Annotated in this window: 54 protein-coding genes and 1 pseudogene; 22 read left to right on the forward strand and 33 right to left on the reverse strand. The window is 71.1% G+C overall.

From position 1 onward, the window contains the following. The 6 genes and pseudogenes from sucA to lpdA all read left to right on the forward strand — a co-directional run. Window positions 1-679 (forward strand): annotated as a pseudogene (gene sucA / locus MKK60_RS27245) (2-oxoglutarate dehydrogenase E1 component); the annotation flags it as partial. Between the two features lie 93 nt (window positions 680-772). Further along, window positions 773-2122 carry a 2-oxoglutarate dehydrogenase complex dihydrolipoyllysine-residue succinyltransferase gene (odhB, locus tag MKK60_RS27250; protein ID WP_243989187.1) on the forward strand — a complete coding sequence of 450 codons (1350 nt, stop codon included), beginning with the start codon at window positions 773-775 and terminating at the stop codon, window positions 2120-2122. Between the two features lie 53 nt (window positions 2123-2175). Beyond that, complete coding sequence (locus tag MKK60_RS27255) at window positions 2176-2343, forward strand: DUF4160 domain-containing protein (RefSeq protein ID WP_243989188.1); 168 nt, start codon at window positions 2176-2178, stop codon at window positions 2341-2343. 83 nt (window positions 2344-2426) lie between these two features. Further along, a complete protein-coding gene (locus MKK60_RS27260; protein WP_243989189.1) occupies window positions 2427-2741 on the forward strand; it encodes a DUF2442 domain-containing protein in 315 nt (104 codons plus the stop codon). Then, window positions 2738-3523 carry an SDR family oxidoreductase gene (locus MKK60_RS27265; protein ID WP_243989190.1) on the forward strand — a complete coding sequence of 262 codons (786 nt, stop codon included), beginning with the start codon at window positions 2738-2740 and terminating at the stop codon, window positions 3521-3523. The genes MKK60_RS27260 and MKK60_RS27265 overlap by 4 nt, the downstream gene beginning before the upstream one ends. A 75-nt stretch (window positions 3524-3598) precedes the next feature. Then, window positions 3599-5002, forward strand: a complete 1404-nt coding sequence (gene lpdA, locus MKK60_RS27270; protein WP_147728742.1) for a dihydrolipoyl dehydrogenase — start codon at window positions 3599-3601, stop codon at window positions 5000-5002. 21 nt (window positions 5003-5023) lie between these two features. Here lpdA and MKK60_RS27275 read toward each other — a convergent pair whose 3' ends face one another. The 3 genes from MKK60_RS27275 to MKK60_RS27285 form a co-directional block, all read right to left on the reverse strand. Continuing rightward, entirely contained in the window at window positions 5024-5902 is an 879-nt protein-coding gene (locus tag MKK60_RS27275; protein WP_147728741.1) for a response regulator, read from the reverse strand. Between the two features lie 130 nt (window positions 5903-6032). Further along, on the reverse strand, window positions 6033-6983 hold the full coding sequence (locus tag MKK60_RS27280; RefSeq protein WP_243989217.1) for a tyrosine recombinase XerC: 951 nt from the start codon (window positions 6981-6983) through the stop codon (window positions 6033-6035). A gap of 117 nt (window positions 6984-7100) precedes the next feature. Next, a complete protein-coding gene (locus MKK60_RS27285) occupies window positions 7101-8993 on the reverse strand; it encodes a sigma 54-interacting transcriptional regulator (protein WP_243989191.1) in 1893 nt (630 codons plus the stop codon). A gap of 231 nt (window positions 8994-9224) precedes the next feature. On the opposite strand from MKK60_RS27285, the gene cynS reads away from it, so the two are divergent. Beyond that, window positions 9225-9713: a cyanase gene (cynS, locus tag MKK60_RS27290; RefSeq protein ID WP_147844587.1), complete on the forward strand. Its 489-nt coding sequence runs from the start codon at window positions 9225-9227 to the stop codon at window positions 9711-9713. Window positions 9714-9843: 130 nt separating this feature from the next. Continuing rightward, window positions 9844-10071 carry a hypothetical protein gene (locus MKK60_RS27295; protein ID WP_147860094.1) on the forward strand — a complete coding sequence of 76 codons (228 nt, stop codon included), beginning with the start codon at window positions 9844-9846 and terminating at the stop codon, window positions 10069-10071. 33 nt (window positions 10072-10104) lie between these two features. Here the strand turns inward: MKK60_RS27295 and MKK60_RS27300 are convergent, their stop codons facing one another. The 3 genes from MKK60_RS27300 to madL are packed head-to-tail and all read right to left on the reverse strand — an operon-like array spanning window position 10105 to window position 12034. After that, entirely contained in the window at window positions 10105-10779 is a 675-nt protein-coding gene (locus tag MKK60_RS27300) for a GntR family transcriptional regulator (protein WP_243989192.1), read from the reverse strand. A gap of 26 nt (window positions 10780-10805) precedes the next feature. Beyond that, entirely contained in the window at window positions 10806-11570 is a 765-nt protein-coding gene (gene madM, locus MKK60_RS27305) for a malonate transporter subunit MadM (RefSeq protein WP_147726535.1), read from the reverse strand. A gap of 5 nt (window positions 11571-11575) precedes the next feature. After that, entirely contained in the window at window positions 11576-12034 is a 459-nt protein-coding gene (gene madL, locus MKK60_RS27310) for a malonate transporter subunit MadL (protein WP_243989193.1), read from the reverse strand. Between the two features lie 257 nt (window positions 12035-12291). Here madL and mdcA point away from each other — a divergent pair, with 257 nt between their 5' ends. The 5 genes from mdcA (at window position 12292) to mdcG (ending at window position 16589) form a co-directional block, all read left to right on the forward strand. Further along, window positions 12292-13938, forward strand: coding sequence for a malonate decarboxylase subunit alpha (gene mdcA / locus MKK60_RS27315; protein WP_243933594.1), 1647 nt, complete (start codon window positions 12292-12294; stop codon window positions 13936-13938). Between the two features lie 114 nt (window positions 13939-14052). Next, window positions 14053-14367: a malonate decarboxylase acyl carrier protein gene (gene mdcC, locus MKK60_RS27320; RefSeq protein WP_243989194.1), complete on the forward strand. Its 315-nt coding sequence runs from the start codon at window positions 14053-14055 to the stop codon at window positions 14365-14367. Further along, entirely contained in the window at window positions 14364-15260 is an 897-nt protein-coding gene (locus MKK60_RS27325; RefSeq protein ID WP_243989195.1) for a biotin-independent malonate decarboxylase subunit beta, read from the forward strand. Before mdcC ends, MKK60_RS27325 begins: the two co-directional genes overlap by 4 nt. Then, a complete protein-coding gene (mdcE, locus tag MKK60_RS27330; protein ID WP_243989196.1) occupies window positions 15247-15960 on the forward strand; it encodes a biotin-independent malonate decarboxylase subunit gamma in 714 nt (237 codons plus the stop codon). Before MKK60_RS27325 ends, mdcE begins: the two co-directional genes overlap by 14 nt. Next, window positions 15957-16589 carry a malonate decarboxylase holo-[acyl-carrier-protein] synthase gene (gene mdcG, locus MKK60_RS27335; RefSeq protein ID WP_243989197.1) on the forward strand — a complete coding sequence of 211 codons (633 nt, stop codon included), beginning with the start codon at window positions 15957-15959 and terminating at the stop codon, window positions 16587-16589. The genes mdcE and mdcG overlap by 4 nt, the downstream gene beginning before the upstream one ends. Window positions 16590-16783: 194 nt before the next feature. Here mdcG and proC read toward each other — a convergent pair whose 3' ends face one another. The 6 genes from proC to MKK60_RS27365 form a co-directional block, all read right to left on the reverse strand. Continuing rightward, entirely contained in the window at window positions 16784-17614 is an 831-nt protein-coding gene (proC, locus tag MKK60_RS27340; RefSeq protein ID WP_147843469.1) for a pyrroline-5-carboxylate reductase, read from the reverse strand. A gap of 8 nt (window positions 17615-17622) precedes the next feature. Then, window positions 17623-18132: a YbjN domain-containing protein gene (locus MKK60_RS27345; protein ID WP_147726522.1), complete on the reverse strand. Its 510-nt coding sequence runs from the start codon at window positions 18130-18132 to the stop codon at window positions 17623-17625. Window positions 18133-18449: 317 nt separating this feature from the next. Beyond that, window positions 18450-18740, reverse strand: a complete 291-nt coding sequence (locus MKK60_RS27350) for an accessory factor UbiK family protein (protein ID WP_243989198.1) — start codon at window positions 18738-18740, stop codon at window positions 18450-18452. A gap of 157 nt (window positions 18741-18897) precedes the next feature. Then, entirely contained in the window at window positions 18898-19134 is a 237-nt protein-coding gene (locus MKK60_RS27355) for a hypothetical protein (protein WP_147726526.1), read from the reverse strand. Window positions 19135-19267: 133 nt separating this feature from the next. Further along, window positions 19268-19984, reverse strand: a complete 717-nt coding sequence (locus tag MKK60_RS27360) for a PhoH family protein (RefSeq protein ID WP_147726528.1) — start codon at window positions 19982-19984, stop codon at window positions 19268-19270. Between the two features lie 377 nt (window positions 19985-20361). After that, window positions 20362-22749, reverse strand: coding sequence for an ATP-dependent helicase (locus tag MKK60_RS27365; RefSeq protein ID WP_243950874.1), 2388 nt, complete (start codon window positions 22747-22749; stop codon window positions 20362-20364). 184 nt (window positions 22750-22933) lie between these two features. On the opposite strand from MKK60_RS27365, the gene MKK60_RS27370 reads away from it, so the two are divergent. After that, complete coding sequence (locus MKK60_RS27370) at window positions 22934-23170, forward strand: hypothetical protein (RefSeq protein ID WP_147843467.1); 237 nt, start codon at window positions 22934-22936, stop codon at window positions 23168-23170. 117 nt (window positions 23171-23287) lie between these two features. Continuing rightward, on the forward strand, window positions 23288-26854 hold the full coding sequence (locus tag MKK60_RS27375; RefSeq protein ID WP_243989199.1) for an AsmA family protein: 3567 nt from the start codon (window positions 23288-23290) through the stop codon (window positions 26852-26854). 70 nt (window positions 26855-26924) lie between these two features. On the opposite strand, the gene MKK60_RS27380 is transcribed toward MKK60_RS27375, so the two are convergent. After that, window positions 26925-29042, reverse strand: coding sequence for a S9 family peptidase (locus tag MKK60_RS27380; RefSeq protein WP_243989200.1), 2118 nt, complete (start codon window positions 29040-29042; stop codon window positions 26925-26927). Between the two features lie 572 nt (window positions 29043-29614). On the opposite strand from MKK60_RS27380, the gene MKK60_RS27385 reads away from it, so the two are divergent. The 3 genes from MKK60_RS27385 (at window position 29615) to MKK60_RS27395 (ending at window position 31302) form a co-directional block, all read left to right on the forward strand. Beyond that, entirely contained in the window at window positions 29615-30049 is a 435-nt protein-coding gene (locus MKK60_RS27385) for a MucR family transcriptional regulator (protein ID WP_147729091.1), read from the forward strand. A 101-nt stretch (window positions 30050-30150) separates the two neighbouring features. Next, the gene (locus MKK60_RS27390; RefSeq protein ID WP_147729092.1) at window positions 30151-30345 is read left to right on the forward strand and encodes a hypothetical protein; all 195 of its coding nucleotides are present in this window, start codon (window positions 30151-30153) and stop codon (window positions 30343-30345) included. Between the two features lie 111 nt (window positions 30346-30456). After that, window positions 30457-31302 (forward strand): DUF6456 domain-containing protein, encoded by an 846-nt coding sequence (locus MKK60_RS27395; RefSeq protein ID WP_243989201.1) that lies wholly within the window; start codon window positions 30457-30459, stop codon window positions 31300-31302. A gap of 11 nt (window positions 31303-31313) precedes the next feature. Here MKK60_RS27395 and MKK60_RS27400 read toward each other — a convergent pair whose 3' ends face one another. From MKK60_RS27400 to MKK60_RS27465, 14 genes are all read right to left on the reverse strand, one after another. After that, the gene (locus MKK60_RS27400) at window positions 31314-31736 is read right to left on the reverse strand and encodes a SufE family protein (RefSeq protein ID WP_243989202.1); all 423 of its coding nucleotides are present in this window, start codon (window positions 31734-31736) and stop codon (window positions 31314-31316) included. An 82-nt stretch (window positions 31737-31818) separates the two neighbouring features. Continuing rightward, on the reverse strand, window positions 31819-32817 hold the full coding sequence (locus tag MKK60_RS27405) for a sensor histidine kinase (RefSeq protein ID WP_243989219.1): 999 nt from the start codon (window positions 32815-32817) through the stop codon (window positions 31819-31821). A gap of 217 nt (window positions 32818-33034) precedes the next feature. Further along, window positions 33035-34087 carry an aliphatic amidase gene (locus MKK60_RS27410; RefSeq protein WP_147842655.1) on the reverse strand — a complete coding sequence of 351 codons (1053 nt, stop codon included), beginning with the start codon at window positions 34085-34087 and terminating at the stop codon, window positions 33035-33037. 65 nt (window positions 34088-34152) lie between these two features. Next, window positions 34153-34470 (reverse strand): FmdB family zinc ribbon protein, encoded by a 318-nt coding sequence (locus MKK60_RS27415; RefSeq protein ID WP_243989203.1) that lies wholly within the window; start codon window positions 34468-34470, stop codon window positions 34153-34155. Between the two features lie 62 nt (window positions 34471-34532). Beyond that, window positions 34533-35762 (reverse strand): formamidase, encoded by a 1230-nt coding sequence (gene fmdA / locus MKK60_RS27420; protein WP_147726952.1) that lies wholly within the window; start codon window positions 35760-35762, stop codon window positions 34533-34535. Between the two features lie 79 nt (window positions 35763-35841). Then, a complete protein-coding gene (locus MKK60_RS27425) occupies window positions 35842-36858 on the reverse strand; it encodes an alpha/beta fold hydrolase (RefSeq protein WP_147859709.1) in 1017 nt (338 codons plus the stop codon). A gap of 11 nt (window positions 36859-36869) precedes the next feature. Continuing rightward, complete coding sequence (gene urtE, locus MKK60_RS27430; protein ID WP_147842657.1) at window positions 36870-37559, reverse strand: urea ABC transporter ATP-binding subunit UrtE; 690 nt, start codon at window positions 37557-37559, stop codon at window positions 36870-36872. A gap of 74 nt (window positions 37560-37633) precedes the next feature. Beyond that, window positions 37634-38419 carry an urea ABC transporter ATP-binding protein UrtD gene (gene urtD / locus MKK60_RS27435; protein ID WP_147726955.1) on the reverse strand — a complete coding sequence of 262 codons (786 nt, stop codon included), beginning with the start codon at window positions 38417-38419 and terminating at the stop codon, window positions 37634-37636. 7 nt (window positions 38420-38426) lie between these two features. Continuing rightward, window positions 38427-39596 (reverse strand): urea ABC transporter permease subunit UrtC, encoded by a 1170-nt coding sequence (gene urtC / locus MKK60_RS27440; RefSeq protein WP_147726956.1) that lies wholly within the window; start codon window positions 39594-39596, stop codon window positions 38427-38429. A gap of 11 nt (window positions 39597-39607) precedes the next feature. Beyond that, on the reverse strand, window positions 39608-40534 hold the full coding sequence (gene urtB / locus MKK60_RS27445; RefSeq protein WP_147842653.1) for an urea ABC transporter permease subunit UrtB: 927 nt from the start codon (window positions 40532-40534) through the stop codon (window positions 39608-39610). A 262-nt stretch (window positions 40535-40796) separates the two neighbouring features. Next, window positions 40797-42044, reverse strand: a complete 1248-nt coding sequence (gene urtA / locus MKK60_RS27450; RefSeq protein ID WP_147842652.1) for an urea ABC transporter substrate-binding protein — start codon at window positions 42042-42044, stop codon at window positions 40797-40799. 208 nt (window positions 42045-42252) lie between these two features. Further along, entirely contained in the window at window positions 42253-43368 is a 1116-nt protein-coding gene (locus MKK60_RS27455; protein ID WP_243989204.1) for a DUF2125 domain-containing protein, read from the reverse strand. A gap of 202 nt (window positions 43369-43570) precedes the next feature. Beyond that, entirely contained in the window at window positions 43571-44017 is a 447-nt protein-coding gene (locus MKK60_RS27460) for a hypothetical protein (protein ID WP_243989205.1), read from the reverse strand. Between the two features lie 127 nt (window positions 44018-44144). Further along, on the reverse strand, window positions 44145-44918 hold the full coding sequence (locus MKK60_RS27465; RefSeq protein WP_243989206.1) for a lysophospholipid acyltransferase family protein: 774 nt from the start codon (window positions 44916-44918) through the stop codon (window positions 44145-44147). A 471-nt stretch (window positions 44919-45389) separates the two neighbouring features. Here MKK60_RS27465 and MKK60_RS27470 point away from each other — a divergent pair, with 471 nt between their 5' ends. Next, entirely contained in the window at window positions 45390-45767 is a 378-nt protein-coding gene (locus MKK60_RS27470) for a hypothetical protein (protein ID WP_243989207.1), read from the forward strand. A 298-nt stretch (window positions 45768-46065) separates the two neighbouring features. Here MKK60_RS27470 and ggt read toward each other — a convergent pair whose 3' ends face one another. From ggt to MKK60_RS27485, 3 genes are all read right to left on the reverse strand, one after another. After that, on the reverse strand, window positions 46066-47790 hold the full coding sequence (gene ggt / locus MKK60_RS27475) for a gamma-glutamyltransferase (protein WP_409567462.1): 1725 nt from the start codon (window positions 47788-47790) through the stop codon (window positions 46066-46068). Window positions 47791-47833: 43 nt separating this feature from the next. Beyond that, window positions 47834-48709 carry a transporter gene (locus MKK60_RS27480; protein WP_243989208.1) on the reverse strand — a complete coding sequence of 292 codons (876 nt, stop codon included), beginning with the start codon at window positions 48707-48709 and terminating at the stop codon, window positions 47834-47836. Window positions 48710-48826: 117 nt separating this feature from the next. Beyond that, window positions 48827-49477, reverse strand: coding sequence for a hypothetical protein (locus MKK60_RS27485; protein WP_313901156.1), 651 nt, complete (start codon window positions 49475-49477; stop codon window positions 48827-48829). Here MKK60_RS27485 and MKK60_RS27490 point away from each other — a divergent pair. Next, window positions 49476-50198 (forward strand): SIR2 family NAD-dependent protein deacylase, encoded by a 723-nt coding sequence (locus MKK60_RS27490; RefSeq protein ID WP_243989209.1) that lies wholly within the window; start codon window positions 49476-49478, stop codon window positions 50196-50198. The genes MKK60_RS27485 and MKK60_RS27490 overlap by 2 nt on opposite strands. A gap of 251 nt (window positions 50199-50449) precedes the next feature. Next, the gene (locus MKK60_RS27495; RefSeq protein ID WP_147843828.1) at window positions 50450-50698 is read left to right on the forward strand and encodes a hypothetical protein; all 249 of its coding nucleotides are present in this window, start codon (window positions 50450-50452) and stop codon (window positions 50696-50698) included. Window positions 50699-50961: 263 nt separating this feature from the next. On the opposite strand, the gene MKK60_RS27500 is transcribed toward MKK60_RS27495, so the two are convergent. The 3 genes from MKK60_RS27500 to MKK60_RS27510 all read right to left on the reverse strand — a co-directional run bounded on the left by MKK60_RS27500 (window position 50962) and on the right by MKK60_RS27510 (window position 54416). Continuing rightward, entirely contained in the window at window positions 50962-51363 is a 402-nt protein-coding gene (locus MKK60_RS27500; RefSeq protein ID WP_147859714.1) for a hypothetical protein, read from the reverse strand. A 240-nt stretch (window positions 51364-51603) separates the two neighbouring features. Next, the gene (locus MKK60_RS27505) at window positions 51604-53943 is read right to left on the reverse strand and encodes a xanthine dehydrogenase family protein molybdopterin-binding subunit (protein WP_243989210.1); all 2340 of its coding nucleotides are present in this window, start codon (window positions 53941-53943) and stop codon (window positions 51604-51606) included. Then, window positions 53940-54416 carry a (2Fe-2S)-binding protein gene (locus tag MKK60_RS27510; protein ID WP_147728433.1) on the reverse strand — a complete coding sequence of 159 codons (477 nt, stop codon included), beginning with the start codon at window positions 54414-54416 and terminating at the stop codon, window positions 53940-53942. The genes MKK60_RS27505 and MKK60_RS27510 overlap by 4 nt, the downstream gene beginning before the upstream one ends. Before the next feature lie 293 nt (window positions 54417-54709). Here MKK60_RS27510 and MKK60_RS27515 point away from each other — a divergent pair, with 293 nt between their 5' ends. Then, window positions 54710-54952, forward strand: a complete 243-nt coding sequence (locus tag MKK60_RS27515) for a type II toxin-antitoxin system Phd/YefM family antitoxin (RefSeq protein WP_243989212.1) — start codon at window positions 54710-54712, stop codon at window positions 54950-54952. Window positions 54953-55256: the final 304 nt, after the last annotated feature.

Here is a 55256-nt window from a genome sequence, read left to right on the forward strand (position 1 = left end):
CCACGGCTACGAGGGGCAGGGGCCGGAGCACTCCTCCGCCCGCTTGGAGCGCTACCTCCAGAGCTGCGCCGAGGACAACATGCAGGTCGCCAACTGCTCGACGCCGGCGAACTACTTCCACATCCTGCGCCGGCAGCTGAAGCGCGACTTCCGCAAGCCGCTGATCCTGATGACGCCGAAGTCGCTGCTGCGCCACAAGCGGGCGGTGTCGACGATCGAGATGATCGCCGAGGGTTCGAGCTTCCACCGCATCCTGTGGGACGACGCCGAGCACGACGAAAGCGGGGTCAAGCTCGTCCGCGACGACAAGGTCCGCCGCGTCGTGCTGTGCTCGGGCAAGGTCTACTACGACCTGTTCGAGGAGCGCGAGAAGCGCGGCGTCAACGACGTCTACCTGCTGCGCGTCGAGCAGCTCTACCCGTTCCCGCTCAAGGCGCTGGCCAACGAGATGGGCCGCTTCCGCAATGCCGAGGTGGTGTGGTGCCAGGAGGAGCCCAAGAACATGGGCGCCTGGGCCTTCGTCGAGCCCTACCTCGAATGGGTGCTCGGCCAGGCCGGCTCCGCGGTGAAGCGCGCCCGCTACGTCGGCCGCCCGGCCTCGGCCTCGACCGCCGTGGGGCAGATGTCGAAGCACCAGGCCCAGCTGCAGGCCTTCCTCAACGAGGCCCTCGCGGTCTGAATGTCCTCACCTATGGCGGCGGCTCTCCGGGGCCGCCGCTCACCCTTCCCGGCCGTCCGGTACGGCCCAACCGATCCGGCATGAGCTGACACAATGGCAACCGACATCCTCGTCCCGACGCTCGGCGAATCCGTCAGCGAGGCCACCATCGGCCGCTGGTTCAAGAAGCCGGGCGACACGGTCGCGGCCGACGAGCCCCTGGTCGAGCTCGAGACCGACAAGGTGACCCTCGAGGTCAACGCCCCCGCCGCCGGCGAGCTCGGCGAGATCCTGGTCAAGGACGGCGAGACGGTGGAGCCGGGCGCGCTGCTCGGCTCGATCGTCGAGGCGAGCGGCGGCGGCGCCAAGCCCGCGCCCAAGGAGGCTGCGCCCAAGGAGGCCGCGCCGAAGAAGGAGGCCGAGGCCAAGTCCGAGAGCCGCAGCGAGGCGCCGAAGGCGTCCGCCCCCGATGCCAAGGCGGTCGAGGAGGCCCCGGCCAAGGAATCGGCCGCCGGCTACGGCAACCACGGCGACGCGGCGCCCCCGGCCGCCCGCCCCTCCGACGACAACGGCCCGGCGGTCGGCAAGCTGTCGCGGGAATCGGGCATCGACCCGTCGAGCGTCAACGGCAGCGGCAAGGACGGCCGCGTGACCAAGGGCGACATGCTCGGCGCGATCGCGAAGGGGCCCGCGCAGGCGGCTCCCGCCCCGGCCAAGGAGGCGCGCCCGACGCCGCCGCGCCCGGCCTCGAAGCCGGACGACGCCGCCCGCGAGGAGCGGGTGCGGATGACCAAGCTGCGCCAGACCATCGCTCGCCGCCTCAAGGACGCGCAGGACACCGCCGCGATGCTCACCACGTTCAACGACGTGGACATGGGCGCGGTGATGGCGCTGCGCGCGCAGTACAAGGACATCTTCGAGAAGAAGCACGGCACGAAGCTCGGCTTCATGGGCTTCTTCACCAAGGCGGTGATCGGGGCGCTCAAGGACGTGCCGGCGGTCAACGCCGAGATCGACGGGCAGGATCTCGTCTACAAGAACTACTATCACATCGGCATCGCCGTCGGGACCGACAAGGGTCTCGTCGTGCCGGTGGTGCGCAACGCCGACGACCTCTCGATCGCCGGCATCGAGAAGACGATCTCGGGCTTCGGCCGCAAGGCCCGGGACGGCAAGCTCTCGATCGACGAGATGCAGGGCGGCACCTTCACCATCACCAACGGCGGCATCTACGGCTCGCTGATGTCGACCCCGATCCTCAACGCGCCGCAATCGGGCATTCTCGGGATGCACCGCATCGAGGAGCGCCCGGTGGTCCGCAACGGCAAGATCGAGGCGCGGCCGATGATGTATCTCGCCCTCTCCTACGATCACCGCATCGTCGACGGGAAGGAGGCCGTGACCTTCCTGGTGCGGGTGAAGGAGGCGCTGGAGGATCCGGCGCGGCTCGTCCTGGATCTGTGAGGCGCCGGCTGCGGACGACACGATCGGCATCGAGCGGGACGCGCGCGTGACCGATGCCGACGATCGCGATCATCGAGGGCGTGCGGATCACGATCTATCTCGAGGATCACCTGCCGCCCCACCTCCATGCGATCTTTTCGGCGCAGGAGGCGCAGATCTCGATCGCGACGGGCTTGGTGCTCAACGGGAGCCTGCCATGCGCGAAACTGAAGGCCGTCTAGGCCTGGCCCGCGGCAAACCGCGAGCAGGTTTCCTACATCTGGCGAGAGATCCGGGCGGGCCGCAACGACGGAGGCATGATCGAATGAAGCAGTCTCGCATCGCATCCGTCGAACCGCTCGATTACCCGACCGTTCGCGTGATCTTTGAAGACGGCCTGAGCGGCGTGCTCGATCTGTCTGAAATGATCGCGCGGCGTCCGATCTTCGGTCCGCTCAAGGACGAAGCGTATTTCAAGACCGTCGCCGTGGGCGAGGGCGGGCATACCTTCGGCTGGAACCTGGGCGATCCCGGTCACGAGATCGACTTCTGCCCGGATGCGACGCGCATCGAGGTCGAAACCGCGATCGTCGAGGCGATGGCCGATCGGTTCGAAGCGACGCGGGCGGCGGCCGAATGACGGACGTCTCCCAAACGCCTGGGGCGCCGCATAGTCCGCATGGCGCCGTCGCGGTCGTCACCGGCGGCGGCCGCGGCATCGGCCGTGCGGTATCCCTGCTCGCGGCGCGGCGCGGCTATCGCGTCTGCCTGAGCTACGTCTCCGACGCAGCCGCGGCCGCGACGGTGGTCGCGGCGATCGAAGCCGAGGGCGGCCAGGCCGTCGCGGTGCGCTGCGACGTGGCGGAGGAGGCCGACGTGATCGCCCTGTTCGCGGCGGCCGACCGTCTCGGCACCGTCACGGCGCTGGTCAACGATGCCGGGGTGGTCGATCTCTCCGCGCCCGTGTCCGAGATGTGCGCCGCCCGGCTCCACCGGATGATGGCGACCAACGTCGTCGGCAGCTTCCTCTGCGCCCGCGAGGCGGTGCGGCGGATGTCGACGAAGCAGGGCGGCCGGGGCGGGGCCGTCGTCAACGTCTCGTCGATCGCGGCGCGCCTCGGCGGGGCCGGGCAGTTCGTCGACTACGCCGCCTCGAAGGGAGCGATCGACAGCTTCACGATCGGCCTCGCCCGCGAGGTGGCCGATGCCGGCATCCGGGTGAACGCCGTGGCGCCCGGCATCATCGACACCGAGATCCATGCCAGCGGCGGCACGCCCGACAAGGTGGCGGCGATGGGACCGGGCGTGCCGATGAGGCGCGCCGGCACCGCCGACGAAGTCGCCGCCCCGGTGCTCTGGCTGCTCTCCGACGAGGCGGCCTACACCACCGGCGCCATCCTCGACGTCTCGGGCGGTCGGTGATCCCCGGCGACGAATGAATCCGGCGGCGACCCGCCACGGCGGTCGCCGCACGCGCATGCAGGAACGAACAGAACCATGAGCACCTACGATCTCGTCGTCATCGGCACCGGCCCCGGCGGCTATGTCTGCGCCATCCGCGCCGCGCAGCTGGGCCTGCGCACCGCCGTCGTCGAGAAGCGCGCGACCCATGGCGGCACCTGCCTGAACGTCGGCTGCATCCCGTCGAAGGCGCTGCTGCACGCCTCCGAGGCGTTCGAGGAGGCGACCAAGCACTTCCCCGATCTCGGCATCGAGGTCGGCACGCCGAAGCTCGACCTCGCCAAGATGCAGGGGTTCAAGCAGAGCGGCGTCGACGGCAACACCAAGGGCGTCGAGTTCCTGCTGAAGAAGAACAAGGTCGACACCATCCGCGGCACCGGCAGGATCGCCGGCGCCGGCCGCGTCGAGGTCACGTCGGAGGACGGCGGAAACCAGATGCTGGAGACCAAGAACATCGTCATCGCCACCGGCTCGGACGTGACGCGCCTGCCCGGCGTCGAGATCGACGAGAAGACCGTGGTCTCCTCTACCGGCGCGCTCGAGCTCGCGGCGGTGCCGAAGAAGCTCCTGGTGATCGGCGCGGGCGTGATCGGCCTCGAGCTCGGCTCGGTCTGGCGCCGGCTCGGGGCCGAGGTCACCGTGGTCGAGTATCTCGACCGGGTGCTGCCGGGGATGGACGGCGAGGTCGGCAAGCAGTTCCAGCGGATCATGTCCAAGCAGGGCATCGCCTTCAAGCTCTCGACCAAGGTCACCGGCGTGGCGACCGGCGCGGGCGGCGCGACCGTCACCGTCGAGCCGGCGGCGGGCGGCGAATCCGAGACGCTTCAGGCCGACGTGGTGCTCGTGGCGATCGGGCGGGTGCCCTACACCGAGGGGCTCGGCCTCGAGGGCGTCGGCGTCGGGCTCGACAACAAGGGCCGGATCCAGACCGACAGCCACTACGCCACCAACGTCACTGGCATCTACGCGATCGGCGACGTGATCGCCGGGCCTATGCTCGCGCACAAGGCCGAGGACGAGGGCGTCGCGGTGGCCGAGATCCTGGCCGGCCAGTCCGGCCACGTGAACTACGCTGTGATCCCGAACGTGGTCTACACCTATCCGGAGGTCGCCTCGGTGGGGAAGACCGAAGAGGAGCTGAAGAAGGACGGCATCGCCTACAACGCGGGCAAGTTCCCCTTCACCGCCAACGGGCGGGCCAAGGCCAACGGCACCACCGAGGGCTTCGTGAAGGTGCTGGCCGACGCCGCGAGCGACCGGGTGCTCGGCGTCCACATCGTCGGCGCCGATGCCGGCAACCTCATCGCCGAGGTGGCGGTGGCGATGGAGTTCGGGGCGTCGGCCGAGGACATCGCCCGCACCTGCCACGCCCACCCGACCCTGACGGAAGCGGTGAAGGAGGCCGCGCTCGCGGTCGGGAAGCGCGCGATCCACGTCTGAGGACGCGGCCGCGCCCGTCGCTCAGGCCGAGCGGCGGGCCGGGGCGAGGGCGGCGATGCGCAGGAGGGCGGTCGGGGCCGGCGGCGCGGTGATCGCGTTCAGCAGGTACGGCCGCCGCAGACCGAGCGCGTGGTGGAGCGTGAGGTCGATGTCGCGGGCGTGGAACGGCATCTTCAGGACGAAGGTGGCGCCGAAGTAGCGGGCGGCCTGGGCGATCGGCTCGGGATCGCCGCTGGTCAGCATCGTGAGGCGCGTCGTCAGGTTCAGGGTCTGAACCTGGCAGGCGAGCTCGAGGCCGTCGGTCCCGTTGAGCTTCACGTCGACGAAGGCGAGCGGGTAGGCGTCGGTCTTTAGGAGCTTCAGGGCGTGCCGGCCGCAATCCGTCTCGTCGATCTCGAGGGCGAAGCCGCTGCGCGCCAGCACCCGCCCGATCGCCGCGCGCGCCGCGTCCGACGAGGAGGCGAGCAGGATGCGCGTCGGCTGCCGGCGCCGGGTGTCGGCGTGCAGCAGGCTCTCGATGTGGGCGGTGTCGAGGGGCACCTTCAGCACCTCGTAGGCGCCGAGCGAGACCGCGAGTTCCTGCCACTGGGCGAAGACGCGGGCGGCGATCAGCACGAGGCAGGGCAGAGTGGCGCCGCGCTTGCGCGCCACCGCCACCGCCTCCGGGCCGCTCACCCCTTCGAGCTGGAGGCCGACGAAGGCCAAGGCCGGCTTGTGCGCGAGGGCGAGATCGATCAGCGCCTCGCCCGAGGCCGTTTGCACGATCACGGCCCTGGGATCGAAGTGCGACACCACCGCGGCGAGTTCGGCCCGGCGTCCCGCGTCGCGATCGGCGATGAGGACGGTGCCGGCTTGCGGGGGCCGGACCGCGCTTCCGATATCGGCGTGTTCGCCCGCCATGGTTCCTGTCCAGTCCGATCCTATGACAAGAGAAATAGCGCTCAAATCTCTCGGCAAGCTTAATGGCTGGCCGAACCGGCTATTTGCTCTGTCTAGTGTGTCAACGTGTCATCTCAATGCACGTCGCGTGTCACGCCCCCGTCGGCACGGCACGGCCGGCGCGCGGATGGGTGGCGTCGAAGGCGCTCATCAGGCGGGCCGCGTCGACCTTGGTGTAGAGCTGCGTCGTCGAGAGCGAGGCGTGGCCGAGCAGCTCCTGGATCGCGCGCAGCTCGCCCTGCCGCGCCAGGAGATGCGTCGCGAAGGAGTGCCGCAGGGCGTGCGGCGTGGCGCTGTCGGGCAGCCCGAGGGCGCCGCGGGCGCGGGCGACGACGTACTGGATGATCCGCGGCGAGAGCGGGCCGCCGCGGGCGCCGACGAAGAGCGGGCCCTCCGGCGGCAGCGGGTGCGGGCAGGCGGCGAGGTAGGCGGCGACCGCCTCGGCCACCACCGGCAGCACCGGGACCATCCGCTGCTTCGCGCCCTTGCCCAGCACCGTCACCGCGTCGATGCCGGGCACCGGGGCATCGCGCCGCGCCAGCCCCAGCGCCTCCGAGATGCGCAGGCCCGCGCCGTACAGCAGCGCGAGCACCGCCGCGTCGCGCAGCAGGATCCAGGGGTCGCGGTCCTCGTCGGCGCGCAGCGACACGTCGGTGAGGGCGCGGGCGGCCGCCACCGGCAGCGGACGCGGCAGGCGCCGCTCCACCTTGGGCGAGCGCACGGCGCCGAGCGCCGCCACGGTGCCGTGGCCCTCGCGCTCGAGGTGCTTGGCGAAGGAGCGCAGGCCGGCCAGGGCCCGCATCAGCGAGCGGCCGCCGACCTCGTCGGCCCGCCGCGCGGCCATGAAGGCGCGGACGTCGCGCGGCTTCAGCGCGACGATCGCGGGGATCGTCGGCGTGCCGGTGCGGGCGTCGAGATGGGCGAGGAACTGGCGCAGATCGCGCTCGTAGGCCTCCACCGTGTTGGCGGACATCCGCCGCTCGGCCGCGAGGCTGAGGCCCCAGGCGCGGGCGGCGGCAAGGAGGGCGGCATCGCCCGGCATCGCGGGAAGGACGGAGCCCGACGCGGGAGCGGAAGTCGGCATCGGGTCTTCCTCGCGGAGCGCGCCCGCGTCGAGCGCGCGAGCCGGTCACTGGACGCCCGCGCGGTTGCCCGGCGGTTAACGGGTCTTCTCGATCCCCATCGCCTTGATGCGCGAGGCCAACGTCGTCGGGCGCAGCCCCATGAGCTCGGCGGCGCCGCCAGGGCCGAACACCTTGCCGCCGGTGAGCGAAAGGGCGGCGGCGATCTCGGCGCGGTCGCGGGCGCGGCGGTCGGCCTCCGTCGGCGGCCGGTCGGCGGGAAGCGCCGGCGGCGTCGCGTGGACGGGGCCCGCGGGATCGGGCCGTTCGGATTCGCGCCGTTCGGATTCGGGCAGGTCGAAGCGCAGGCGGCCGCGGACGGCGAGGATGGCAGCGCGCTCGATCACGTTCTCCAGCTCGCGCACGTTGCCGGGCCAGGCGTAGCGGGCGAGCCGGCGCACGTCGCCCTCGGTCAGCCGCGGCTCGGGGATGTTCAGGCGGCGTGCGGCCCCCGTCAGGACGTGCTGGGCGATCGGCGCGATGTCCTCGGGGCGCTCGCGGAGCGGGCTCGCGGCCAGCGGGAAGACGTTGAGGCGGAAGTACAGGTCCTCGCGGAACCGGCCGCGGCGCACCTCCTCCCGCAGGTCGCGGTTGGTGGCGGCGACGAGGCGGATGTCGACGGCGCGCGTGCGCTCCTCGCCGACGCGCTCGAACGAGCGCTCCTGCAGCACCCGCAGCAGCTTGCCCTGGAGATCGAGCGGGATCTCGCCGACCTCGTCGAGGAACAGCGTGCCGCCGTCGGCGAGCTCGAAGCGCCCGACGCGATCGCGCAGCGCACCGGTGAACGCGCCGCGGGCATGGCCGAAGAACTCGCTCTCGAACAGCTCGCGCGGCACCGCGGCGCAGTTCACGCGGATCATCGGCCGGTCGCGCCGTCGGCTGGCCTCGTGGATCGCGCGGGCGATCAGCTCCTTGCCGGTGCCGGACTCGCCGGTGATCAGCACGGTGGCGTCGGTGCCGGCCACGAGGTCGATCTGGCGCAACGTCGCCGCGATGGCGGGGGAACGGCCGATGATGCCCTGGTGGTGGCGCTCCAGCCGGATTTCCTCCTTCAGGTAGGCGTTCTCCAGCTCCAGCCGCTCGCGCAGGGAATCGACCTCGGCGAGCGCGCTGCGCAGCCGTTCCTCGGCCTCGCGCCGCTGGCTGATGTCGCGGAACACGATGACGGCGCCGAGCAGACGCCCGCGATCCCGGATCGGCGTCGAGGTGTACGCCACCGGGAACGCGGTGCCGTCGCGCCGCCAGAACACCTCGTCGTCGACCTGGCGCACCGCGCCGTCGCGGAAGGCCGCGTAGATCGGGCAGTCGCGGTGCGGGTAATGCGCGCCGTCGGAGCGGGTGTGGTGCACGGTGGCGTGCATGTCCTTGCCGACGAGGTCGGCGGCCCGCCAGCCGAGCATGCGCTCGGCGGCCGGGTTGACGAAGGTGGTCGCCCCATCGGCGTTGACGCCGTAGATGCCCTCGCCGGCGGCCCGCAGGATCAGCTGGTTCCCGCGCTCGATGTCGCGGAAGATGCGCTCCATCCGCTGCCACTCGGCGATGCCGGCGCGCATGTGGTCGTCGGCCTGCCCGTCGACCGCCCGCCGACGGCGCGCCTCGAGATCGGAGAGCGTCAGGAGAAGCCGCGGCGGGTCGCCCGCGAGCGGGCTCGCGGCGTATTCGAGGCGCAGCCCGCGGCCGTCCGCGTGGCGCGGCTCCAGCGTCCGCGACCACCATTGCCCCTTGGCGAAGGCGCCCTGCGTGAACACCACCAGCGCGGGCCGCTGGCCCGGATGCAGCGCGCTCGCCGTGATCCTGCGGAGCGCCGCGCGGTCGTAGCCGAGCAGGCGCGCCGCGGCCGGGTTGGCGTCGACGATCCGGTCGGCCTCGGGCTCCAGCACCAGCATCGCCTCCCGGTGCTGCTCGAAGACCGGCCCGAAATCCTCGATCATGTCGGCCCCGACGCACCCGTCTCGCTACGAGACTTCGTGGTCATACCACGAGATCTCATCGGGCACGAGATCTCGTAGCTGATGATCCTCAGGCCAAGTCGCTGTTCCCGCGGCGGTTCTTCGCAACGACCCAGCTGGCACATCGCTTGCGCAGGCCTCGCTCGAGCGCGCCCCGCCGGTAGACCACGCGGCGGGGCGCGACCGATCTCACAACCTGCCGGAGTGCCGACCATGAAGCGCGAAGACCTCACCGAGAAGCTCCTCGACATCAAGCGCGACAAGGGCTGGACCTGGAAGTACATCCAGGACGAGATCGGCGGGCTCTCGCCGATCCTGATCACCGCCGCCTGCATGGGCCAGATGAAGCTGCCGAAGGCGCAGGCCGCCAAGGCCGCCGCGCTGTTCGGGCTCACCGAATCCGAGGAGCGGATGCTCAACGAGGCGCCCTATCGCGGCTCGATCCCGTCGATGCCGCCGACCGATCCGCTGATCTACCGCTTCTACGAGCTGGTGATGGTCTACGGCACCACCTTCAAGGAACTGATCCAGGAGGAGTTCGGCGACGGCATCATGTCGGCGATCGACTTCAACATGACCATGGAGCGCGAGGCCAACAACAAGGGCGACCGCGTGAAGCTCGGCATGTCCGGCAAGTTCCTGCCGTACAAGTATTACGGCAGCGAGGACGGCGTGCCGGAATACGGCTTCAAGGAGGGCTGAGCCGGACCGGGCGAGGCGGCCGCCGCCGCCCCTTGCCGCTTCGGCCGGTTTCCACCGAAGCTGCGGCGGCTCGGGCGACGGCGGACGGCTCGCTCATGGGGGGCGGAACGAGGCAGCGAGGGGGGACGACGTGGCGACGGACGAGGGGACGGCGCGCCCGCGCAACCCGGTGCTCGACGAGCTGGCGGCGGCGCTCGGCATTCCGACGACGGCGTTCTTCGCCACGCTCGACGAAGGGGATCGGATCGCCGAGAGCCTCACCCTGCTGCGCCTGTGGGCCACCCTCGATCAGCCCGGGCAGCGTCGGGAGCTTCTGGACCACCTCCGCCGGATGATCGACGGGCCGCCGCCCGGCTGAGCCGGGCGGGCGCGCCTTTGCGCTCAGGGAGGATCAGTCGGCGTGATGCTCGGCGATGTAGCGCCCGAGCGCCCCGGCCGCGTTGAGCATGTGCGCCCGCATGCGCCGTGCCGCCGCCTCGCCGTCGCCCTCGGCGATCGCGGCCAGGATCGCGCCGTGCTCGGCGTGGGAGCGGCGGATGCGGTCGCCCTGGCGCAGCTGCGTACGGCGGAAGGCCGAGAGCCGGGTGCGGATCGCCAGCGCCTGCTCGGCCAGGAACCCGTTGTGGGTGGCCGCGTAGAGCCCTTCGTGGAACTGGCGGTTCAGGCCGTCGTAGGCGTCGAGGTCGCCGCCCTCGACCGCCGCGCCCGAGCGCCGGTGCAGCTCCATCAGGGCGCTGAGCTCGAGCGGGCGCATGCGGTGGGTGGCGAGCCGCACGCACAAAGCCTCGATCTCGGCGGTGGCCTCGAACATGTCCATGATCCGCTCGGGCGTCATCCGGGCGACGACCATGCCGCGGCGCGGGCGCTGCTCCACGAGGCCGCCGAAGGCGAGCTGGCGCAGGGCCTCCCGCACGGGGGTGCGCGAGGCGCCGAAGCGGTCGGCCAGCGTCTGCTCGTCCAGGGTCGTGCCGGCGACGAGCTCGCCCGCCGCGATCGCATCCGTGAGCGCGTCGCGGATGCGATCGGAGATCAGCGCCCGCTCCTCGGTCTCGTGGCCCGCGTCCATGGCTCTCCCGCCCCGCGAAGCCGGTCTCAGCCGACGATCGCCCGCACCGTCAGGAACAGCACCGACGGGCCGACGAGGCAGCCGATGCCGGTGTGGAAGGTCGCGGTCAGCGCGCCGTAGGGCACGAGCTTGGGATCCGTGGCGGCCAGGCCGCCGGCCACCCCGCTGACCGTGCCCATCAGCCCGCCATAGGCCATGGCCGAGCGCGGGTTGTCGAGGCCGATCAGCTTGGCGACGAGGGGCGTGCCGACCATCACGCCCACCGCCTTGGTCACGCCGGTGGCGATCGAGAGCGCCATCACCGTCGAGTCGGCGCCGAGCGCCGCGCCGGTGACCGGGCCGACGATGTAGGTGATCGCGCCCGCGCCGATCGTCGTGATCGAGACCGCGTCGTGGTAGCCGAAGGCGACCGCGGTCAGCGTGCCGACGAGGAAGGGCAGCAGCGTGCCGAGCGCCAGCGCCAGCACGCCGACGAGGCCGGCCCGGCGCGCCTCGATCACGTCGACCTCGAAGGCGGTGGCGACGATGGCGAAATCGCGCAGCATGGCCCCGCCCATCAGCCCGATCCCGGCCAGCGCCGGGATGTCGGCCAGGCCCTTCTTGCCGCCGGTGAGCACGCCGCCGAAATAGGCGAGCACCAGGCCGAGCACGATGGCGATGGCCGAGCCGTGCACCCGCCCGTTGGTGAGCCGCCGCGCGGCGACGTTCGAGACCAGGATCAGCGCCCCGACGACGGCGAAGGCCGCAACCAGGCTCTGCTCGACGAAGACGTGCTCGAGGCCGTGCCACAGGCCGTTCATCGCGTCCGCCCCGCCGGGATCGCCGCGGCGTCGGCCCGCGCTGCCTCGGGTTCGCCGCCGATGACCGCGCCGCCGTGCTCGACCTCCGGACCGCCCGGGTCGCGGCCGCCGATGCGGCTGAGCAGCGCCACCGCGGCGAAGCAGATCGCCAGGGAGCCGAAGGCGGCGATGATCACGATCGGGCCGCCGCTCACCGCGGCGACGACGTTCTGCTGGGCGGCCATCGCGACGACGATGGGAATGTACATGCCGCCCCAGAACTCGACGCCGAACTTGACGTTCTTGCTCAGGCGGCCGTGGTGCATCAGCCAGACGCGGGCGGCGATCAGCAGGATCATGGCGATGCCGACCCCGCCGACATTGGCCTTCACGCCGAGCGCGATCCCGAGGAGATCGCCGAGATACACGCCGATCAGCGTGCAGGCGGCGAGCAGCGCAACGCCGGCGATGATCATGGCCGCAGCCTCCCGTGCGGGGCACTCCCGATCGGGCCGGGCGATGGTCGAGGAGGCGCGATGGCACGGGGCATCCGGCGTATCCGTCCCGATTTCGTGATTCGTCTTCGTTGCCACTGAGTATGCAAAATATTGACAGATCGGCAAGCTGGTATACGATCATGTGATCGAACGGATCATTCGCATACGAATTGCTGTGTCTGACCCGCGATCGCATGCCGACAGCGTGCGGGCGGATCGACGGTTTGGGGATCGGGATGACGGACTGGCGCAGGCAGAGGACGGCGCGGGATGCGCGGATCGCGGCCGGCCGCGCCCACGCCGACGGCAAGGTCGTCGCGGCCGCCGACGTGGTCGACCTGCTCGAAGCCGTCCTGCGCCCGGGCGACCGGGTCTGCCTCGAAGGCGACAACCAGAAGCAGGCCGACTGCCTGGCGCGCGGGCTGAGCGCCTGCGACCCGGACAAGGTGCACGGCCTGCACATGGTCCAGTCCGGCATCGTGCTGCCGGAGCATCTCGACGTGTTCGAGACCGGCATCGCCAAGCGCCTCGACTACTCGTATTCCGGCCCGCAGGGCGCCCGCATCGCCAAGATGCTCTACGGCGGGCAGATCGAGCTCGGGGCGGTGCACACCTACCTCGAGCTGTTCGCGCGCTACTTCATCGACCTCACGCCGAACGTCGCGCTGATCGCCGGCGTCTCGGCCGACCGGGCCGGCAACCTCTATACCGGCCCCAACACCGAGGACACGCCGACGGTGGTCGAGGCCACCGCGTTCAAGAACGGCGTGGTGATCGCGCAGGTGAACCAGATCGTCGAGACGGTCCCGCGGGTCGACATCCCCGGCGACCGGATCGACTTCGTGGTCGAGGCCGACACGCCGTTCTACGTCGAGCCGCTGTTCACCCGCGACCCGGCCGCCGTCACCGAGACGCAGATCCTGATGGCGATGATGGCCATCAAGGGAATCTACGCCGAGTACGGCATCCGCCGGCTCAACCACGGCATCGGCTTCGGCACCGCGGCGATCGAGCTGCTGCTGCCGACCTATGGCGAGCGGCTCGGGCTGAAGGGCCGGATCGCCACCAACTGGGCGCTGAACCCGCACCCGACGCTGATCCCGGCGATCGAGGCGGGCTGGGTCGAGCAGGTGCACTGCTTCGGCTCGGAAGTCGGTATGGACCGCTACATCGCCGCGCGGCCGGACATCTTCTTCACCGGCGCCGACGGCTCGCTGCGCTCGAACCGCGCCTTCTGCCAGACGGCGGGGCTCTACGCCTGCGACCTGTTCATCGGCTCGACCCTGCAGATCGACCTCATGGGCCACTCCTCGACCGTGACGACGAACCGCGTCGCGGGCTTCGGCGGCGCGCCGAACATGGGCTCGGACCCGCACGGCCGCCGCCACCCGTCCGACACCTGGATGAAGGCCGGGCGCGAGGCGCAGCAGACCGGCGACCCGGCGCTGATGCGCGGGCGCAAGCTCGTGGTGCAGCTCGTCGAGACCTTCGGCGACGGGCTCGTGCCGGCCTTCGTCGAGCACCTCGACGCCCTCGAGCTCGCCCGGACGATCGGCCTCGAGCTCGCGCCGGTGATGGTCTACGCCGACGACGTCACCCACATCGTCACCGAGGAGGGCATCGCCAACCTCCTGCTCTGCCGCAACGCGGACGAGCGCGAGCAGGCGATCCGCGGCGTGGCCGGCTACACGGAGGTCGGGCGCGGCCGCGACAAGGCCAAGGTCGAGCACCTGCGCGCCCGGGGCATCGTCCGCCGCCCGGAGGATCTCGGGATCGAGCCGCTCGACGCCGACCGCAGCCTGCTCGCGGCGAAGTCGATCAAGGACCTCGTGCACTGGTCGGGCGGCCTGTACGAGCCGCCGGCCCGGTTCCGGAACTGGTGAGATGATCGGGCTGACAGAGCAGGCGCGGGACGCGGCACGCGACCCCCTCTCGCGTTCGGGAGAGGGGACCCGCGATCCCGCCGGATGGCATTGGGCGCAGGAGGACGATGTCACATGGAAACGATGACCTTCCGCCACACCACGAAAGGACCGCTCGCCGGCATCAAGCCGCAGGCGATCACCGGCGTCGTCGCGTCCGGCAACCTCGAGGTGCTGCTGGAGCGCGTGCTGCCGCCGGACCAATGCACCATCGAGATCGCGACGCCGGTGGTCGGCTACGGCGACGTCTGGGAGGCGGTGGCGGCCGACTTCGTGGCGCGGGCCCAGCCCGGCGGCCTGCGCATCGCGATCAACGACGGGGGCGCCCGGCCCGACACCGTGTCGCTGCGCCTGCTCCAGGGCGCGCGCCTGATGGAGACCGGCCGATGAGCTTGAGCTGGTACGAGGCCAGCGCCCGGCAGCGCGTCGCCGCGCTCGTCGACGCGGAGAGCTTCGAAGAGTTCGTCGGCCCGGAGCAGCGGGCGATGAGCCCCCACCTGCCGCTGTTCGACCTGCCCCGCGCCTTCGACGACGGCATCGTCGTCGGCCGGGGCAGGCTCGACGGCCGCACGGTCTACCTCGCCGCCCAGGAGGGCCGCTTCATGGGCGGCGCCTTCGGCGAGGTGCACGGCGCCAAGCTCGTCGGGCTTTTACGCGCCGCGGTCACCGAGACGCCGGAGGCCGTGCTGATCCTGTTCGACACCGGCGGCGTCCGCCTGCAGGAGGCCAATGCGGGCGAGACCGCCATCGCCGAGACCATGCGCGCCATCGCCGATCTGCGCCGCGCCGGCATCCCGGTGGTCGGGCTCGTCGGCGGCCGCGCCGGCTGCTTCGGCGGCGGCGGCCTGATCGCCGGAACCTGCTCGCGCCTCGCGGTCTCGGAGGGCGGGCGCATCTCGGTCTCCGGCCCGGAGGTGATCGAGACCAACAAGGGCGCCGACGAATTCGACTCGAAGGACCGCGCCCTGGTCTGGCGCACCATGGGCGGCAAGCACCGGCGCCTCGCCGGCGGCGCCGACCGATTCTGCGACGACACCGTGGAGGCGTTTCGCGTCGCCGCCCTCGACCTGATCGGCCGGGCGCCGGCCTTCGACCTCGCGACGCTCGAAGCGGAGCAGGCGCGGCTCGAAGACCGCATCGCGCGCTTCGGCGATTGCCGCGACGCCACCGAGATCTGGGCACGCCTCGGCGTCAACGACCCGGCCGGCGTGCCGGCCTTGTCGGCGGCCGACTTCGACGGCCTCGTCGCCGGGCTCGAGGGGACGACACATGACGCTCGCTGAGATCCTGGCCTCGCTCTTCCCCGACGGCCACGCGGTCGCCGTCGCCGACGGTCTGATCACCGGCTGCGGGCCGCTCGAAAACCGTGACCTCGCGGTGGTCGGGGTCGACGGCGACACGCCGCTCGGGATCGAGGGCGCGCTGGCCCTTTCGGCCGCCGTGCTGGCGACGGTGCGGGCCGGCGGCGCCACGCCGATCCTCGTGCTCGTCGATTCCGACAGCCAGCGCATGAGCCGGCGCGACGAGCTTCTGGGGCTGAACGAGTGCCTGGCCCACCTCGCCAAGGCGCTGCTGCTGGCGGATGCGCAGGGCCACCCGACGATCGGCCTGATCTACGGCCACTCGGCCGCCGGCGCCTTCATCGCCACCGCCCTCGCGACGCGGGTGCTGGTCGCGCTGCCCGGGGCCAACCCGAGCGTGATGGACCTGCCCTCCGTCGCCCGCGTCACCAAGCTGCCGCTGGAGAAGCTCGAGGCGATGGCGAAATCCACCCCCGTCTTCGCGCCCGGCCTCGACAACATGGTCCAGGCCGGCGCGGTGCAGGCGGTGCTCGATCCCGCCAAGCCCCTCGGGCCGCAGATCGCGGCCCTGATCGGCGAGCCGCCCTCGCACGACGCTCGCGACGCCCTCGGCAAGGATCGCGGCGGTCGTCCCGTCGCCCACGACATCGCCGCGCGGGTGGTCGACGCGGCGCGCGCGTGACGACGCTTCGCCGCCACGACCTGTTCGTGGTGGCGCCCGAGGCCTGGGACCGGCTGCTCGCCGGGCGCTCCGACCTCGACGGCGTGCCGCATGTCGCGGCCTGGGCCGCCAACGGCTGGCCGGTGATCGTGCGGCGCCGTCATCCGGACGAGGGCGACCATCTGCCCGCCGGGCTGCCCCTGCCGCCGGCCGCCGGCAAGCGCCGCATCGGCCTCGCGGTGCCGTGGGCCGACGCCACGCCGTCCCCTCCGGTGACCCTCGCCGCCGCGCGCCCATCCGCGCCGCCGGCCTGGCACCTCGCCATCGACGCGGTGCTGGCGCTGGCCGCCGAATACGGCGTCGTCCCGCAGGTGTTCGGCGGCCTGCTGTGGGAAAGCCTGACCGGCCTCGCCTACCTCTCCACGACCTCGGACCTCGACCTGCTCTGGCCCGCCACCGTGACGCACCGCCTCCTCGACGGCCTCGCCGCGATCGAGGCGGACGCCCCGATGCGCCTCGACGGCGAAGTCGTCCTGCCGGACGGCGCCGGGGTGAACTGGCGCGAACTCCGCGACGCCCCGCCCGGCGGATCGGTGCTGGCCAAGGGGCTCGATCGGGTGGCGCTGGTTCCTGCGAGCTTGGACCGGTGAGGCCGAAGGATCGAGCCTTCAGCCGATCCCGTCCACCATCCTCATCCTGAGGTGCCGCAGCGAAGCGGAGGCCTCGAAGGAGGCTTCCAGCTTGCGCGCGATTCCCGGAGGGCTCCTTCGAGGCCCGCTGGCGCGGGCGCCTCAGGATGAGGGAGTGGGATGGAGGAGCCCCGCATGCCCTATGGCGTCGAGCCTCAGCCGGCCAGCTCGCCCGCCCGCCGTTTGGCCGCCGCGACGGCCTCCCGCATCAGGGGGCCAAGCGCGTCGTCGCGCATCAGCACGTCGAGGGCGGCGGCGGTGGTGCCGCCCGGCGAGGTGACGTTGCGACGCAATTCCGATGCGGGCAGGTCGCTCGCGTCGAGGAGGGCGCCGGCGCCGGAGATCGTGGCCCGGGCAAGCCGCGCAGCGACCTGCGGATCGAGCCCGGCGGCGATCCCGGCCTCGGTCATCGCCTCGACCATCAGGAAGACGTAGGCCGGACCCGAGCCCGACAGGGCGGTGACCGCATCGATCTCAGCTTCCGAGCCGACCCATTCGACGAGCCCGTTGGCGCCGAGCAGAGCCGCGACGGCGGCACGCTGGCCCGCGGTCACCGCCGCGTTCGCGACGGCGCCGGTGGCCCCGCGGCCGATGCTGGCGGGCAGGTTCGGCATTGCGCGCACGATCGCCCGGGCGCTCGGCAGGCGGCCTTCGATGTCGGCCACGGTCTTGCCGGCCAGAATTGACAGGACGACGGTGCCCGGGCCGATCATCCGGTCGAGGCCGGGCGCGGCGTCGGCGAACCCTTGCGGCTTGATCGCGAGGACGAGGACGGCGGCGGGCGCGACCGTGGCCGGGTTGAGGGCGAGGCCGCGGGCGGTGCAGAGCGCGCGCAGCGCATCGGACGGATCGGCCTCGACGATCGTCGTGCGCTTCGGGTCGAGGCCGGCCGCGAGCCAGCCTTCGAGCATCGCCCCGCCCATCTTGCCCGCCCCGACGAGGGTGAGGGAGGCGGGCAGGGCGCCCGCCGCGGGAGGAGCGGCCATGGCGGGCCTCAGGCCTCGCCCTCGGTCTCGAACAGGACCGCGTCCAGCGCCTCGCGGGCGGACTTGCCGGCCCAGAGCACGAACTGGAAGGCCTGGTAGTAGCGCTCGCACGCCTCCACCGCCGACTTCAGCAGCATCGCGCATTGCGGATGCGTCGGCACCGAGCCGCCGGCGAGCAGGAGCGAATGGCGGAACATCACCACGTCGTCGCTCGACCACAGGTCGAAATGCCCGATCCAGAGCTGCTCGTTGATCAGCGCGATCAGGCGCTGCACCTCGGTGCGGCGGCGATCCGGCACCTTGAGGTCGAAGGCGCAGGCGACGTGCAGGGCCTCGACGTCCTCGATCCAGGTGAACGCGACCTGGTATTCGGTCCAGCGCCCGGCCACCACGACGGACATCTCGTCCGTCTCGGCGCGATCGAAGATCCAGTCGCGGAGCGCGGCAAGACGCTCCACGACATCGAGCGGGTGCTCGATCCGATCGTAGCCTTCGATGTCGACGTGAAGCTGTGGCATGACGATCCGAGATGACGCCGCCGTATTCCGGCGCCGCGGCATGGTGAACGACAAATAACCAAAGTTCGGAACCATGTCACGACGCGAAATCACTTGTCCCGATGGGACGGAATATCGCGCGATGACGACTTGGCGGCTCCCGGTCTTCGGCGGGCTAAGGCGAATCAGTACGTCACCGACTATAAACCGGCGCGGACTCGCGACACAAAGCGCTTCGCCCGGCCGGTGAACAGGAAATGGATCGTTTGCGCGCGCTTCCTGTGTACAAGCCCGCCGCCCCGCCGAGACCGATTCGCGCCGGTCGCCGGCGCGTCGGATCAGATCGCCTCGCTCGCTCCGGCGGTGGACGCAGCGGCCGCGGCCGGCGCCGCGTTGGCCTCGAGCGCCGCGACCCGCGCGGTCAGCGCCTCGTTCTGCACGCGCAGGGTGGCGACCATGTCGCGCAGCACGTCGAGCTCCTCGCGGGAGGCAATGTCCATGTCGCGGATCAGCCGCTCGGCCTGGGCACGGATCACGGTCTCGGCCTCGCGGCGCACCCCCTGCGCGGCGCCCGCGGCATCCGTCATCAGGCGGGCGAAGTCGTCGAACAGGCGGTTGGAGGGGGGCATGTGGTCTCCGAAAGCTCGCAGCCGCAACCCGGCCTGCGCCTCGACATAGGAATCCGCGGAGTCCGGGGCAATCCGCCGGCGCGGCGCGGCGCGGGCGGCCACAAAAGAAAACGGGGCCCCGAAGGACCCCGTCGCCGACCGATCAGGGTCGGTCAGATCACATGCGGCGCATCATGTGGCGGCGCATCATGCGGTGCTCCATGTGCCGGCGCATCATGCGACGCTCCATCCGGCGATGCATCATGCGACGCTCCATGCGGTGCATCTGGACATGCTCGATCGCGTCGGGGGCGGTCACGCCCATCGGGGCGCCCGGGGCGGCGGAGGCGGGGGCGGTGATGGCGGCGGCGCCGAGCGAGGCCAGAACAGCAACGGCGAAGGTCAGTTTCCTCACGGAGATAATCCTGTTTCTTGTCGTCGGGCCGCGGCACCCATGTCATCTCCCGGGTCCGGGAGATGAGAGAAGGACGTCGCGCCGGTGAAGCGCGGCGGGTCTCCGCTTCGACCCGCCGCTGGTAACTCGCAACTTACAGATTCGTTTCCTCGAAAGCCTTCACCCACTCCGCGCAAATTCCGGAGCGGACGATGTCGTCGCGGGTGAACTCGACCACGGGGATCGGCATCATCCGGCTCTTGATCAGGTGGATGACGGTGCGCAGCCCCGAGGTCTCGCGCAGGTCGGTCTGCGAGACGTCGCCGTTGATGATCACCTGGCAGGCGTCGCCGATGCGGGTGAGGAACATCTTGATCTCGGCGGTGGTCGTGTTCTGCGCCTCGTCGAGGATCACGAGGCAGTCCTTGAAGGTGCGCCCGCGCATCACCTCGAACGGCACGATCTCGATGTCGCCGGCCTTCAGGGCGATCTCGAAGGCGGCGGCGCCCATCCGTTCCTTCATCGCCTCGGTGAGGGGAGCGACCCAGGGCGCGATCTTCTCCTCCAGCGTGCCGGGAAAGAAGCCGAGCGAACGGCCGCCGGGAACGTTCGGGCGGGTGATGATCACCTTGGCGATCCGGCGCTGGCGCAGCAGGTCGGCGGCGCGTGTGCCGGCGATGTAGGTCTTGCCGGTGCCGGCCGGGCCGAGCACGATGACCTGCGGGTTCAGGGCGAGCGCGTCGAGGTATTCCGCCTGCCGGTCGGTCAGCGGCTGGATCGGGCCTAGGTTTCGTTCCTCGTCGAAGCGGGTCCTGTGCAGCCGGACCGTGCGGTCTTCCACCAGCTCGAGTCGTGCGCGCCGTCTTTTCATCGATCAACACTCCGCGTGGGATTTGCCAACCAAAAGGACTTGCTAACCAGAAACCGCTCTTCGCTCTAACCTTCGTATCGTGGGCTTATCTCTCCTCTCGGAAGCAATGACGCTGCCTCGAGCCGGTTCCGGCCCTCGACACGAAGCTTGTGGACAAGACGAGCCGCTGCGCGGCCCGCCTGGTCGTTGCCGGAGCATGCAACGCGCGCACCATAGAGTCGGGCGATGCGACGGCCGCATGACGGGGCCCGGCAGGTGTTGCTGAAATGGCTCGGACGACGGCGGATGGTGCGCCGGGACGGTCGGGGGATGGGGCCGTGTCCGGTCCGCCCAAGGTCGTGTCCTACGCCCGACGTCACGCTCGTCCGCGAGCGGCCTCAGGCCGGCTGCAGGAAGCTGTCGAGCACCATCTTGCGACCGGCCTTGTCGAAGTCAACGGTGAGCTTGTTGCCGTCGACGGCGGCTACGTCGCCGGGGCCGAACTTGGTGTGCAGAACCCGCATCCCGGCCTCGAAGGCCGAGGGCGTGCCGGTGGATTTGGCGATCAGCTCGCCCTCGATCTGTCGCGGGCCGCCGCGCCCGCCGCCGGGCGAGGCGCCGAAGCCGCGGGCGGTGGTGTGCGCCGCGCCCTTGCCGAAGTTGCTCTGCTGCCCGGTATTGGCCTGCGCCCGCTGCCAGCCCGGCGTGCCGTAGCTCGAGCCGAAGGGCTGCGGGTTGCGGTCGAAGCGCGAGGCGCCGGCGGAGAAGTGGGCCGGCGCCTCGATCACGTCGACCGCCGATTCCGGCAGCTCGTCGATGAAGCGCGACGGGATGGTCGAGGACCACAGGCCGTGGATGCGGCGGTTGACGGCAAAGGACAGCTTCGCGCGCTTGCGGGCCCGCGTCAGCCCGACATGGGCGAGGCGACGCTCCTCCTCGAGGCCCGCGCGGCCGCTCTCGTCGAGGGCGCGCTGGTTCGGGAAGAGGCCGTCCTCCCAGCCGGGCAGGAACACCGTGTCGAATTCCAGCCCCTTGGCCGCGTGCAGGGTCATCAGCGAGACGCGCTCGGCGCCCTCGGCCTCCGAGGCCTCCATCACCAGCGAGACGTGCTCGAGGAAGGCGCCCATGTCGGGGAACTCCTCCATCGAGCGGACGAACTCCTTGAGGTTCTCCAGCCGCCCGGCCGCGTCGGCCGACTTCTCCTTCTGCCACATCTCGGTGTAGCCGGATTCCTCGAGGATGGTCTGCGCCACCTCGGAATGCGGGTTGCTCTCGACGAGCCGCGCCCACCGCGAGAAGCTCTCGGTGAGCGCGCGCAGCGTCGAGCGCACGCGGGGCTTGAGCTCGTCGGTCTCGCAGAGCTTTCGCGCGGCATGGAGCAGCGGGACCTGCTCGGCGCGGGCGTAGAGGTGGAGCTGCTGCAGCGTCGCGTCGCCCAGGCCGCGCTTGGGGGTGTTCACGATCCGCTCGAAGGCGAGGTCGTCGGACGGGTTGTTGGTCGCGCGCAGGTAGGCCAGCGCGTCGCGGATCTCGGCGCGCTCGTAGAAGCGCGGGCCGCCGATCACCCGGTAGGGCAGGCCGAGCTGGACGAAGCGGTCCTCGATCTCGCGCATCTGCGCCGAGATCCGCACCAGCACCGCGATCTCGGAGAGCGGGTGCTGCTTGGCCTGGAGCGCCTCGATCGATTCCGCCAGGAGCCGCGCCTCTTCTTCCGAATCCCACGCGCCCGACACGGTGACGGGCTCGCCGAGCTCGTCCTCCGTGCGCAGGGTCTTGCCGAGCCGGCCCTGGTTCTTGGCGATCAGGCCCGAGGCGGCGGCCAGGATGTGGCCCGTCGAGCGGTAGTTGCGCTCGAGGCGGACCACCACGGCACCGGGAAAATCGTGCTCGAAGCGCAAGATGTTGTCGACCTCGGCCCCGCGCCAGCCGTAGATCGACTGGTCGTCGTCGCCGACGCAGGCGATGTTCTTGCGCACCTGCCCGAGCAGCCTGAGCCAGAGGTACTGGGCGACGTTGGTGTCCTGGTACTCGTCGACGAGGATGTAGCGGAACCGGTCCTGGTAGTTGGCCAGCACGTCCGGATTCTCGCGCCACAGCTTGAGGCAGAGCAGCAGCAGGTCGCCGAAATCGACCGCGTTGAGCGTGACGAGCCGGGCCTGGTAGGCGGTGTAGAGGTCGCCGCCCTTGCCGAAGGCGAAGGCCTGCGCCTCGCCGGCCGGGATCTGGTCCGGGCCGAGGCCGCGGTTCTTCCAGCCGTCGATGACGTGGCCGAGCGCGCGTGCCGGCCAGCGCTTCTCGTCGATGTTCTGGTCCTTCAGCACCTGCTTCATCAGGCGCAGCTGGTCGTCGGTGCCGAGGATCGTGAAGTCGGATTTCAAGCCCACCAGCTCGGCGTGGCGGCGCAGGATCTTGGTGCCGATGGCGTGGAAGGTGCCGAGCCAGGGCATGCCCTCGCCGGCCGGCCCGATCAGCGTGCCGATGCGGTGCTTCATCTCCCGCGCGGCCTTGTTGGTGAAGGTCACCGACAGGATGTCGAATGGCCGCGCCCGGCCGGTCGTGATCAGGTGGGCGATGCGGGTCGTCAGCACCCGCGTCTTGCCGGTGCCGGCGCCGGCCAGCACGAGGACGGGGCCCTCCGTCGCCTCGACGGCGCGGCGCTGCTCGTCGTTCAGGCCGTCGAGATAGGAGGACGCGCTCGGGCGCAAGGCCCCCATGGCGCGGGCGGCGATGGAGCTGGAGCCACGCTCCGCGTCGGAAGGCGGCGTCGCATGCGAAGAGTTCGGCATGGGCAATCCCTGGACCAAAACGCGAACGGCGTCGAGACCCGGACGCCGAGGCCTCGACGCTGAGGCGCGATCGCCGAGGCCCGGACGCAATGTCGCCGCCCCGCGCAGCCGCCGGGCGGGAACTTGAAGCAGGCCGGCCGCTTGCTCACATCATCGACAGACACCCCCCACACAGGAGCGCCCGATGCGCATCGTGCCGATCGCCATTATCGCCGCCCTCGCCGCCACGCCCGCCCTCGCGCAGGTCCGGCAGGGCAACCCCGACGCCGCCAACGAGTCCTTCGCCCGCCAGGGCGAGTCCCGGGCGCTGCAGCAGAACCTCACCTCGCAGAACAACACCACGCGCATGGAGATCCAGCGCAGCCAGCAGATGCAGGCACCCCAACCCACCCCGGGCGTGATCGTCGCCCCCCGGCGCTGAGCCGAGCCCGCGGGCGTTGAACCGAGGCCGCGGGCGCCCTGGCGCCTGCGGTCCCGCGCCGTGCTATGCCCGCCGTGAACCCGCCGGGTGGCGCGGGGTGCATGCGGAACGATCACGGTGCGTGACCTCCTGACCGCGCTCGCGGGCGCCGTCATCCTGATCCTCGTCGCGGCGCTCGCGGTGCCGCCCTTCATCGACTGGCCGGCCCATCGCGCCTTCGTCGACGCGACCGTGAGCCGGTCCCTCGGCCTGCCGGTGCGCAGCGAGGGCCGCATCGACGTGCGGCTGCTGCCCTCGCCGCGCCTGCGCCTCGACCGCCTTCATCTCGGCGACGAGCCGGGACGGCCCGCCCTCGATCTGCGCTTCGTCAAGGCCGAGCTCGGCCTGAGCCCGCTGCTGGCGGGCGCGTTCCGCTTCACCGAGAGCCGGATCGGCCGCGCCGAGGTCAAGCTGCCGGTGACCGAGGGCGACGCCCTCGTGGTGCCGGCCGGCCTCGGCGAGGCCCTGCGCGGCCGCGACCTCGCGATCGAAGACCTCCACGTCCAGCAGCTGCTGCTGACCACGGTGGTGCCCGCGACCGGGCGCACCGACCAGTTCTACGCGGAAGCCGTGCAGATCCAGGCGCCGGCCCTCGTCGGCCCCTGGCGGGTCGCGGGCACCAGCGGCGGCCTGCCGTTCACCCTGGTCAGCGGCGAGCCGGCGGCGGACGGCGCCGTCGCCCTGAAGCTCTCGGGCGGCGGCGACGCCCATCCGCGCTTCGAGGCCGACGCCCGCGTCGCCTTCGTGCCGACGGATCCGCGCGGCGGCGCCCGCAGCACCGAGCCGCGCCCGCTCGTCGCCGAGGCCGAGGGCAGCGCCCGCCTCGTCGTCGGCCCGCCGGCCCAGGCCGCCGGCGCCTACCTGCCGTTCGCGCTGGGCGGCAAGTTCAAGGCCCGCGGCGCCCTCGTCCGGTTCGAGGGCGTCAACGCCGAGATCGATCCGGGCGGGCAAGCCTTGCGGCTTTCCGGCAGCGGCCAGATCGACCTGCGCCGCTGGCGCGCGGGGCTGACCCTGGAGGCGCGCCGCCTCGACCTCGACGCCTTCCTGCTCTCGCCGGGCGGGCAGGCCTTCGTGGCGCGCGGCCTGCCCAAGGTCGGCGCGAAATCGGGTGGCGGCCTGCCGGTGATGCTCGACCTCGACCTCTCGGTCGAGGCGGCCGTGCTCGGCTTCGAGGAATGGTCCAACCTCAAGGCCACGGGCACCCTCGACCGCACCGGCGGCCTGCTGCTGCGACGCTTCTCGGCCGTGGCGCCGGGTGCGGCGACCGTCACGGCCAGCGGCGAGATCGACACCGATCCGAGCCCGCGCTTCACCGGCCCGGTCGCGCTCGCGGCCGCGGCCTCCGACGGGCTCGGGCGCTACCTGCGCCGGCTCGGCCTCGACGGGCCGCCGAGGGCGCTGCTCGACGGGCGGCCGGTCGAGGTCTCGGCCGAGGTCTCGGCGGCCGGCACCGCGTTCTCCCTGCGCAACCTCCGGCTCGCGCTGGGCGAGGCGCAGGTCACCGGAAATGCCCGCTACACCCCGGCCGAGGGCCGGACCCGCGGCCGGTTCGACGCGCAGATCCGCGCCCGCGGCCTCGACGTCGCCGGCCTGCCGCCCCTCGGCAACGCGCTCGCGGGGCTGCACGGCCACGACCTCGGCCTGACCATCGAGGCGCGCGACCTGCGCTACGGCGCGACCGGCACCCGGAACGGCACGCTCTCGGCCAGCATCCAGTCGGACGGCGCCGCCCTCGTCGTCGACAGCCTCGACGTGACGGACCTGGCCGGCGCCAACGCCAAGCTGTCCGGGCGGATCGGCGCCGACGGCACGGGGCGCGTCGCCGGCCGGCTCTCGGCCCCGGTGGCGGCGCCGCTGCTCGCCCTGGTCGACCGGGTCTGGATCGCAGAGACGCGCCTGATCCCGGCCTTCCTGCGCGCCGGCGCGCTCGACCTCGCCGTCACGCTGGAGCGCGACGCGGGCGACGCCGACGCGCTGCGGCTCGCCGCCACGGGCCAGGCCGCGGGCGGCAGCCTCGACCTGTCGCTGGTCAGCCGCGCCGGCGCGGTCGAGGGGGCGAGGATCCGCCTCGCCACGCCGCGGGCCGGCACCTGGCTCGGCCGCACCGACATCGCCGGCCTGCAGCAGCCGGCCGACCTGAGCCTGGTGGCGGCCCGCGCGGCCGACGGCGGCCTGACGCTCCAGGCGACCGGCACGATCGCCGGCGCCACGCTGTCGACCGCGACGCCGCTGCGGCTTCCCACCGAGGGCGGCCCGCCCCGATCCGGCGCGCTGCGGATCGAGACCGCCGACCTCGCGCCGTTCCTGACGCTGGCGGGCGCCGCCGCCCTCGCGCCGGGGCCGTGGCCGGCCGACCTTTCCGTCGCGCTGACCCGGCAGGGAGACGACGCGCGTGCCGCGCTCGCCGGCCGGATCGCGGGGGCGGCCCTCGATGCGACCCTCGTCCGCGCGCCGGACGGGGCGCTGTCGGGCACGGCGCGCCTCGCCCGCCTGTCCCTGCCGCACCTCGCGGCCGCCCTGGCGATGCCGGCGGGCGCCGCCGGCCGGTTCGGCCCGGTGCCACCGCCGGGACCGCCGGTCTCCCTCGACCTCAGGGTCGACCAGCTCGAGCTCGGGCGCGGGCTCACCGCCTCGGGCGCCGCCATGGCGTTGGGGTTCGAGGAGGGGACCCTGACGCTGCGCGACCTCTCGGCCAGGCTCGCCGAGGGCCGGATCGCCGGCTCGGCGACCCTGTCGCGGCGCGGCGGCCTCGCCTCGATCGCGGGCGAGGGCACCGTCGCCGAGCTGTCGATCCCGGCGCTCGCGGGGGGCGGCCCGCTCGGCGGGCGCCTGTCGGCGGCGCTGCGCTTCGGCACCTCCGGCGAGACGCCCGGCGCGCTGGCGGCCAACCTCTCGGGCACCGGCAGCCTCACGCTCGCCGCCCTCAACCTGCCCGAGACGGATCCCGCCGCCGTCGGGCGCGCCCTCGTCCGCGCCCTGCAGATCGAGGACCCCTTGCGCGACGGCCGGCTCCAGGCCCTCGTCGCCGAGGAGCTGTCGAAGGCCGCCACCGGCACGACGCAGCCGGCCTCGGCGCCGGCCACCATCATCGGAGGGGTCGTGCGCGCCGGGCCGCTCGACCTCGATTTCGGCGCGGCGCGCTGGAACGGGACGCTCGGCTACGATCTTCGAACGAGCCGGCTCGACGCCCGCGGCACGCTCGGCGGCGGTGCGGCGCCGAAGGGCTGGAGCGGCGGGCCGCCCGCGATCCAGCTCGGCTTCGCCGGCCCGCTCGCCGCGCCCGAGCGCAGCCTCGACGTCGGCCCGCTCACCACCGGGCTCGCCGCCCTGGTGCTGCAGCGCGAGCTCGAGACCATCGAGCTGATCGAGGCCGACCAGATCGAGCGCCAGCGCCGCCGCGCCCGGATCGAGATGGACAAGGCCCGCGCCGCCGCCCTCAAGGCCGCCGCCGAGAAGGTCGCTGCGGAAAAGGCGGCTGCGGAGAAGGCGGCCGCCGACAGGGCCGCGGTCGAGGAGGCCGCCCGCCAGGCCCGGCTCAAGGCGCAGGCCGCCGAGGAGGCTGCCCGCCGCGCCCGCGCCGAGACCGCCGAACCGCCGCCGGCCGAGCGCCCGCTCGACATCCGCCCGCCGCCCGCCCAGCCGTGATGCGCGTCCTCCCTCCCCCGCAGTGGGGGGAGGGCGTGTTCCTATCTCGGCGGCGTCACCCCGCGTCCCCTCAAGCCTTCCCCACCGCCGCCAGCGCGAAGCCGTAGATCAGCGCCACCTCTTCGAGCCGGTCGAAGCGGCCGGCGGCGCCGCCGTGGCCGGCTTCCATGTTGGTGCGCAGCAGGACCGGGCCGCCGCCGGTCATGGTCGCGCGCAGGCGCGCCACCCATTTCGCCGGCTCCCAGTAGGTCACGCGCGGATCGGTGAGGCCGCCGAGCGCCAGGATCGCCGGATAGGCCTTGGCCGCGACGTTGTCGTAGGGCGAGTACGACAGGATCGTCCGGAACGCCGCCTCGCTCTCGGCGGGGTTTCCCCATTCCGGCCATTCCGGCGGGGTCAGCGGCAGCTCGGCGTCGAGCATGGTGTTGAGCACGTCGACGAAGGGCACGTCGGCGACGATGCCGGCGAACAGCTCGGGGGCGAGGTTGGCCACCGCCCCCATCAGCATGCCGCCGGCGCTGCCGCCATGCGCGACGATCCGCTTCTCCGACGTGTAGTTCGCGGCGATCAGCGCCCGGGCGCAGGCGACGAAGTCTGAGAAGGTGTTGGGCTTCTTCTCGCGCTTGCCGTCGAGGTACCAGCGCCAGCCCTTCTCGGTGCCGCCGCGGATGTGGGCGATGGCGTAGACGAAGCCGCGGTCGACCAGGCTCAGCAGGTTGGTGCGGAACGCCGCCGGCATCAGCGTGCCGTAGGCGCCGTAGCCGTAGAGCAGCAGCGGCGCCGACCCGTCGAGGACGAGGTCGCGCCGGTGCAGCAGCGAGATCGGGACCTGCTCGCCGTCGGCGGCAGTCGCGAACAGGCGCCGGGTGACGTAATCCTCCGGCGCGTGCCCGCTCGGGATGGTCTGGCGCTTGCGCAGGAGCCGGGCGCGGGTGGCGCAATCGTAGTCCCAGGTCTCCGTCGGCGTCGTCATGGACGAGTAGGCGAACCGGATCGTCGCCGTCTCGAACGCGTAGCCGGGCTGGAGGCCGAGCGAGTAGGCCTCCTCGGCGAACGCCACCGCATGCTCCTCGCGGGTCGCGAGGTCGCGCACGATGATCCGCGGGCGGGCGTTCTCCACCTCGAGGCGGACCAGATGCGCCGCGAGCACGTGCAGGTGGCGGATCATGGTGCCGGCGCGGTGCGGCACGAGGTCGGTCCAGTGCGCCCGGCCCGGGTCGGCCACCGGGGCGGTGACGATCTTGAAGTCCTCGGCGCCGTCGGCGTTGGTGAGGATGTAGAGATCCGTCCCGCGATGCTCGACCGAGTAGATCAGCAGCGGCTCGCGCGGCTGCACCACGCGCAGGCGCCCGTCCGGCGCGGCGCGGTCCAGGAGGTGGACCTCCGAGGTCTCGTGGTCGCTCGCGGTGATGGTGAGGTAGGCGCCCGACTGCGTCGCCCCGATATGGACGAAGAACCCGGAATCGCGCTCGGTGTAGACCGCGAGGTCGTCGGCCTGGTCCGCGCCGAGGCGGTGGTACATCACCCGTGCCGGCCGGTGGTTGGCGTCGACCGCCACGTACCAGAAGCCCATGCCGTCGGCCGACCACACCGCCTCGCCGGAGGTCGCCTCGACCCGGTCCGGCGCGTCGGTCCCGGTGGCGAGGTCGCGTACGCGGATGGTGTGGAGCTCCGAGCCCTTGGTGTCGGCGCCCCAGGCCAGGCGGGCGTGGTCGTCGGAATGGGCGGCCCCGGCGATCTCGAAGAACGCCTGGCCCGCGCCCTCCTCGTCGCCGTCGATCAGGATCTCCTCGGCCCCCGCGTCGTCGACGGAACCGGTCGGCCGGCGACAGATCAGCGGGTGCTGGCCGCCGTCGCGGTGGCGGTTGTAATAGGCGAACGGCCCATCCGGGGTCGGCACGCCGCTGTCGTCCTCGCGGATGCGGCCGCGCATCTCGGCGACCAGGGTCCTGCGCAGCGGCGCCGCGTCGGCGAGCGCAACCTGCGCGTAGTCGTTCTCGGACTTCAAGTAGTCCGCGATGTCCGCGGGCAGGGCTGCCGGGTCCTTGAGGACATCCTGCCAGTTCTCGGCCTTCAACCAGGCGTAGTCATCGGTGATGGTGCGGCCATGGACGACGTAGCTGTGCGGCCGGCGCGGCGCCTTCGGTGCGTCGGATGCGGGCGGGACGTGAGCCGTTTCGAACGCCATCTGAAATTTCCCGTGGAGAATCTTCGAGCCTGCGCATGTGCCGTGCGGCCCGTTCCCGGACAAGACCCGGCGTCGAAACGCTCGCGATCGGATGGTGTTGGCCGGGCGGGGCATCGCGCGGACGGGGTGCCCGGGCCGAGCGCGGCCGCGCCAGGGTTTGACCAGGACGAGGGCTTGGCGAGGACTTGGCTTGACAGCTTTCGCCGCGAGGCTCTCGGTGGCGGGCGGCGGCGTGGCGTCCGCCGAGGGAGGCGCAATCAGAGGTAGCGAAACTCGCCGCCAGCACTTCGCCCTTGAGTAGGCATCTGTTTCAGCGATGTCGGCAAGCTGAAATATTCTTCCGGATAGTTGACGTTGCGTATCCAAGCTGCCGTCGAGCAACTTGCGGCCGATCTGCAAATATCCTATTGAGATGTCGTGGCGAAAGGGGTCGCCGCATTTCACTCAGCACTTGCGGGCAGGACGACCATTGTTGCGGGAATGCCCGCATCGCACCACGAGACGTCGGGGCCGATGGTCCGCGCCGCTCGGGACGCGTCGACTGCCTCAGCGTCCAGGGGACATCGCCGAACATGAACGACACAGACACCACGGTCGATTACGTGGAACTCGCCGCCGACATCGTGTCGGCTTACGTCAGCAACAATCCGGTCCCCCCGGGCGAGCTGGCGCAGCTGATCGGCCGCGTCCACGCTTCGCTGGTGCAGGTCGCGGGCGGGCAGGTCGAGGCGGCCGCCCCCGCCGGTCCGCTGACGCCGGCCGTGCCGGTGAAGAAGTCCGTCACCGCGGACCACATCATCTGCCTGGAGGACGGCCGGACCTTCAAGTCGCTCAAGCGCCACCTGCGCGCCAAGTACGACATGAGCCCCGAGCAGTACCGCGCCAAGTGGGGCCTGCCGCCGGATTACCCGATGGTCGCACCGAACTACGCCAAGGCCCGCTCCGACCTCGCCAAGGCGATCGGCCTCGGCCAGACCCGCAACGGCAACTACGACGAAGCCGCCTGAGGCGGGCGGAGGCGAAGCCGGGGCGCACCCGGCTTCGCTCGCGCTGCCAGAGGAACGAACCTTGCACTGCCTCAGTCCTGTCCCGTGAGCGGTCTGTTCCGATGAGCGATCCCAAGATCCCCACCGACGACCTCGACAAGGCGAACGACGTCCTGGCGGAGTGGGCCGCCCGGTCCGCGGCCGACAGCGACGGGCTGGTCGAGCGGCTCGCCGCGATGGGCTACGACGTTCGCGGCAAGTCCGAGGACGAGATCGCCGAGGTGCTGAAGCATCCGCCGACCCAACCCACGGCGTGAGCTGCGGGACGCTCCACAGCGCGCGGGCCGTCAAGTCTTGATCTAGGACGATTTTCAAGACTCTCCTGTTTCCTTCGCCGTGACGAAGATCGTTCGCGTTGGGAACAAAACATGAACAAAACTCCTCAGGCCCGGACCGCCCGCCCCGTGGCCGTGCCGCGCGCGGAGGCCGCGCTCGGGCGCGCCGGCGAGCGGCTGCTCGCGGCGCTCGCGCCCGAGGGCGCCTACGCCTTCCCGGACCCGCTCGAGGATGCGATGCTGATCGTGCGGTGCGGCGGCGGCGTCTCGCTCGGCGGCGGGCGCTTTCCCGCGGCGTCGGGCGAGCGCCTGCTGGCCGCGGACCTCGCCCACCGCGAGCCGGGTCCGCGCGGCCGCATCCTGCTGGCGCCGGCCGGCCGTGCCCGCCTCAGGCGCGGCGACGCCCCGGCCGGCGAAGCGTTCCGCGGCCAGCATCTCGACCTCGTGGTGGAGGGCGAGGGGGCGGAGCGACGCCTGCGCGACGCCGCCGAGAGCCCGATCGCCTGGATGGTTCGGCGGCGCGGCCGGGACGAGGCGCCCCTCCTCGACCGGGCCTCGTTCGAGGCCGGCGAGCGCCTGCGCCGCGACATCACCACGGGCCTGATGATGCCACGAATGGGCATCGACTGGAGCGCGATCCGCGTCGACGGTTCCGGCCCGCGCGACGCCGCCGGCGCCTCGGATGCGATGATGGCGGCCCGTGCCCGGGTGGAGCGGGCGATGGCCGCGGTCGGCCACGACCTGTCGGGCTTGCTGATCGACCTGTGCGGCCACGTGAAGGGGCTCGAGCGGATTGAGGAGGAGCGCCGCTGGCCGGCGCGCTCCGCCAAGGTGGTGGCGAAGATCGCCCTCGGGCGCCTCGCCGAGCATTACGGCCTGCAGCGCGAGGCGGTCGGGCCCGACCACGCCCGGATGCGGCTGTGGCGGGACCGGGCGTAAGCCCCGCGCGCTCAGGCGGCGAGGCGGACCGCGTCGCGATGGATGCGGTCCGCCATGGCGCGGACCCCGTTCGAGCGCTGCGGCGTCAGGTGCTCGCCGAGGCCGAGCTTGGTGTAGAGCGCGAAGGCGTCGGTGTCGGCCGCCTCGCGCGGGGTCTTGCCGTTGAACAGCGCCACCATCAGCGCGACGAGGCCGCGCACGATGTGGGCGTCGCTGTCGCCGCGCAGGTGCAGGCGCGGCACGTCGCCCGAGGCGTCGACGTTCAGGTCGATCCAGACCTGGCTGGCGCAGCCGATCACCTTGTTCGACTCGGCATGCAGGGCCGGGTCGGCCGGCGGCAGGGTGCGGCCGAGCTCGATCAGGTAGCGGTAGCGTTCTTCCCAGTCGTCGATGAATTCGAAGTTCTCGACGATGGTCTCGATCGGAGGCAGCATGCTCGGCCGGTTTCGTGTCGGGGGGCGCGGGATATCCCGGATATAGGTCGCCGCCCCGGCCGATGCGAATCGCGACGCCCGCTCAGGCCGGGTCCTCGACCCGCGCCTCCGGCAGCTGCAGCCGCAGCGGATCCTCGGTGGTCGCGACGCCGGTGACCGCGATCTCGGCCTGGGCGGCGTAGGCCGCGATCAGCCGCGGCCCCAGCTTCGGGATGTTCGGCCGACCCGACTCCGCCTGGTCGCCGGCGCCGGAGACGATCGAGAGACGCACCGGCGCACCGGGGGCCGCGTCGATGTCGATGGCGATCGTGCAGGCGACGCTCTCGGCGGTGGCGTCGAGGCATTCGGCGACGATCTCGGCGACGATCATGCCGAGGGCGTTGGCGGTGCGCGGCTCGACCAGGCTGGTGCCGGCGCCGCCGAGATGGACGCCGATGCGGCCGGCCCGGCGCAGCTGGCCGAGGCCGGAGGCGAGCCGGTGCAGGTAGTCGCGCAGGTCGATCGAGGCGATGTGCGGCGCCTCGTGCAGGTGCTGCTGCACCAGCGCGATCGCCCGCACCCGCTGGCCCAGCGCCTCGAAGCTGCCGCGGCAGGGCTCGGGCGCCGCGCGGCCGTAGAGCCCGATCAGGCTGACCATCACCTGGAGGTTGTTGCGGACCCGGTGGTAGACCTCGGCGAGCAGGGTCTCCTTCTCCTGCAGCGCCTCCTCGATATGCACCTCGGCATGCTTGCGGTCGGTGATGTCGAAGCACGAGCCGAGATAGCCGCGGAACTCGCCGTCCTCGGTCAGTGGCCGGGCGGTGTCGAGCAGCCAGCGATAGGCCCCGTCGTGGCGCCGCAGGCGGAACTCCACGGTGAACGGCTCCCGCGCCGTGAACGCGGCCGAGACGATGCGCGCGTGGCGCTCGAAGTCGTCCGGGTGGAGCCCCGTGCGCCAGCCGGCGCCGAGCTCCTCCTCCAGCGGCCGCCCGGTGAACTGGAGCCAGCACTCGTTGTGATGGATCGCGTGGCCGAGATGGTCCGAGCGCCACATCATCAGCGGAACGTCGTCGGCGAAGCGCCGGAACTCCGCGCTGACCATGGGCGCTCCCGGCTCGCTGTCCTGACCGCCCGCACCGGCCGGCTTCGACTCACCGTTCATGATCTTCCCGATCCGCCCCTGTTCCGACCTGATGTGCGCTAGGCAAGCGCCGGTCAACGTGTCGGGCGATGGGCCGTTCCGATAGGGACGACGTCCTGTCACCCGCGCGGCCCCGCCCGGCCTCCCGGGCCGGCGGAACCGCGCGGTGGGCCGCGTCTCAGCGCGGGTCCGGCGGGCCCTCGCCCTTGCCGACGAAGGGGATGCCGTCGATCGGGCATTCCTCGGTGCCGACGCCCTGCCGGGTGATGGCGCGCACCGCGTCGCGGGTGGCGTCGGGGTCCTCGATCCAGCGGCGGTAGAAGTCGTAGGGGCATTCCGACAGCCCGTGCCGGTTCTCCTTCGAGTTGATCATCCCGGTGTAGCCGCGGTGCAGCAGCTTGAAGAGGTGGTTCTCCGACTGCCCGTGCGCACGGAAGTCGCGGATCAGGAACTTCGACAGCGCCGCGTACTGGATGCCCATCTCCTCCTCGCCGCACTCGCCGAGGGTGCGCCCGTCGAAGCCGACGATCGCGGAGTGGCCGAAGTAGCTGTAGACCCCGTCGAAGCCGGCCGCGTTGGCCACCGCCACGTAGGTGTTGTTGGCGAAGGCCATCGCCTTCGACATCAGGATCTGCTGTTCCTTGGCCGGGTACATGTAGCCCTGGCAGCGGATGATGAGCTCGGCCCCGCGCATCGCGCAGTCGCGCCAGATCTCGGGATAGTTGCCGTCGTCGCAGATGATCAGGCTGATCATCAGGCCCTTCGGCCCCTCCGAGACGTAGGTGCGGTCGCCCGGGTACCAGCCCTCGATCGGCGTCCAGGGCATGATCTTGCGGTACTTCTGCACGATCTCGCCCTGGTCGTTCATCAGGATGAGCGTGTTGTAGGGCGCCTTGTTCGGGTGCTCCTCGTGGCGCTCGCCGGTGAGCGAGAACACGCCCCAGACCTTGGCCTTCCGGCAGGCGGCGGCGAAGATCTCGGTCTCCGCCCCCGGCACGGTGGAGGCGGTCTCGTACATCTCGCCCGCGTCGTACATGATCCCGTGGGTCGAGTATTCGGGGAAGATCACCAGGTCGAGGCCCGGCAGGCCGGCCTTCATCCCGACGATCATGTCGCCGATCTTGCTCGCGTTCTCCAAGACCTCGGCCTTGGTGTGGAGGCGGGGCATCTTGTAGTTCACCACCGCGACGCCGACGCTGTCGGCGCTGGACGAGATGTCTCCGTGCATCATGGCGTGGGTTCCTCCTGGCTTGGGTTCTTGCCTCCCCCGCGAGAGGGGGAGGGTGAGCTGCAGCCTTAGTGGCTGATCATCCACGGCCGCGCGTTCGGAAAGCTCTTGGCGGCCGTGGGGTTGGACTTCGCCTTGGTCCCGCTGCAGCAGCCGCAGCCGGCCCCGTGCGCGGACGACTTGCGGGGCGCGTGCGCGCTGCGCTCGTTGGTGGCGAAGGCCTTGCGCCGGCCCGCATCCATGGAGGCGCGGTTCGGCGCGGTGAGGAAGGCGCGCCCGCACGCCGCCCCGCAATCGGGACAGTCGTGCGGGTCCCTGAACTGCGCCATCGGGCGCAGCACCGTGAACGGCCCGCAGGCCTCGCAAGCGTAATCGTAGACGGGCATTCGAGCGCTTTCAGGCAGGGTGCACGCGGTCTGCCGCCCGGAAGGCGCGGCAGACCCGAAGACTACAGATCCGGCGAGAGCGGCATCTGGATCGAGCCGTCGAGGAACTTCGTCGGCCCGGCAGCAGTGGGATTGATGTCGAACTCGAAGATCTTGGTCGGAATCCACAAGGTCGCGCAGGCGTTCGGGATGTCGACGACGCCGGAGATGTGGCCCTGGACCGGCGCGGTGCCGAGGATCGAGTAGGCCTGCGCGCCCGAGTAGCCGAATTTCTTGAGGTACTCGATCGCGTTGAGGCAGGCCTGGCGGTAGGCCACCGTCACGTCGAGGTAATGCTGCTTGCCGTGCTCGTCGACCGAGACGCCCTCGAAGATCAGGTGGTCGTCGAACTTCGGGGTGATCGGCGACGGCTTGAAGATCGGGTTCTTGATCCCGTACTTGGCCATGCCGTCCTTGATCAGGCTGACCTTGAGGTGGACCCAGCCCGCCATCTCGATCGCGCCGCAGAAGGTGATCTCGCCGTCGCCCTGGCTGAAGTGCAGGTCGCCCATCGAGAGGCCGGCGCCGGGCACGTAGACCGGGAAGTAGATCTTCGAGCCGCGCGACAGGTCCTTGATGTCGCAATTGCCGCCGTGCTCGCGCCCCGGCACCGTGCGGGCGCCGGCGGCCGCCGCCTTGTCCTTCGCCTCGCCCTTGAGCCGGCCCATGTGGGCGGTCGGCGCGAAGGGCAGGGTGGCCAGCGCCGGCACGCGGTTCGGGTCGGTGTCGAACAGCGCCTTCTCGCGGGTGTTCCAGGTCTCCAGCATCTTCGGGTCGGGCAGGCAGCCGATCAGCCCCGGGTGGATCAGGCCGGGGAAGCGCACGCCGGGGATGTGGCGCGACTTGGTGAACATGCCCTCGAAGTCCCAGATCGACTTCTGCGCCTGGGGGAAGTGCTCGTCGAGGAAGCCGCCGCCGTTGTTCTTCGAGAAGAAGCCGTTGAAGCCCCACTGGCTCTCGGGCTTGGCGCCGATGTCGAGGAGGTCGACCACGAGCAGGTCGCCGGGCTCGGCGCCCTCGACGCCGATCGGGCCGGAGAGGAAGTGGACGATCGACAGGTCGATGTCGCGGACGTCGTCGGCGGAATCGTTGTTCTTGATGAAGCCGCCGGTCCAGTCGTAGGTCTCGACGATGAAGTCGTCGCCGGGCTTCACCGTCGCGACCATCGGGATGTCCGGGTGCCAGCGGTTGTGCACCATGTCGTTGTCGTAGGCCGATTGCGTCAGGTCGACCTTGATCAGCGTCTCGGGCATGTCTCGACTGTGCTCCCTGTTGTTCGAAAATCCGGGGCTTGGCGCATCCCCGCCCGGCCGGCGCACCGGCCGAAACCGTTCAGCTCGCGAGCAGCTCTTTGAGCGCGTCGTCGAGGGTCTTGATGTCGTCGGGGCTGGTGCCGGGGCCGCCGGCGAAGTGGCCCCACCAGGTGTCGATGACGCGCAGCTCCGCGTTCGGCATCGACTCCGCCTCGATGCGGTTGTCCTCGGGCGGGAAGTACAGGTCGGTCGAGGCCGGCATCAGGATCGCCTTGGCGGTGATCGCGCGAAGCGCCGCCTTGGTGTCCCCGTGGAAGGTGTCGTTGGCGCCGATGTCGCCGTTCTGCCAGGTCCACAGCATCGCGAGCAGGTCGTTGGCGTCGCGCGTGTAGAACAGCCCCTCCCAGAACCCGACGAGGAAGTCCTCAAGGGAGGCGTAGCCCATGTGGGTCTTGTCGGCCTCGATCCGGTAGAAGGTCTGCGACAGGCCCCAGCCGGCATAGACCCGGCCGAAGGCGCGCAGCCCCTTGTTCGGCGGGCTCGCGTACCAGCCCTCGGCGAAGGCGGCGTCGGCCTGGAGCGCGGCCTTGGCACCTTCGAGGAAGACGAAGTTGTGCCGCGAGCACTTGGCCGAGCCCTGAAACGGCAGGATGCGCGGGACCATGTCGGGATAGAGCGCGCCCCAATGGTAGGTCTGGAGCGCTCCCATCGACCACCCGGTCACCAGCACCAGCTTATCGATGCCGAAATGCTCGGTGACGAGCCGGTGCTGCGCGCGGACGTTGTCGTAGGCGGTGACGTTCGGGAAGCGCGGCCCGTTCCAGGGGGCCGGCGTGTTGCTCGGCGAGGACGAGAGCCCGTTGCCGAACATGTTCGGGATGATGATGAAGTACTTCTCGGGGTCGAGCGCCTTGCCCGGCCCGATCAGCCACTCGTTCTCGGTGTGCTGGCCGGAATACCAGGTCGGGTAGACGATGGCGTTGTCGCGCGCCGCGTTCAGCGTGCCGAAGGCCTTGAACGCGAGCTTGGCGTCGCGCAGCGTCTTGCCGCATTGGAGAACGTGGTCGCCGAGCTCGAAGATCTCGTAATCGGCCATGATGTCCTCGTTCAGACCGAGAGGAAGCGGGCGACCTGGGCCTCGTCGATGTCGGCGCGCAGCGATTCGTGCACGATCTCGCCGTTCTCCATGACGAGCACCCGGTCAGCGACGTCGAGGGCGAAGCTCAGGACCTGCTCGGAGACGACGATCGACAGGCCGCGCGCGTCGCGGATCTTCTTCAGGGTCCGGCCCATCTCGCGGATGATCGACGGCTGGATGCCCTCGGTCGGCTCGTCGAGGAGCAGCACCTTCGGCTTGCTCGCGAGCGCGCGGGCGATGGCGAGCTGCTGCTGCTGGCCGCCCGACAGATTGCCGCCGCGCCGTCCCTTCATCTCGAGCAGCACCGGGAACATCTCGTAGAGGTCCTGCGGCACCTTGCGGGCGCCGGTGACGGTGAGCCCGGTCTCGATGTTCTCCTGAACCGTCATGGTCGAGAAGATCATCCGGCCCTGCGGCACGTAGGCGAGGCCCTTGGCGACCCGGGCGTGGCTCTTGAGGGCGCCGATCTCGGTGCCGTCGACGCGGATCGAGCCGGCCTTCACCGGCACGATCCCCATCAGGGTCTTCATCAGCGTGGTCTTGCCCATGCCGTTGCGGCCCATCACCGCGACGATCTCGCCGGGCGCGACCTGGAAGTTCAGCCCGTGCAGCACCTCGCTCTGGCCGTAGGCGGCGTGCAGATCCTCGACGCTCAAGATCGGCGCGGCCGAGGGGAGCCTGGTGAGCGGAGGGGCCTTGGCTAGGGGGGGATGCGCGGTCTGCAGCATGATGCTCAGTGTCCCAGATACACTTCGATGACCTTCGGATCGTTCTTGACCCGCTCCATCGAGCCCTCCGACAGGACCTTGCCCTGGTGCAGCACGGTGACCCGGTGGGCGATGTCCTCGACGAACTTCATGTCGTGCTCGATCACCAGCACCGAGCGGCCGACGATGATCTGATTGAGCAGCTCGGCGGTCTTGATGCGCTCGCCGACGCTCATCCCGGCCACCGGCTCGTCGAGCATCAGCAGCTCCGGGTCCTGGATCAGCAGCATGCCGATCTCGAGCCACTGCTTCTGGCCGTGGCTGAGGAACTCGGCCCGCTCCAGCAGCTGGTCCTTCAGGAAGATCGTCTCGGCGATCTCGTGGATGCGCTCACGGACCTGCGCGTCGCGCTTGAAGGTCAGCGCCCCGAACACCGAGCGCCCGCGCGGGAACGAGATCTCCAGGTTCTCGAACACGGTCAGGTCGTCGTAGATCGACGGGGTCTGGAACTTGCGCCCGACGCCGGCCTGGACGATCGCGCTCTCGGTGAGCTTGGTCAGCTCCTGGCCCTTGTACTTGATCGACCCGGCGCTGGCGCGCGTGCGCCCGCAGATCAGGTCGAGCACCGTGGTCTTGCCGGCGCCGTTCGGGCCGATGATCACCCGGATCTCGTTGGGGTCGACGTAGAACGAGACGTCGTTGACCGCCTTGAACCCGTCGAAGGAGACGGTGAGCGCGTCGACCGCCAGCAGGTATTCGGGGGCGTTCGGGTTGGCGCCGATGACGGAGCCCGGGAGGATCGCGGCGTTCATGCTGTTCTCACTCGGCCGGTGCGCCGTGGGGGACGATCGCGGGGGGCGGGGCGCGCAGACCCTTCACCCGGCGCGTCAGGCGCGGCTCGACGTGCTCGCGCCAGATGCCGGCGAGACCGTTGGGGAAGGCGAGCACCACGGCGATGAACAGCGCGCCGAGGCCGAACAGCCATAGGTCGGGGAAGGATTCCGAGAAGCTGGTCTTGGCCCAGTTGACGAGCAGCGTGCCCCAGACCGCGCCGAACAGCGACATCCGCCCGCCGACGGCGGCGTAGATCACCATCTCGATCGAGGGCACGATGCCGACGAAGGACGGCGACATGAACCCGACCTGGAGGGTGAACATCGCGCCGCCGATCGCCGCGAAGGCGGCGGCGAGGCAGAAGGCGAAGACCTTGAACCCGGCAACCGAGTAGCCGGAGAACCGCACCCGGTCCTCCTTGTCCCGCATCGCGACCAGGATGCGCCCGAGCTTCGACTTCTTCACGAACTGCGCGATCAGGATGCAGCCGATCAGCAGGCCGCCGTTGACGAAGTAGAGGATGGTGTGGGCGCCGTCGGTGCGGATGTCCCAGCCGTGCAGCGTGCGCAGGTCGGTGATGCCGTTGATGCCGCCGGTGTAGCCCTGCTGCCCGACGATCAGGATCGTCAGGATCGCGGCGATCGCCTGGGTGATGATGGCGAAGTAGGTGCCGCCGACCCGGCGCTTGAACATCGCCGCCGAGATCACGAAGGCGAACAGCACCGGCACCGCGACGACGAGGATCAAGGTCAGCGGCAGGCTCTGGAACGGCTTCCAGAACCACGGCAGCGCCGTGATCTGGTTCCAGTCCATGAAGTCGGGAATGCCCGGCGTCGACTGGATCTTCGTGTTCTCGACGCTGGACGCCTCGAGCTTCAGGTACATCGCCATGCAGTAGCCGCCGAGGCCGAAGAAGCAGCCCTGGCCGAGCGACAGGATGCCGGCATAGCCCCAGCAGATGACGAGGCCGAGGGCGACGAAGGCGTAGGTGAGGTACTTGCCAACCAGGTTGAGCCGGAAGGCGTCGAGCAGGCTCGGCAGCACGACGAGCAGCACCAAAGCCAGCACCGCCAGGCTCAGCCACTCGATCGGCTTCATGAACGGGTTGTCGTTCACGGTGACGGACTTGGTCAGGGTCTGGACGGGGTTCTTCATCGTCGAAATCCTCAGCGCCGGACCTTGAGGGTGAACAGGCCCTGCGGCCGCAGCATCAGGATGCCGACCACCGCGAGCAGGGTGAGCACCTTGGCCATCGAGCCGGAGAGGAAGAATTCCAGCGTCGACTGGGTCTGGGAGATCGAGAACGCCGAGGCGATGGTGCCGAGCAGGGAGGCCGCCCCGCCGAAGACCACGATCAGGAAGGTGTCGACGATGTAGAGCTGGCCCGAGGTCGGCCCGGTCGAGCCGATCATCGTGAAGGCCGAGCCGGCCACGCCCGCGATGCCGCAACCGAGGCCGAACGTGTAGCGGTCGACCTTCTCGGTATCGATGCCGACGGCGCCCGCCATCGGGCGGTTGGCCATCACCGCGCGGACCTGCTGGCCGAAGCGCGAGCGGTAGATCAGCAGCGCGACGCCGACCGTGATCAGCGTGGTGACCGCCATCACGAACAGGCCGTTGATCGGGATCTCGATCGAATCGGTGACCTGCACCGAGCCGATCAGCCAGCTCGGCAGCTCGACGCCGACCTCGCGCGCGCCGAAGATCGAGCGGTAGGCCTGCTGCAGGATCAGCGACAGGCCCCAGGTGGCGAGCAGCGTGTCGAGCGGGCGCTTGTAGAGGTGGCGGATCAGCGCCCACTCCACCAGCATCCCCAGCGCCCCGGAGGCGCAGAAGGCGAGGATCATCGCGAGGAAGAAGTATGCCGGGAACAGCGCCGGCAGGTAGGTCTGGAAGAAGGTCGAGCATAGGTAGGTCATGTACGCGCCGAGGATCATGAACTCCCCGTGCGCCATGTTGATCACGCCCATCTGCCCGAAGATGATCGCCAGCCCGAGCGCCATCAGCACGTAGACCGAGAACAGGATCAGGCCGGCGAAGCCCTGCATCGCGAAGATCGCGCCGAGATCGCCGAGGGAATAGTCACCGAACATCCGTGCGCTCCGAGCCGTCGGGAATGCCGGAGGGCCGTGGCCCGCCGCCTTGCGCGATCGCCGTCTCCCACCCGCCCACCTCATCCTGAGGTGCCGGAGCGAAGCGGAGGCCTCGAGGGAGCCCTCCGGCGCGCTCGGCGATCCCTGGAGCCCTCCTTCGAGGCCCGCCGTCGCGGGCGCCTCAGGATGAGGTCGGGGGATGGGGGATCGTCGAAAGGCCGTCTGCAAATCGCGCGCCGCATCGGCGGCGCGCGCATGCGGCCTACTGGTAGCCCTTCGGGAACGGGTCGGGCTTGATCAGCTCGGGGCTGGTGTAGACGATCTCGAACTGGCCGTCGGTCTTGGCCTTGCCGACCCGGGTCTTCGACCACAGGTGGTGGTTCGGGTCGATCCGGACGTAGCCCTCGGGGGCGCCCTTGAACTCGAGATCGGGCGAGGCGGCGACGACCTTGTCGACGTCGAACGAGCCGGCCTTCTCGCAAGCCATCTTCCACAGGTAGGGCCCGAGATAGGCGGCCTGGGTGACGTCGCCGATGACGGTCTTCTCGCCCCACATCTTCTTGAAGTCGGCGACGAACTTCTTGTTGTTGTCGTTCTCGATCGACTGGAAGTACTTCATGCACGAGTACGCGCCGGCGATGTTGTCGCCGCCGATGCCGTCGATCTCGTCCTCGGTGACCGAGATCGTCAGCAGCACCTGCTTCGAGAGGTCGATGCCGGACGCCTTGAGCTGCTTGTAGAACGCCACGTTCGAGCCGCCGACCACGTCGGTGAAGATCACCTTCGGCTTCGTGAGCTTGATCTTGTTGATCACCGAGTTGAACTGCGTGTGACCGAGCGGGAAGTATTCCTCGCCGACGACCTTGCCCTTGAGCACGTTCTCGACGTGCTTGCGGGCGATCTTGTTCGAGGTGCGCGGCCAGATGTAGTCCGAGCCGACGAAGAAGAACGTGTCGCCGCCCTTCTCCTTGTGCACCCAGTCGAGGCCGGCGAGGATCTGCTGCGTCGCCTCCTGGCCGGTGTAGAACACGTTCTTGGACTGCTCCAGGCCCTCGTAGAAGGTCGGGTAGTACAGGAGGCCGTTGTACTGCTCGAAGACCGGCAGCACCGCCTTGCGCGAGGCCGAGGTCCAGCAGCCCATCACCGCCGCGCACTTGTCGTTGACGAGGAGCTTCTTGGCCTTCTCGGCGAAGGTCGGCCAGTCGGAGGCGCCGTCCTCCTGGATGATCTTGATCTTGCGGCCGAGGATGCCGCCGGCCTCGTTGATCTGCGCGATGGCGAGCTTCTCGGCCTGCTGGGCGCCGGTCTCCGAGATCGCCATGGTGCCGGTGATCGAGTGGAGGATGCCGCAGGTCACCTCGGTGTCGGTGACGGCGAGGCCGGTGGTGCTGACCGCCGAGGTGGCAGGCCCCGCCGCGAACGCGGTGCGCGGCAGGAGCGAAAGGGCGGGCGCGGCCGCCAGCCCCATCAGCAGCTTGCGCCGCAGGGGCGAGCGCAAGCCGCGGTCCATGCCCCGATCCAGATCGTGATCCCCGTCAGCCATCGTGCCTCACGCCTCGCATCTCGCGTCCGGCGGCTCATGGAACGGCCGCGGATCGTGGAGCGCACGCTAGGGGCTCGGTTGCGTTGCAGCATATACGCTGTTTTGCGTATGGTCGGCAGGGTCCGGGCGGCGCAGTCTGCTCCACCCTCGACGCCCGGGGACCGGCACGGCCGGATCAGTACAGCGGCTGCAGCCGCACGTTCGGGATCGCGATCGGCCCGAACATCATCCGGCCGCCGGCGAGGCGCAGCGGCGGCAGCGGCTTGAGCGGCACGTCGCCCCCCGGCTCGCCCTCGGGCTGGCGCCGAAGCCCGAGCAGGCCGCCGACGAGGTTGCCGATGAGCGCGCCGCGATCGGCGCCGAAGCGCTGCCCGACGACCGACGCGACCAGCGCCTCGACCCCGGCGGCCCGCAGGTCCAGCTGGCCCTCGACGCGATGATCCTGGTCGATCCCGAGATTGCCCTTGGCCTGCAGGCGGCGCGCACCCTTGGCCAGCGACAGCCCGGCGACGTCGAGGCTGCCGTCGGCCTGGCGCCAGCGTTCGAGCTCGCGCGCCACCGTGCCGGTGCCGAGCATCGCCGCCCGGTTGACCGTGGCGTCGAGGGTGAGGTCGGCGGGATCGGCGTTGCCGATCAGCGCATCCGCCATCGGCGCCAGGGCCTGCGACAGGCGCAGGCTGAGGTCGACCGCGCCGTTTGAATCGAATCGTCCCGGCGTCGGCCGCGCATGCAGCTCGAGGTGGCGGGCGGAGACGGCGATCGGATCGGGCGCCGCGCCGGCGACCGTCACCGAAGGCCCGTTGACCACGAGCGAGGCGCGCACGAACCCGTCCGACGCGCCGTGGAAGCTGCCTTCCAGCATCGTCCAGGTCGCGTCGCCGACGAGGTCGCCCTGTTCCACGTGAAACGGGCCCTCGGCGAGCATCAGCACGTGCCGGGGTTGGTAGACCTGCGTCACCGCGGTCAGCGGACCCAGCCGGAAGCGGCCATCGGCACGCGCGAGGCTGACCGAGGCGCAGCGCAGCTCGATCCGGAACGGATAGCCGGTGATCGACCGGTCGGCGCAGGTCCAGGTCCGGCCGGCCGCGGCCTCGCGGGCGACCCAGCCGTCCATCTCGGTGGCGGCGCGGCCGCGGAGGTAGACCCAGCCCGCCGACCACAGCAGCACCAGCGTCAGCAGCAGGATGTAGGGGAGGAACAGGCCGCGCCGGGAACGCGGCGCCTTCGGCGGGATCGCGGCGGGCTCGGCCGGGGCTTGCCCCGAAGGATCTTGCCGTACCGGATCCTGCATCGTTCGCTCCGCGCTCTCGCCCCGTCGCGGGTTCGTCCGCGATCGTCCATGCCGCACAAGGCATGAGGGGAGGCTCGGGGCGAAACTGGGGCGTGGGCGGCGTGATCCAAATCCGCATCACCTCGCCGGACCGGCGGATTCGGCCTTCGATCGCGCGCGGGCCTGCCGGATATGCCGACCGCCCTGATCGAGCGGAGGGATATCAGGCGTGCGCCGGATCCGCGCTCTCCATCGAGAGATCGTCGACGATGGCCTTGCGCTCGGCCTCGTCCTCGGCGAGCCGATGCACGTGCATCTCGGTCGCGCCGCCCTTCCGGGCGCGGGCGAGCCAGGTCCGGTGCAGGCGCTCGCGGGGGCTCTCGCCGGAGGCCGACACCGCGACCAGCTCGGCGATGCCGGCGGGATCGCGGCGGACCGCGATCACCACCGCCTCGCCCATCTCGTCGAGCTCGGGCGCGCTGAGGTCGTGGACGCCGACGACGTAGCGCCGGCCGGAACGTCCGCGCCAGGCGCTGAGCGCCAGGGCGGGGGTGCCGCGAAGGCCGGCGGTGGTCCTCAAGCGCTCTTCCCGCACGTCCTGTCTCCGTGTCCGCCCGTCCTTCAGGTCGCGCAGGGCGGCCGACCAGGACAAGGCTCTCTTGTTCGCCATTTGTTCCAACCTAGATCGGGCATCGCGCGCCCGTCAAGCGATTCGTCTCGTTCAATGGAAATGGGAATTCGCAGGCCGATTCGCAACGTCCCGACGGTTCTCCGCGCGCACGAATCGGGCGCGCGGGTCAGGCCGGACGCGAGGTTTCGCGGCGCGGCTCCGGGACCGTGCGGGCGGCCTGCCCGGGGTCGGCGAGGCCGGCCGCGAGCAGGGCCTTCGAGGCGGTCTCGATGCGGTCCTCGACGAGGTCGAGGAAGGCGGCGCGTGCCAGCCCGGGTGGGATCGGCGGCAGGAACTCGATCACCGTGGTGCCCGGGCGGCGGACGAAGCTGCGGCGCGGCCAGTACAGCCCGGTGTTCAGCGCCACCGGCAGGCACGGCACGGAGAGCGTGGCGTAGAGGTGGGACAGGCCCTGCTTGTAGGCCGGGGCCGCGCCGGGCGCCGTCCGGGTGCCCTCGGGGAAGACGATGAGCTGGCGCCCCTGCGCGATCGCGTCGGCGGCGGCCGCGTTCATCAGGCTCATGGCGCGCGCGCCCTTCGACCGGTCGATCGCCACCATGCCGCTGCGCGACAGGAACCAGCCGATCAGCGGGATGAACAGCAGCTCGCGCTTCAGCACGTAGGCGAATTCGGGAAACACCGTGCACAGGGCCAGGGTCTCGAGCGCCGACTGGTGCTTGGCCCCGACCAGCATCGCGCCGGACGGGATGTTCTCCAGCCCGCGGAACTCCACCCGCGTGCCGGCGACCACGCGCAGCAGCCACAGCGTCACCCGCCCCCAGAACCGCGCCAGCCGCATCACCGCCCGCCCCGAGACCAACGTCGGCAACCCGCCGAACGCGATCAGCGTCGTGGCGGCGTAGAAGCAGAGATTGAACGCGAGGGAGCGGACGGCGAGCATCGGGACCTTCTGTGACGGTTCCCTTTAGCGCGTGGGCGCGGCGGGGGCCAACAGATGGCGCCCGGTACCGGGGCGAAAGCTGTGACGGGAAGCGAACCGTGCACCCCGGGTCCGGGCCAGCGCATCCCGCGCCGCTTCGCGGGAGACGGCCCGAGCATCGACCTCGGGTGACGATCGAAGGCTTGCGGCTTGTCCATCGATCGATCTTGTCATCCCTCGATCTTGGCTTCACCTCGATCTTGGCTTCATCGAGTCTCGGCCTTGCATCTCGGCCGTCACCGGGGCGGCCAACGACCGTCGCCGTTTCAGGAGGGCGTCCTTCCAGTGTCTGCGATGGCCAGGGCGCGGTATCTCCCGCGGGGTGACGAAGCCCGTCTGCGGGCGGCACGGAAGATCTCGTCGGCCCTCGGGATCGATCTGAGCCTCGGAATCTGGTCTCGCAGGGCGTCCGAGGCCTGGAAGAGGCAATGGTTGGGGTTGGACCGGCGGTCCGCGGAATGTTGGGACTGGGATCTCGTCCACGACCGCTACCACAACGAAGTCGATCGCCTCGACCTCGTGATGTGGGTCGGCGACCGACTCTGCGGCCTTGCCCTGACCACGCTGTCCGGCGAGGCGGCCACGGTCAGGTTCCTGGAAGGCAGTCCGCGGCAGGATTGTCCCCTGACCGGATATCGGGCCCTCGTGGCGTTGGAGGCGACGCAGAACTACGCACAGCTCAACGGCAAGCGTGAGATCCGGGTGCAGCCGGTCGTGCCGCGGCTGGAAGACCTGTATCGCGGCATTTTCGGGTTCAAGCTTGCAACCCCGAGGGGCCAGGACGCATATTACCGGCTGGAGATACCCTGATGAACACCTTAGCACGCCTTCTCGGGCCGTTCCGTCGGGTGCCGCTGGCCTCCAAGGCTGTTCCCGCGTCTGACGCGTCGGCGCAACCGCAACCGCGTCCCATGACGAGCTTCTTCGACGGGCTTTCCGAGGACCAGAAGACGCGGCTCCGCGCCTATCGCGGCGCGGAAAGCCATGGCGATCCGGCCTACCGCTCGTCGAACACGGCATAGGACGCCGTGGCGCGACGGACCCAGCAGCCCCGCTTCGGCGGGGTTTTTCATGTCCCGACGCCGCCGGACGGCCGCTCGGCCCCACCTCAATACCCTTCGGCGAGCGTGTCGCGCTGGCGCGGATCGGCGGCGCCCGAGAGCAGGCCGCCGCTGCGCAGGATCGAGTTGGCCGAGCCCGAGCTCGACCCGACCCTGACGTCGTGCCCCCGCGCCCGCAGGAGGGCGAGGGTGTCGGGCGACAGGCCCTGCTCGACCCGCAGCACGTCGGGCTTCCACTGGTGGTGGATGCGCGGCGCGTCGACGGCCTCGGCGAGGTTCATGCGGAAGTCGATCAGGTTGACGATCACGTCGAGCACGGTGGTGATGATGCGGCTGCCGCCGGGGCTGCCGGTGACGAGGTAGAGCTGCCCGTCCCGGAACAGGAAGGTCGGCGTCATCGAAGAGAGCGGCCGGGCGCCCGGCGCCACCGCGTTGGCGTCGCCGCCGACGAGCCCGTAGGCGTTCGGGGTGCCGGCCTTGGCGGAGAAGTCGTCCATCTCGTTGTTGAGCAGCACGCCGGTGCCCTCGGCCACCAGGCCGATCCCGTAGGAGAAGTTCAGGGTGTAGGTGTTGGCCACCGCGTTGCCCGCGGCATCGACCACCGAGAAGTGCGTGGTCTGGTCGGGCTCGGGCGGCAACGGGTCGCCGGCCGCGATGCTGTCGGCGGGCCGTGCCCGCTCCGGGTCGATCGCCCGCCGCAGCCGCGCCGCGTAGGATTTGGCGGTGAGGCCCTGCACCGGCACGCGGACCCGGTCCGGGTCGCCGAGCCAGGTCGCCCGGTCGGCGTAAGCCGGCTTCATCGCCTCGGCCAGGGTGTGGATCGCGGCGGCGCTGCCCGCACCCATCGCGGCGAGGTCGAAGCCCTCGAGGATGTTCAGGATCTCGATCAGGTGGACGCCGCCGGACGAGGGCGGCGGCATCGAGACCACCTCGTAGCCGCGATAGGTCCCGTGCACGGGCTGGCGGACCACCGGCCGGTAGGCGGCGAGATCGGCCTCCGTCATCGGGCCGCCGGCCGCGCGCACCGCCGCCGCGATCCGCCCGGCGATCGGGCCGGCATAGAACGCGTCCGGGCCGCCCTCGGCGACGGCGCGCAGCGTGTCGGCGAGGTCCGCCTGCACGAGGCTGTCGCCGCGGGGCAGGGGGACGTCGCCGCGGAAGAAGATCCGGCGGGTCGAGGGCCAGCGCCCGAGGAGGCCGGCCGACCGCGGCAGGGAATCGGCGAGGCCGCCGGTGACCGGGATCCCGGCGCGGGCCAGGGCCTCGGCCGGCGCGATCAGCTCGGTGAGGGACAGCTTTCCCGATCCGTAGAGGCGGTGCGCCTCCGCCAGGCCCCGCACCGTGCCCGGCACGCCGACGGCCTTGCCGCTGCGCCGCGAGGTGGCGCGGTCCGGCTCGCCGCCGGGCGCCAGGAACATGTCGGCGGTGGCGGCCTGCGGCGCGGTCTCGCGGTAGTCGATCGCCACGGTCTCGTGCCGGTCCGCCAGGTGCACCAGCATGAAGCCGCCGCCGCCGAGGTTGCCCGCCTGCGGCAGGGTCACCGCCAGCGCGAAGCCGACGGCGACCGCGGCGTCGACCGCGTTGCCGCCGCGCTTGAGGATGTCGACGCCGATCCGCGTCGCCCGCGCCTCCTGGCTCGCGACCATGCCGAGCGCGGCCTGCACCGGCAGCATCCGTGCGTCGTCGGAGGGGATCGGCGGCCCCGAGCCCTGCGGGAGGGCGGGGCCGCCCAGCATGAGGAGAACGGCGAGGGCGGCGCGGATCGATCTCATTCGCTTCCCGATAGCACGGCCGCGACCGTCCGGCAGGCGCCGGTCATTCGCCCTGGCGTCGCGTCACCAGCGTGCGGTTCGGCTCGACCTCGCCCTTGTCCTGGTAGAGCGGCACGATCGCGCGCAGCCAGCCGCGGGTCTCCCGGCCGCCGTAGTTGCGCTCGACCACGTCGCGCGTGAGGTAGGCCTGCAGGTTCACCGGGCCGAAATTGTAGCCGACGAGGCCGCCCACCGCGATCTGCCCCTGGGGCCGGTCGCTGCCGACCCCGGTCGGCAGGTCGGTCGAGCCGAAGGCCACGGCGCCGACCTGCCACTGGCCGAGCTTCCTCGTCGCGGTGAGGTCGAGGTTGAGGTAGTCCGGGTAGAGCGTGCCCGTGGGCGAGCGGTCGTCGATGAAGATCCCGTGCAGCAGGTTGGCGGTCAGGTTCCAGCCGTTGCCGGTGTAGCTGACCGCGAAGCGCTGGGTGATCGAGGCCGACTGCGTCAGGAAGCGGGTCTCGATCGGCAGGTAGCCGCCGAACAGGTAGCTGAACCCGAGGTCGTTTCCGCGGTCCCAGGCGAGCTGCGCCGCGAGCAGCGGCTGCCCGACGCCGCTCTGGTAGGGCGCGCCGCGCCCGCTCGAGGCGACCACCGGCTGCGTGACGAAGAACTGCAGCCGCGCGTCGGCGATCGTCCACGGCGTCGCCCAGGCGAAGGTCGGCAGGTTGACGTTCGATTCCGAGTCCAGGGGCCGCGTGTCGCGGACGCCGAAGCTCGACAGGTTCACGAAATAGAACCCGACCGGCAGTTGCGCCCCCACCGGCAGGCCGACGGTCTGGCCCGGCTGCGCCGCCGAGCCGGCCCAGGCGGGGCCGCCGGGCAGGAGGGCCGCGAGCAGGGCGAGGGCGGTCCGGGTCGTCCACGGGCGGCGTGCGATCATCGTTCGTCCCTCGTCGCCGCCAGGGGGATCCTGGGCGGGCCGACCGGGGTTCGACGGTTCGACGCATCCGAAGCATCCCGCCGGGCCGCCCCGAAGCGCGCCCGTGTCGCGGAAACGTCACGCCCGCGTCGGGGGCCGCCCGGCGCTTCGCCCGGCGATCAGCCAGTACACGAGCCCGGCACCGGCGCCGGCGAGGAACAGGATCGCGGTGACCCGCGCCTCGGCCGTGAGCGCCGTGCCGCCGGGGCGCACGGCCCCGCGCGCGAGCCAGGGCAGGGCGGCGGTGATCAGGCCGCACCCGGCGCCGTACCAGAGCAGGCCGCGCCAGCGCAGGGTCTCGCCGACCAGCGCCACCAGGGCCGGCGGCACCGCGAGCAGCACGAAGGACGCCTTCGCCAGCCCCGCGAGGACCCACGCGAAGCTCTCCGGCGGCAGGCCGGCGGCGAGATCCGACAGGCCGGCATCGAGCCCGGCGAGCGCGCCTTTCGTCAGCCAGACGCTTGCCACCGGATCGAGCACGAGCGCCATGAGCAGGATCGCGCCGCCGCTCGGGATCGCGAGGAACAGGGCGAGGGAGCCGAGGAGGAGGCGGCCGAGGATGCGCATCGGCGCGGTATAGCTCGGCTGATCGGCTCGGGCCGCATCGCCCGGCGGGACGGCGCGCCGGCCCCTCCGCCGAGCCTCGCCGCGCCGGCCCGCAGCATCGACCTGCCCGGCGCCGAATTCCGATGGGCGGTCGGCGCCGGGCGGGTGTAGGCTCGCGCCCATGCCCCTGCGTGCGCCCTTCCCGAAGACCGTCTTCGTCCTCACCGGAGCCGGCGTCTCGGCCGAGAGCGGGCTCGGCACGTTCCGCGACCGCGGCGGGATGTGGGCGCGGTTCGATCCGATGCGGCTCGCGACGCCCGAGGCCTTCGCGGCCGACCCCGGCACCGTCCTGGACTTCTACAACCTGCGCCGGCGCGGGGCGGTCGCGGCCGCGCCGAACCCGGCCCACGTCGCGCTCGCGCAGGCCGAGGCGGCGCTGGCGGAGCGCGGCGGGCGGCTGTTCCTGTGCACCCAGAACGTCGACGACCTGCACGAGCGGGCGGGCTCGCGTGCCGTCGTCCACATGCATGGCGAGCTGCTGAAGGGCCGCTGCACCGCCTGCGCCGGCACCTTTCCCTGTCCCGGCGACCTCGACGTCGCCGATGCCTGCCCGCTATGCTCGGCGGTCGGCACGTCGCGGCCCGACGTGGTGTGGTTCGGCGAGATGCCCCACCATCTCGACGCGATCCAGGCGGCGCTGTCAGCGGCGGACCTGTTCGTCGCGATCGGCACCTCGGGGGCGGTCTACCCGGCGGCCGGCTACGTGCGGCTGGCGCAGGCGCGGAACATCCCGACCTGCGAGCTGAACGCCGAGCCCTCCGACAACGCGGACGCGTTCGACGAGGCCCGCTACGGCCCGGCCAGCGAGACGGTGCCGGCCTTCCTCGCCGCTCTCACATCGTGATCCGATGCAATGGCGCAGGAACACCTGCAGAATAACGCAGGCTGCGACCGCACAGGTTTGAAAAACCACGGGAATTGCGTTCGGAAACTCAATATCCGCTTGCGCGCAATCGGACTTTCTCGGCCGAATCACGCAGGATCGCCGTGTCAAGACATGGACGCTCACGGCGCTGTGCGTACAATGGACAAGCTTGGTGCGGTTGCCGCGGCACGTACCGGCGTTCGATGAAGCCACACGGGAGCCAAAAGCCCATGCAGAACTTCACGGTCACGGCCCGCGAGCGCGACACCGTCCTGGCGGCCCTGCGCTATTACCAGTTCTACCGGATGCAGGGTCATCCGTTCGACCCCCGCCAGGATCACCTCATCGACGCCATCGCCGCCGAGACCGGCGAGGCCCTCGACGTCGCCGAGATCGACGACCTCTGCGCCGGGCTCAACGGCAACGCGCACGCCCTCGGCGCCGCCTCCGCCCGCCTAGCCTTCGACGCGATGGCCTGACGAAGCCTCCGCGGGGCGAGGACACGGTCTCCGCCCCCGACCCACGATCGTTTCGCCGCGACCGACCGTTTCGCAAACCGTTTCGCCGTCGCCGGCGTCGTCGCCGCAAACGGTTTTTTTCAGCCCGCCGCACGTCCGCGCCCGACCGGCTCCGCCCCACATGGGTCCTTCCGATCCGGCGCGCGAACCCAACCGAGCCTCCACCGGCCCCCCGCATCCGACGGACGACGGCGGAGGCTCGCGCATCCGGCGGAGGCTCGTGCTTACGGCGCCGCCTTGAGCTGCGCCTCGGCGCGGGTCAACGCCGCCTCACAGGCCTTGGCGTCGCCCTTGCCGTCGGCGGTGCGGGCCTCGTCGAGCGCCACCTTGGCCTGCTGGGCGGCGTCGCCGCCCTTTCCGGCCTCGGCCGACTTCTCCGGCGGAGCCTGCGGCGACTGGCCGGGCGCGTTGCCTTCCGTGCCGGTCACGCCCTCGCCGCCGCGCTTGGCCGCGGCGCCCTGGCCGCTGGTCGAGGCCGAGATTGCCTCGGTCGACTCCGCCTTCACCCGCTTCTCCAGCCCGGCGATCCGATCCGAGCAGGGCGAGGCCGAAGCCGGCCCGATCAGGCCGGGCGCCGCGAGCGCGGACACGGCGAGCAGGGTGGCGAGGTACGCAGGACGCGTCATCGAATGAGATCTCCGGTGGTTGGGAGCCGAGAGGGACCGACAGGACGATCCCGGTGGCTCCGTGACGGAAACGCGGCATCCACCGGCAAGGCTCCGTCGAAACGCGACGTCGCGGGAAAACAGAAGCCTCGGACACGGAGCTTTTCGCAAAACGCCGAGGGGCCCGCTCTTCCGGTGGAAGAGGGGCCCCTCGGTCGTCCGGTCCGTCGCCGCGCCGGCGGGCGGCGCGGCTTCCTTGGCTCAGGCGCTGAGCTGATCGCGGATCGGCAACTGCCGCACGCGGCGGCCAGTGGCCGCGAACACCGCGTTGGCGATCGCCGGCGCCACCGGCGGAACGCCGGGCTCGCCGACGCCGCCGAGCGGCCCGTCCCAGGTGCCCGAGTTGACGAGGTGCACGCGGATCACCTTCGGCGCGGCATCGATCCGGATGATCTCGTAGCCGTCGAAGTTGTTCTGCTGCGCCCGGCCGTTCTTGAAGGTGATCTCGGAGGTGAGCGCGAGGCCCATCCCCATCACCACGGCGCCTTCCATCTGCGACCGGATGCGCTCCGGGTTCACCTGCGGCCCGCAATCGATCGCGATGTCGACCGCGACGACCTTCAGGCCGCCCTTCGGGTCGACTTCGACCTCCGCCGCGACCGCGGTGTGGGTGACGAAGCTGTAATGCCCCGCGATCCCGAGGCCCCGGCCCTTCTCGAGCTTGCGGCCCCAGCCGGCGCCACCGGCCGCCGTCTCGATCACCCGGCGCAGGCGCCCGGTGTCGATCGGGTACAGCTTGGGATCCTCGCCGTGGTTCCAGACATCGCCGATCGAGGTGGGATCGATCTTGCGCGCCGGGCCGATCAGGTCGAGCAGGTAGTCCTTCGCGTCGCGCCCCGCCGCGTGCGCCAGCTCGGCGACGAACGATTGGATCGCGAAGGCGTGCGGGATGTTCGAGACCGAGCGGAACCAGCCGATCCGCACGTGGGCGGCCGCCTCCGGGTTCTCCAGCCGGATGTTCGGCACCGCGAACGGGGTGTTGACCAGGCCCATGCCGAGCTCGAACGGCAGCTCGTGCTTCGGATCGGGCGCGAAGATCGAGCCGATCGTCGGCGCCGCCGAGCGGTGGAGCCAGGCCACCGGCATGCCCTTGTCGTCCAGGCCCGCTTCGAGGTGCTCGGCCGAGATGGTGTGATAGTAGCCGTGGTGGATGTCGTCCTCACGGGTCCAGGTGAGCTTCACCGGCGCGCCGCCGACCTCGCGCGAGCAGAGCGCGGCCTCGACCACGTAGTCGGGCTTCGACTTGCGGCCGAAGCCGCCGCCGAGCAGCGTCACGTTCACCCGAACCTTGTCGGCGGGAAGCCCCAGCGCCTTGACCAGCCGGTCGTGCGCCGCCTGCGGCCCTTGCGTGCAGGCCCAGGCCTCGCACGCGCCGTCCTTCACCTGCGCCACCGCCGCCGGCGGCTCCATCGGAGCCTGGACGAGGTGGGGCACGAAGTAGTCGGCCGTCAGCTTGGTCTTGGCCTTGGCCATCGCCCCGTCGACGTCGCCCTGGTTGCGCACGACCTTGCCGGGCGCGCGCGCCGCCTTCTCGAGCTCGGTGCGGAACGCGTCGGTGTCGTAGCCGGCGTTCGGGCCGTCGTCCCAGACGATCTTCAGCGCCTCGCGGCCCTTCATCGCCGCCCAGGTGTTCTTGGCCACCACCGCGACGCCGCCGAGCGGCATGAACTCCGAGGGGATCTCGCCGCCGTCGATCTTGAACACCTTCACGACGCCGGGGACCTTCCGGGTCTCGGTATCGTCGAAGCTCACGACCTTGCCGCCGTAGACCGCGGGGCGCGCGACCAGCGCGTACAGCATGCCCTCGCGCTTCGTGTCGAGGCCGTAGACCGCCTTGCCGGTGGTGATGTCGCGGTTGTCGATGATGCCGATCTGGCCCTTGCCGATGTAGCGGAAGGCCTTGGGGTCCTTCAGCACCACGCTCTCGCGGGCCGGCACGGGCAGCTCCGCCGCGATCGCCGCGACGTCGCCGTAGCCGAGCGTGCGCTTCGACTTGGCATGCGTCAGCACGTGGTTCTCGGCCGTCACCTCGGAGGCCGGCACGTTCCACTGCTTGGCCGCCGCCTGGATCAGCATCAGCTTGGCCGCCGCGCCCGCGTGGCGGAAGTGCTGGAAGAAGTGGCGCAGGCTGCGCGAGCCGTCGGTGTCCTGGTTGCCGAAGCGCTCCTCGTCGCCCCAGGCCTGCACCACGCCGACCTTCGACCAGTCGGCCTCCAGCTCGTCGGCGACGACGAAGGCGACCGAGGTGCGCACGCCCTGGCCCATGTCGGAGCGGTGGTTGGTCACGGTCACGCGGCCGTCGGCGGCGATCGCCACGAAGATCTTCGGGTCGTCGCGCCAGCCGTGCGGCATGCCGTCGGCGCCGAACTTCGCCGGCTCCTGGGCCTTGGTCTCGGCCTTGGCGGTGTCGCGCAGGTTCACCGCGAGCACGAAGGCGCCGAGCCCGCCGAGGATGGCGCGGCGGCTGACGTTGGCGATCAGGGTCGGCCGGGTCGGCGCCTCGGCGGCGAGGTCGGCCATCATCTTTGCGTCATGGATCACAGGCGCTCTCCCTTGCTGGCGGGCGCCTGACCGGCGGCCTGGTGGATCGCGGCGCGGATGCGCGGGTAGGTGCCGCAGCGGCAGATGTTGCCGCTCATCTGCTCGTCGATCTGCGCGTCGGTCGGCTTCGGCGTATCCTTCAGGAGCGAGGCCGCCTGCATGATCTGGCCGCACTGGCAGTAGCCGCACTGCGCCACGTTGAGGTCGCGCCAGGCCACCTGCACCGGATGGTTGCCGTCGGGGGAAAGCCCCTCGATGGTCGTCACCTCCTGGTCGGCCGCGGCCGAGATCGGGGTGGTGCAGGAGCGGGTCGCGGTGCCGCCGAGGTGGATCGTGCAGGCGCCGCACAGCGACTGGCCGCAGCCGAACTTGGTGCCGACCAGGCCGAGCTCGTCGCGCAGGTACCACAGCAGCGGCATGTCGGGGTCGCCGTCGAAGCTGCGTGGCGCTCCGTTCACCGTCAGTTTGATCATTCGCAAACGTCCTGTGTGAATGCGGATCGCACCGGGACGGCGCGACGGCCCGGGCGACGCGAAGGCCTCCCGTGCCGCGACGCCCCCCGGGTCCGCACGTCGTTCTCAGAATGAATTCAATCTACGGCATGCCTGCTGCGCGGTGCAACGCGGGCAAACGACCGCATGCGGCCCGAGCCCGGCGCCTGGGGCATGCCGTGTGCGTTGGCGCACGCACGCATAGGAGGGAACGGGCGGATAGCCGAATCCCGATCCGCCACCTACGATGACCAGCTCGATGGGCATTGAGGGCGATGGAAACGGTGAGCTTGGCAGAGGCAAAGGCGCGACTCAGCGCGCCCATCGACCGAGTGGTCGCCGGCGAAGCCGCTGTCGTGACGCGTCGCGGGCGCGAGGTGGCACGGCACAGTGCCATGCCGGGACCGAAGCGGCCGATCGATATCGAGACCCTCAGGGCCGTCACCGCCGCGATGCCGCTGCAGCCGGAGGGGGCCGCGACGTTTGTGCGCGCGATGCGGGACGACGAACGGTACTGATGCCGTATCTCGATACGTCGGTCTCGGTCGCGGCGTAGACAGAGGAGCGGGAAACCGCCCGGATGCGGGCTTGGCCCACCGCCTGGGCAGGCGGGGACCTCGCAATCAGTGCCTGGGTCGCCACCGAGTTCTCGCCACCGCTCTCGATCAAGTTCCGCACGGGCACGATCGATTCGCAGCATCGTTCGGTGGCCCCGTCGGCGTTCACGCGCCTGACGGCTACGTCGCTCGTGATGCTGCCGATCGACGAGAGGACGTTTCGGACGGCGGCACGCTTCGCGGACCAGACCCATCCCGGCTTTCG

It is taken from the genome of Methylobacterium sp. J-092 (genome assembly GCF_022829325.1).
Taxonomy (GTDB): domain Bacteria; phylum Pseudomonadota; class Alphaproteobacteria; order Rhizobiales; family Beijerinckiaceae; genus Methylobacterium.

What these genes read in the sequence shown, in the direction of transcription:
- MKK60_RS27365 (WP_243950874.1), bottom strand. Translation starts at nt 22,749, where the DNA reads ATGCCGAACTCTTCGCATGCGACGCCGCCTTCCGACGCGGAGCGTGGC.
- MKK60_RS27370 (WP_147843467.1), top strand. Translation starts at nt 22,934, where the DNA reads ATGCGCATCGTGCCGATCGCCATTATCGCCGCCCTCGCCGCCACGCCC.
- MKK60_RS27345 (WP_147726522.1), bottom strand. Translation starts at nt 18,132, where the DNA reads ATGCCACAGCTTCACGTCGACATCGAAGGCTACGATCGGATCGAGCAC.
- urtD (WP_147726955.1), bottom strand. Translation starts at nt 38,419, where the DNA reads ATGAACGCCGCGATCCTCCCGGGCTCCGTCATCGGCGCCAACCCGAAC.
- MKK60_RS27490 (WP_243989209.1), top strand. Translation starts at nt 49,476, where the DNA reads ATGCCCCTGCGTGCGCCCTTCCCGAAGACCGTCTTCGTCCTCACCGGA.
- mdcC (WP_243989194.1), top strand. Translation starts at nt 14,053, where the DNA reads ATGGAAACGATGACCTTCCGCCACACCACGAAAGGACCGCTCGCCGGC.
- MKK60_RS27500 (WP_147859714.1), bottom strand. Translation starts at nt 51,363, where the DNA reads ATGACGCGTCCTGCGTACCTCGCCACCCTGCTCGCCGTGTCCGCGCTC.
- MKK60_RS27275 (WP_147728741.1), bottom strand. Translation starts at nt 5,902, where the DNA reads ATGGCGGGCGAACACGCCGATATCGGAAGCGCGGTCCGGCCCCCGCAA.
- MKK60_RS27415 (WP_243989203.1), bottom strand. Translation starts at nt 34,470, where the DNA reads ATGCCCGTCTACGATTACGCTTGCGAGGCCTGCGGGCCGTTCACGGTG.
- MKK60_RS27265 (WP_243989190.1), top strand. Translation starts at nt 2,738, where the DNA reads ATGACGGACGTCTCCCAAACGCCTGGGGCGCCGCATAGTCCGCATGGC.
- MKK60_RS27325 (WP_243989195.1), top strand. Translation starts at nt 14,364, where the DNA reads ATGAGCTTGAGCTGGTACGAGGCCAGCGCCCGGCAGCGCGTCGCCGCG.
- MKK60_RS27360 (WP_147726528.1), bottom strand. Translation starts at nt 19,984, where the DNA reads ATGAAAAGACGGCGCGCACGACTCGAGCTGGTGGAAGACCGCACGGTC.
- lpdA (WP_147728742.1), top strand. Translation starts at nt 3,599, where the DNA reads ATGAGCACCTACGATCTCGTCGTCATCGGCACCGGCCCCGGCGGCTAT.
- MKK60_RS27410 (WP_147842655.1), bottom strand. Translation starts at nt 34,087, where the DNA reads ATGATGCACGGAGACATCTCGTCCAGCGCCGACAGCGTCGGCGTCGCG.
- MKK60_RS27385 (WP_147729091.1), top strand. Translation starts at nt 29,615, where the DNA reads ATGAACGACACAGACACCACGGTCGATTACGTGGAACTCGCCGCCGAC.
- odhB (WP_243989187.1), top strand. Translation starts at nt 773, where the DNA reads ATGGCAACCGACATCCTCGTCCCGACGCTCGGCGAATCCGTCAGCGAG.
- urtA (WP_147842652.1), bottom strand. Translation starts at nt 42,044, where the DNA reads ATGGACCGCGGCTTGCGCTCGCCCCTGCGGCGCAAGCTGCTGATGGGG.
- MKK60_RS27480 (WP_243989208.1), bottom strand. Translation starts at nt 48,709, where the DNA reads ATGATCGCACGCCGCCCGTGGACGACCCGGACCGCCCTCGCCCTGCTC.
- MKK60_RS27495 (WP_147843828.1), top strand. Translation starts at nt 50,450, where the DNA reads ATGCAGAACTTCACGGTCACGGCCCGCGAGCGCGACACCGTCCTGGCG.
- MKK60_RS27485 (WP_313901156.1), bottom strand. Translation starts at nt 49,477, where the DNA reads ATGGGCGCGAGCCTACACCCGCCCGGCGCCGACCGCCCATCGGAATTC.
- fmdA (WP_147726952.1), bottom strand. Translation starts at nt 35,762, where the DNA reads ATGCCCGAGACGCTGATCAAGGTCGACCTGACGCAATCGGCCTACGAC.
- mdcA (WP_243933594.1), top strand. Translation starts at nt 12,292, where the DNA reads ATGACGGACTGGCGCAGGCAGAGGACGGCGCGGGATGCGCGGATCGCG.
- MKK60_RS27350 (WP_243989198.1), bottom strand. Translation starts at nt 18,740, where the DNA reads ATGCCCCCCTCCAACCGCCTGTTCGACGACTTCGCCCGCCTGATGACG.
- MKK60_RS27390 (WP_147729092.1), top strand. Translation starts at nt 30,151, where the DNA reads ATGAGCGATCCCAAGATCCCCACCGACGACCTCGACAAGGCGAACGAC.
- mdcE (WP_243989196.1), top strand. Translation starts at nt 15,247, where the DNA reads ATGACGCTCGCTGAGATCCTGGCCTCGCTCTTCCCCGACGGCCACGCG.
- urtC (WP_147726956.1), bottom strand. Translation starts at nt 39,596, where the DNA reads ATGAAGAACCCCGTCCAGACCCTGACCAAGTCCGTCACCGTGAACGAC.
- MKK60_RS27285 (WP_243989191.1), bottom strand. Translation starts at nt 8,993, where the DNA reads ATGATCGAGGATTTCGGGCCGGTCTTCGAGCAGCACCGGGAGGCGATG.
- MKK60_RS27280 (WP_243989217.1), bottom strand. Translation starts at nt 6,983, where the DNA reads ATGCCGGGCGATGCCGCCCTCCTTGCCGCCGCCCGCGCCTGGGGCCTC.
- MKK60_RS27510 (WP_147728433.1), bottom strand. Translation starts at nt 54,416, where the DNA reads ATGATCAAACTGACGGTGAACGGAGCGCCACGCAGCTTCGACGGCGAC.
- MKK60_RS27515 (WP_243989212.1), top strand. Translation starts at nt 54,710, where the DNA reads ATGGAAACGGTGAGCTTGGCAGAGGCAAAGGCGCGACTCAGCGCGCCC.
- madL (WP_243989193.1), bottom strand. Translation starts at nt 12,034, where the DNA reads ATGATCATCGCCGGCGTTGCGCTGCTCGCCGCCTGCACGCTGATCGGC.
- MKK60_RS27395 (WP_243989201.1), top strand. Translation starts at nt 30,457, where the DNA reads ATGAACAAAACTCCTCAGGCCCGGACCGCCCGCCCCGTGGCCGTGCCG.
- MKK60_RS27460 (WP_243989205.1), bottom strand. Translation starts at nt 44,017, where the DNA reads ATGGCGAACAAGAGAGCCTTGTCCTGGTCGGCCGCCCTGCGCGACCTG.
- MKK60_RS27400 (WP_243989202.1), bottom strand. Translation starts at nt 31,736, where the DNA reads ATGCTGCCTCCGATCGAGACCATCGTCGAGAACTTCGAATTCATCGAC.
- MKK60_RS27255 (WP_243989188.1), top strand. Translation starts at nt 2,176, where the DNA reads ATGCCGACGATCGCGATCATCGAGGGCGTGCGGATCACGATCTATCTC.
- MKK60_RS27380 (WP_243989200.1), bottom strand. Translation starts at nt 29,042, where the DNA reads ATGGCGTTCGAAACGGCTCACGTCCCGCCCGCATCCGACGCACCGAAG.
- proC (WP_147843469.1), bottom strand. Translation starts at nt 17,614, where the DNA reads ATGGCCGCTCCTCCCGCGGCGGGCGCCCTGCCCGCCTCCCTCACCCTC.
- ggt (WP_409567462.1), bottom strand. Translation starts at nt 47,790, where the DNA reads ATGAGATCGATCCGCGCCGCCCTCGCCGTTCTCCTCATGCTGGGCGGC.
- MKK60_RS27405 (WP_243989219.1), bottom strand. Translation starts at nt 32,817, where the DNA reads ATGGTCAGCGCGGAGTTCCGGCGCTTCGCCGACGACGTTCCGCTGATG.
- MKK60_RS27465 (WP_243989206.1), bottom strand. Translation starts at nt 44,918, where the DNA reads ATGCTCGCCGTCCGCTCCCTCGCGTTCAATCTCTGCTTCTACGCCGCC.
- MKK60_RS27455 (WP_243989204.1), bottom strand. Translation starts at nt 43,368, where the DNA reads ATGCAGGATCCGGTACGGCAAGATCCTTCGGGGCAAGCCCCGGCCGAG.
- urtB (WP_147842653.1), bottom strand. Translation starts at nt 40,534, where the DNA reads ATGTTCGGTGACTATTCCCTCGGCGATCTCGGCGCGATCTTCGCGATG.
- MKK60_RS27300 (WP_243989192.1), bottom strand. Translation starts at nt 10,779, where the DNA reads ATGGACGCGGGCCACGAGACCGAGGAGCGGGCGCTGATCTCCGATCGC.
- MKK60_RS27260 (WP_243989189.1), top strand. Translation starts at nt 2,427, where the DNA reads ATGAAGCAGTCTCGCATCGCATCCGTCGAACCGCTCGATTACCCGACC.
- cynS (WP_147844587.1), top strand. Translation starts at nt 9,225, where the DNA reads ATGAAGCGCGAAGACCTCACCGAGAAGCTCCTCGACATCAAGCGCGAC.
- MKK60_RS27425 (WP_147859709.1), bottom strand. Translation starts at nt 36,858, where the DNA reads ATGGCCGATTACGAGATCTTCGAGCTCGGCGACCACGTTCTCCAATGC.